Here is a 45,940-nt window from a genome sequence, read left to right on the forward strand (position 1 = left end):
CCGTCGTCGCCCTCGCCGCAACCGTCATCTTCTGGCTATGACACAAGAACGAGTCCTGACCCTTGCACGCGCAGGCCGCTCCTCGGGCAATGCCGCCTTTGACGCTTATAAGGCCGATACCCTGCGCCGCTTGGAAGAAGAGCAAGACGCGTTCGAAGCTTTCTTGCAGCGCCTGCGTGAAGCCAAAGACAAAACCGAATTCGACAGCTTCATGCAAGACCGCGCCCGCAAAGGCTCGCAGACCACCGAAAGCTCGGATGAGGCCGCGCGCAGCCTGGCACGCACTGCAACCGGCATCGCCGGCGGCGCTCCGGCCTCGGACCCAACCGCCCGCCGGGGCGAATACTAAGCCCAGCGCCCTTTGGGCATGAGCCATGACCAAGGACCAGAGGCGCGGCACTCCCGCGCCTCTTTTTCGTGCAACCACCCCTCTGGCCCCTAAGTGTCCACCATCCCGGCATAATCGCGGGAAGGCCCTTCCCAATTGGCGCCATCTTCGCGCAGAGTAAGACGGTCTTATGAAAGCCGCTTGGCGCGGCGGCTTTGCCTTGCTAGGCTGCGCGCCGAATGCTTTCCACCGCTTGCCTGAGCTGCCCTTACTTGCCTGCTCTCATCGCCGATCTGTGCCCCTTACCCCATTCAGTCAGTTGAGATGCGCCATACACTTCCCATCGCGCCACAGTTTTATGTGACGGCCCCACAACCCTGCCCCTATCTTGAGGGCCGGATGGAGCGAAAGCTGTTCACCGCTTTGCAGGGCGATCATGCGCAGCGGCTGAATGATACGCTCTCCAAGCAAGGCTTCCGGCGCAGCCAGAATGTGCTTTACCGCCCCTCTTGTGCGGAATGCTCGGCTTGTCTTTCTGCCCGCATTCGCGTGGCCGACTTCCAGCCCAGTCGCAGCCAAAAGCGCGTATTGAAACGCAATGCCGAACTGCAGCGCCATCCCACCAGCCCTTGGGCGACCGAAGATCAATTCGAGCTGTTCCGCCGCTATCTCGACAGCCGCCACGCCGATGGTGGCATGGCGGATATGGATATTTTCGAATTCGCCGCCATGATCGAAGAAACCCCGATCAAAAGCCGCGTGATCGAATACAGCCGTGCACCGCTGAAGGGCGAGCGTGGCCGCCCCTTGGCCGCGGTCTGTCTGACCGATGTCTTCGATGACGGCTTGTCGATGGTCTACAGCTTCTATGATCCTGACCTGCAGGCGCAATCTTTGGGCACCTATGTAATCTTGGACCATATCGCCATCACGCAAGAGGCAGGGCTGCCTTACGTCTATTTGGGCTACTGGGTGCCGGGCAGCCGCAAAATGGGCTATAAGGCGGGCTTTGATGCGCTTGAGATCTACAAGGGGGGGCATTGGCAACCCGTGGGCGATCCGGCCAATCACCGGGCCGAGCTGCACCCGCTTTCGGTGGACCCGATTGCCGAGCAAGTGGCGCGCATCTCCCTGCCGGATGCCCGCGTGACACGCGACTAACCGGCCAATTTATCCGGCAAGCAAGGCCCAGCGCCTTGAGGCTTTTTGCCCCCATTACGGAGGCACTTTGCAAGGCAGCCGAACCGCAACCGCGCCAATCCGACAATTCTCGCCCCTCGCCGCATCGCGCAATTGACGCGAATCCGTCTAGGCTTTTAGCTGACCCTCTTCGTCCGCCTTTTCAGGCCGAAGCGCATAGGCCTCGGCTCAGGAGGTCAAAGAGGGGTAAGCCGTATGTCAGTGCTTCTGACGTTGTCGCGCCTGATTGATCGCGTCAACGAACGAATTGGTAAAATTGCAGGCTATGCCATCTTGCTGGCCATCTTGGTCAGCGCGGGCAATGCGGTGATCCGCAAAGTTGCCCCGCGCCTTTCCTCAAACGCGTGGCTTGAGATGCAGTGGTATCTCTTTGGCGCGGCCTTTCTGCTCTGCGCCGGGTTGGTGCTGCGGCAGAACGAACATATCCGCATCGATATCCTATACGCCGCCCTCTCCAGACGGGCCCAGCATTGGATCGACCTTTTGGGCCACCTTTTGTTCCTCGCGCCCTTCTGCCTTTTGATGCTTTACCACCTCGGCCCCTATGCGCTGAAATCCTTCCGCTCGGGCGAGATGTCGACCAATGCGGGCGGGCTGATCATCTGGCCGGCCAAAAGCCTGCTCCTGATCGGCTTTACCCTCCTAACGCTGCAATGCCTGTCAGAGATCATCAAGAAGATCGCCGTGATGCGCGGGGTGATCGAGGATCCCACCCCCTTCGTCTCTTCCCATGACAGCGCCAAGGCCGAGGCTGAAGCGCTGATCGAGGAGATCAAGCAATGATGGAGCTTATCGCGCAGAACATGGCGCCGATCATGTTCATCTCGCTGATCTTCTTTCTGATCATGGGCTATCCGGTGGCCTTCTCGCTTGCCGCCCATGGCTTGGTCTTCTTCGTGATCGGGGTCGAGCTGGCACCGCTTTCCAACGGCACCATCACGCTGGACTGGCCACTCTTGCGCACCCTGCCCGATCGGTTTTGGGGCATCATGTCGAATGAGACCCTGCTCGCCATTCCCTTCTTCACCTTCATGGGGGTGATTTTGGAACGCTCGGGCATGGCCGAGGATCTTCTCGACACCATCGGCCAACTCTTTGGCCCGGTGCGCGGCGGCCTTGCCTATGCGGTGATCATCGTGGGGGCGCTGCTTGCGGCCACCACCGGAGTTGTCGCCGCTTCCGTCATCGCGATGGGGCTGATCTCTTTGCCGATTATGCTGCGCAATGGCTATGACCGCTCCACCGCTTCGGGGGTGATTGCCGCCTCGGGGACATTGGCACAGATCATCCCGCCAAGCCTTGTGTTGATCGTGCTCGCAGACCAATTGGGCCGCTCGGTGGGCGATATGTATGCGGGGGCTTTGATCCCCGGTCTGGTGCTAACCGGTCTTTACATGGCCTATGTCTTCGTCCTCACGATCTTCAAACCCAAGCTCCTGCCCGCTTTGCCGCCCGAGGCGCGGACTTTGGGTTATGGTGTCACCTCGCTGGCGGTGGCCTTGCTGGTTTGCGCGGGCATCACTTGGGCCGCACATCATTGGCTAGAGCCGACCTATGGCGCTGATGCCGATATGCTGGGCTTTGTGGTCGCGGTGCTGGTTGTCTATGCCTATGCGCTTATGGACCGTGCCACAGGGCTCAACAGCCTCAGCCGTCTGGCGCAGCAAGTGATCATCGTGCTGATCCCGCCTTTGGCTTTGGTCTTCCTTGTCCTCGGCACCATCTTCCTTGGCATTGCCACCCCGACCGAGGGCGGCGCGATGGGGGCCGTGGGCGCTTTGGTCTTGGCCCTGATGAAGCGGCGGCTAAACTGGGCAGTGATCAGCCATGCCGTGGCCTCGACCGCGCGGCTTTCGACCTTCGTGATGTTCATCTTGATCGGGGCGCGGGTCTTCTCGCTGACCTTCTACGGCGTCAACGGCCATATCTGGGTCGAGCATCTTTTGGTCTCGCTGCCCGGAGGCGAGTTGGGCTTCCTGATCTTCGTCTCAGTCCTCGTGTTCTTTCTGGCCTTCTTCCTCGACTACTTCGAGCTGGCCTTCATCATCGTGCCTTTGCTGGTGGCCCCGGCCTTGGCGCTGGAGATCGACCTGATCTGGTTTGGCGTGATCTTGGCGGTCAATATGCAGACCTCCTTCATGCACCCGCCCTTCGGCTTTGCTTTGCATTTCCTACGCTCGGTCGCCCCACGTCTGCCCTATCAGGATAAGGTGACAGGCCAGACGATGGCCCCGGTGAAAACCAGCCAGATCTATATGGGCGCGATCCCCTTCTTGGTGATCCAGCTTTTCATGATCGGGGTGGTGATCGCCTTCCCCGGCATGGTGATGCATTACAAAGACGCCCCAGTGGATCCTGCCAGCGTCACCATCACTTTGCCACAAGGTGCTGGGGTTGGTGGACTGGGCGAAGGATTGGGCGGTGGCATGGGGGGTGGGCTTGGCGGAAGCTTGGGCGCGCCCAATTTGGGGGCACCCGCCTTGGGATCTCCGGAACTCGGCGCCCCTGCCCTCGGATCCCCAGTCGTTGGAGCCCCTGCCGTCGGTTCCCCTGCCTTGGGCACTCCTGACCTAGGCGCGCCAGCTTTGGGCGCACCCGATCTGGGTGACGCCCCGGCTCCCGAGCAGCCCTCCACTTCTGAGGTTCCGGCCGAGACGACGCCCTAAACCCGCTTGCCGCATTGCCAACAAAAAGGCCCCGGCTAAACCGGGGCCTTTTCCTATTCTGTGCCGTGAAGCTTACAGCTTACCGGCGTTTTGTTGGATCATCATATAGGTGTCGTAGTTATACTCGGCCACCTGCGCCCAAGTGTAATGCTCGGTGCGGAAGGCCTTGATCGAATCCCAGATCTTCTTGAAGCCCGCATTGCTGGCCTCGATCTCGGCATAGGTGGCATTGGCTGCCTCAAAGCAGGCATCCAAGATCTCTTTCGAGAAGGGCTTCAACAGCGCGCCCTGTGCCACCAAGGATTTGATCGCGGGCGGGTTCTTAAAGTCATATTTCGCCAGCATATCAGCATCGACCGCCCGCGCGGCGGTGCGCAGCAAGGATTGATACGAGGCGGGCAGCCCCTCGTAAGCGGCTTTGTTGAAATAGAAATGCACCGTCGGGCCGCCTTCCCACCAACCGGGATAGTAGTAATGCGGCGCGACCTTCACGAAGCCGAGCTTTTCATCATCATAAGGCGTGGTCCATTCCGCCGCATCGATGGTGCCCTTCTCGAGCGCCGGATAGATATCCCCCCCCGCAAGCTGTTGCGGCACCACGCCCAGACGCTCCAGCACCTTGCCAGCAAAGCCACCGACGCGGAACTTCAGCCCCTGAAGATCGGCCACGGTGTTGATCTCTTTGCGGAACCAGCCGCCCATCTGCACGCCGGTATTGCCGCCCGGGAAGCCCACGATGTTATGCTGGGCCAAGAATTCGTTATAAAGCTCAATCCCGCCGCCGTGGTAATGCCACGCATTGATCCCGCGGGCCGAAAGCGAGAACGGCACCGCCGCCGCCAAGGCCCAAGTCGGATCCTTGCCGAAATAGTAATAGCCCACCGAATGGCAGGCCTCGACCGCGCCATCGGTCACCGCATCAGCGGCTTGCAGGCCGGGAACGATCTCACCGGCGGCAAAGGGCTGGATGGTGAAATTGCCATCCGTCGCCTCAGAGACAAATTTGGCCAGCGTATCGGCGCCGCCATAGATCGTGTCCAGCGATTTGGGGAAGGATGAGGTCAGCCGCCACGTCACTTTCGGCGTGCTTTGGGCAAGGGCCGGCGCGGCCAGCGCTGCGGCACCTGCTGCCGCAACACCTCCGACACTGGCTTTGGTCAAAAAGGAACGACGATCCATAGGGTCTCCTCCATATATGACGGGCAGACCCATTCAGCGCAGGTCGGCCAAAGTCTTAAGGAGCCTAACTGCCGCCTTTAACGTTGCAAGAATTTCTTACCAGATCGGCGGGGATTGCTGCCCTCCGATCCGGAGAGCAGCTTTCGGTTTAAAGCGCGGCGCTCAGATCAGGCCTTCAGCGCGCATCGCAGCCTGCACGGCGGGACGCTCGGCCACACGGGCGCGCAAGGCGTTGATGCGCGGGAAGGCGGCAAGATCATGGCCCAGCATCTTCGACCAGTTGGTCACGGTGAAGAAATAGGCGTCCGCAGGCGAATAATCCGCGCCGGTCAAGAAGGCGCGATCATCACCCAACTGCTCTTCGACCAAGGCCAGCCGCGCATCCAGCGTTGCGGTTTGCTTAGCCTTAGCCTCACCGTCCAAGCCATAGAAGAAGGGCGCGTAATTCTTATGGATCTCGGTCGAGACGAAATTCAGCGCTTCTTGCAGACGCGCGCGACCCAAAGTGCCCGCCGCCGGCAGGCTGCCAGGCTTGGCGCTGTCCATAACATATTGCATGATCGCCACGCCTTCGGTCAGGATCTCGCCATTGTCCAACTCAAGGGTCGGCACGGCGGCACGCGGGCTGATCTTACGGAAATCCTCGCCGGATTCGGTTTTCTTGGCGCGGATATCGACCTTCTCGACCGAATAAGTGGCCCCGACCTCTTCCAAAGCGATATGCGAGGCCAAAGAGCAAGCGCCCGGCGAATAATAGAGTTTCATCGTCAATCCTCCAGCTGCGCCCATCGCAGCTTTGACCTTTACCTATGGCAATGCGAAGCTAAGGCAAGACATGGCGCGGACTCACCAGCGCACAACCGCCACCGCATCTGTGCGCGATTGCGAAAATTGCGCCCCTCGCTGCGCACCAGCAATAAAAGTTCAATTTCACACCCTTCCCGGACATGAAACATGCGCTTTTGCGGTTGACGCCCCCTTTTGCCCACCATAGTGTCCCCAACGTAAGCCAAAGAGGCCGTGATGCTGCACATTCTAGTACTTGATGAGACGAGGCGCGTGGGTCGGTAACGGCAGCCATATCTGGCAACCATGCGCCCCCGGGAACCAACCCCGGGGGTTTTTCATTGGCGATAGACAGCAGACGATGGCGCACGGAACAGTAAGGATGACGGCGATGACAAGGTCGATGACCGGCGCGAGAATGGTGGTTCAGGCTCTGAAGGATCAGGGGGTCGAGGTCGTCTTCGGCTATCCCGGCGGTGCTGTCCTTCCGATCTATGACGAAATCTTCCAGCAAAACGACATCCGCCACATTCTTGTGCGTCACGAGCAAGGCGCTGTGCATATGGCCGAGGGCTATGCCCGCTCGACCGGCAAGCCGGGTGTGGCTTTGGTGACTTCGGGCCCCGGTGCCACCAATGCGGTCACCGGTCTGACCGATGCTTTGATGGATTCGATCCCGATCATCGTGCTGACCGGGCAAGTTCCGACCTTCATGATCGGCACCGATGGCTTCCAAGAGGCCGACACCGTTGGCATCACCCGCCCCTGCACCAAGATGAACTGGCTGGTGAAGGATACGGCAAAGCTGTCCGAGACCATCCACCAAGCCTTCCATGTTGCTACCCAAGGCCGCCCCGGCCCGGTGCTGATCGACATCCCAAAAGACGTGCAATTCGCCACTTCGGAATATGTGCCGCCCTCGAAGGCCCGCACCGATCACTACCAGCCCAAAGTCAAAGGCGATCTCGACGCCGTGACCCGCATGGTCGAGATGCTGGAGACCGCCGAGCGGCCCTTGTTCTACACCGGCGGCGGCGTGATCAACTCGGGCAAAGCCGCCAGCCAGCTTTTGGTGGAATTTGCCGATGCGACTGGCATTCCGGTCACCTCGACCCTGATGGGTCTCGGCGCCTACCCGGCCTCGGGCAAGGGTTGGATCGGCATGCTGGGCATGCATGGTCTTTATGAGGCCAACCTTGCGATGCATGGCTGCGATCTGATGATCAACGTCGGCGCGCGCTTTGACGACCGCATCACCGGGCGGATCTCGGATTTCTCACCGAAGTCGAAGAAGATCCATATCGACATCGACGCCTCCTCGATCAACAAGGTGATCCGCGTTGATCTGCCGATCGTCGGCGATGTCGGCCATGTGCTGGAAGATGCGCTGAAGATCTGGAAAGCCCGTGGCCGCAAGGTCAACAAAGAGGGCATCGCCAAATGGTGGGCGCAGATCGAAGAGTGGAAGAAGGTCAAATGCCTCAGCTATGAGCCCTCGACCACCACGATCAAACCGCAATACGCGCTGGAGCGGCTTGAGGCATTGACCAAGGGCTATGACCGGTACATCACCACCGAAGTGGGCCAGCACCAGATGTGGGCGGCGCAGTTCCTTGGGTTTGATGCGCCGAACCGCTGGATGACGAGCGGTGGCTTGGGGACCATGGGCTACGGCCTGCCCGCCTCGATCGGCGTGCAGATCGCGCATCCGGAAGCTTTGGTCATCAACGTCGCCGGTGAGGCGTCGTGGCTGATGAACATGCAAGAGATGGGCACCGCGATGCAATTCCGCGCCCCGGTGAAGCAGTTCATCTTGAACAATGAGCGTCTGGGCATGGTGCGGCAGTGGCAAGAGCTTCTGCACGGCGAGCGCTATTCCTCTAGCTGGTCGGAATCTCTGCCCGATTTCGTGAAACTGGCCGAGGCTTTCGGCTGCAAGGGCATTCAAGTCTCGGACCCCAAGGATCTGGATGATGCGATCCTTGAGATGCTGGCCTATGACGGCCCGGTGATCTTCGATTGCCGCGTTGAGAAGCATGAAAACTGCTTCCCGATGATCCCCTCGGGCAAGCCGCATAATGAGATGCTGCTCTCGGCCGATGCCAGCGCCTTCAAATCGGGCGCCGTGCTGGTGTGATCTTCGGGCTGGGGGCCTTGCCCCCAGACCCCCAGGATATTTTTAGACAGATGAAAGGGCAGCAAATGTCTGCGCTAAATATCAAGAAGGGCGCGACCAGCCATTCGGCCTATGACCTACGGGACAGCCATATGCAGGTCGAAGAAAGCCATACGCTTGCGGTCATCGTCGAGAATGAACCGGGTGTTTTGGCGCGGGTGATCGGGCTGTTCTCCGGTCGCGGCTATAACATCGACAGCCTGACCGTGGCGGAAGTGGATCACACCGGCCACCGCTCGCGCATCACCATCGTGACGCGCGGCACGCCTGCCGTGATCGACCAGATCGAAAAGCAGCTGAGCCGGATGGTGCCGGTGCATGCGGTGCATGACCTGACCGCCGAAGGGCCGTCGGTGCAGCGGGAACTGGCTTTGATCAAAGTCGTCGGCAAGGGCGACGCGCGGATCGAGGCTTTGCGTCTGTGCGAAATCTTCCGCGCCAAAGTGGTCGATTCCACGCTGGAAAGCTTCATCTTCGAGATGACCGGCACGCCCGAGAAGATCGACGCTTTCGCTGATCTTCTGCGCCCCTTGGGCCTTTCTGAGATCGCCCGTACCGGCGTTGCCGCCCTGTCGCGCGGTTTTTGATATCTGATCCCTGCCCCGGAGCTGATCCGGGGCAAGTCTCCCCAAGGCTTACGCGCCAGTGAACTTCGGGCTGCGCTTTTCCAAGAAAGCCGCAACGCCCTCGCGGAAGTCTGCGGTCGCGCCACAGCGCCCCTGCAGATCGGCTTCCAAGGCCAAAGCCTCTCCCAGATCCAGATCGAACGAGCCGCGCAAAGCCTTTTTCACCGCGGCATAGGCCGTGGTCGGCCCCTTTGCCAAATGCGCGGCGCGTGCTGCTACGACGGCAGCAAATTCCGCATCCGGCACCGCCTCCCAGATCATCCCCCAATCCGCCGCCTGCCGGGCCGAGATCTTATCGGCGAAAAGCGCTGCCCCCATCGCGCGGGCAAGGCCAATCTGGCGCGGCAACCAATGGGTGCCACCCGCGTCTGGCATCAGGCCAATGCGGGTGAAGGCTTGGATGAAGCTTGCCGATTCCGCCGCAATCACGACATCGCAAGCCAAAGCCAGATTGGCCCCCGCCCCCGCCGCCGCGCCATTGACCGCCGCAATCACCGGCACCGGGCTGTCGGTGATCAGCCGCAGGAGCGGGACATATTCCTCATTCAAGATGCGGGTGAAATCCACCGCCGCGATCGAGCCGGTGTCCTGCAAATCTTGGCCCGAGCAAAAGGCCCGTCCCGCCCCGGTGATCACAATCGCCCGCACGCTTTGGTGCAAGGCACGCAAGGCCTCGGCCATCTCCAGCCGCAAAGGGCGCGAGAGGGCGTTCATCACCTCGGGCCGGTTGAGCGTGATGGTGCCGACGCCCTCGGCCTCGGTCACAGTGATCGTCTGATAGGTCATTTCACGCCCCTCCGCTTTGGGCCAAGGATGGCGCGGAGGTCGCCGCAGGGAAAGAGGGACGCGGCGTCAAAAGCGCTGCGGATCAGCGCTTCAAGATCTCATCCAGCCGCGCTTGCTCGGCCGCTGTCAGTGGCTCTTCGCCCCGGGTCTTGCGACGCGTGGATAGCAAAACGCCGCCCGCCACCAACAAGGTGACCGGCCCAGCCAGCCATAGGATCAGGTTGGTCCCCGATTTCGGCGGGTCAAAAAGCACGAACTCACCGTAGCGCGCCACGAGGAAATCGAGGATCTCGCTATCACTGTCGCCCGCCAAGAGCCGCTCGCGGATGATCAGCCGCAGATCGCGGCTGATCCGGGCGTCACTATCGTCAATGCTTTCGCCCTGACACACCGGGCAGCGCACCGAGCGGCTGATCGCCCGCGCCCGCGTCTCCAGCACCGGATCATCCAGCACCTCATCGGGCTGCACGGCCCAAACCGGGATCAGGGCCTGCGGTGCCACGATCAGCGCCCCCGCCACCAGCAATGCTTTGCCAAAGCGCATCATTCTGCGGGCACTCCTGCTGGTTTGCGCGCCCCTGCGGCAACGCGGTAGCGCCTGTCGGTCAGGCTGAGCGCGCCGCCCAAGGCCATCAGGATCGACCCGGCCCAAATCCAATTGGCAAAGGGTTTGATATAGCCGCGCACCGCCCAGCCGCCGCCTTGCTGCGGATCGCCGATCACCAGATAGAGGTCGCGCAGGAAGCCGTAATCAATGGCCGCCTCGGTCGTGGGCATCGCTTGCACCGGATAAACCCGCTTTTCAGGGTAAAGCACGGCGACCGGCACACCCGCGCGGCTCACTTCCAGCTCGGCCATGGTCGAGAGGTAATTCGGCCCCTCCACTTCATTCACCGCCCGCAAAGTGACCTCATAGCTGCCCAAAGGATAGCTCTCCCCCAAGCGCGCCACGCGGATATCCTCAATCGCCCAAGCGTTCATCGCAGCGCAAGCAAAGATCGTGACGCCCAAGCCCGCATGCGCCACTGCCTTGCCCCAATCGGCGCGCGGCAGGCGGCGCAAGCGGCCAAAACGGTCGCCCGACCGCCCGGTCCGCTGCCACAAATCCCAAAGCGCCCCAAAGACCACCCAAGCCCCCAAAGCGGCGCCAATCGGCCCAAGACCCGAGCGCCCGGTTTGCATCGCAAAGGCCAAGCCGCCAATCGCCACCGCCAAAACCGCTACCGGGCCAAGGCTGCGCATCGCCCGGCCAATATCGCCGCGCTTCCAAGCCAGCATCGCCCCCGGCGGCAAGATCACCGCCAGCGCCACAAAGAACGGCGTGAAGGCCGCGTTGAAGAAGGGCTCGCCCACCGAAATCGTGCGCCCGCTGGTCATCTCGGCCACCAAGGGCCAGATTGTGCCGATAAAGACGACCAAGGCCGAGACCGCCAGCAGGATGTTATTGACCACCAAGGCGCTCTCGCGGCTGACCAGCCCGAAAAGCCCCTTGGCCTGCATCGCCGAGGCGCGGAAGGCAAAAAGCACCAAAGCGCCGCCGGTGAAGAATGCCAAAATCCCAAGGATAAAGAGACCACGTTGCGGGTCCGAGGCGAAGCTGTGCACCGAAGTGATCACGCCCGAGCGCACGATAAAGGTGCCGATTAGGCTGAACCCAAAGGCCATGATCGCGAGAAGGATCGTCCACGCCTTCAGGCTCTCGCGCTTTTCCACCACGATGGCACTGTGCAGCAAAGCCGCCGCCAAAAGCCAAGGCATGAAGCTGGCGTTCTCGACCGGATCCCAGAACCAAAAGCCGCCCCAGCCCAACTCATAATAGGCCCACCAAGAGCCCAGAGCGATACCGATGGTCAGGAAAACCCAAGCCGCCAAGGTCCAAGGCCGCACCCACCGCGCCCATGCCGCATCAACTTTGCCCTCGATCAAAGCCGCGACGGCAAAGGAAAACGCCATGCTGAGGCCAACATAGCCGAGATAAAGGAAGGGCGGGTGAAAGGCCAAACCGGGGTCTTGCAGCAAGGGGTTCAGATCCTCGCCGTCCAAAGGCGGCACGGCGAGGCGCAGAAATGGATTCGACGTGAAGATCGAGAAAGCCAAAAAGGCCACGCCAATCGCGCCTTGCACCGCAATCACCCGCGCTTTCAACGCCACCGGCAGGTTCTGACCAAACCACGCCGCCGAAGCGCCAAAAAGCGCCAAGATCAGCACCCAAAGCAGAAGTGACCCCTCGTGGTTGCCCCAAACGCCCGAGACTTTGTAAAGCATCGGCTTCAGCGTGTGCGAGTTGGCCGTCACCACCGCCAGCGAGAAATCCGAAGTGACAAAGGCCCGCGTCAGCACCGCAAAGGCAAAGGCGACCAGCAAAAACTGCGTCACCGCAGCTGGCCCGGCCATCGCCATCAATGCAGCATTGCGCCGATGCGCGCCCCATAGCGGCACCACGGCCTGCACCACTGCCACCATAAACGCCAGGATCAGCGCAAAATGCCCAAGTTCGACAATCATCCGGTTCTCCTGAGGACTTGGCGCTATTCTACCGAAGCCCCCGCCGGCTTCCAATGCCCCTCAGACGGCCTCGGGGCCATTCCGCACCACCTGTGCGCATGAGCCGCAGTCAAACCGCTAAACCACCCCGTTATCAGAATATCCCCGCCAAAGGCGCCTCCCCCAGCCACGCCCCGGCATCGGCCTGCCGCGCCCAGCCTGCCAAGGCCCCTCGATGGGGCCGAGGCAGGCCCACCCCCTCTGGCAAGGCGCCGCGCGCCGGTGTATCGCTGACACCCAACGGAGGACCTTCATGACCAGAACCATCCTGATCGGCGCCCCAATCGATTCCGGCCAAAAGCGCCCCGGCTGCCTGATGGGGCCAGCCGCTTACCGGGTCGCTGGCATTGCCAAGGAAATCGCATCCGAATTGCACAGCGTGGAAGATTGGGGCGATCTTGCTCTGCCCGCACTGCGCCCCGCCGTTTGCGACAACCCCGTGGTGCACCAGTTGGCTGAGACGATCGGCTGGTCCGAAGTGCTCTCGGCCCGCGTGGATGAAGCCCTGACCGCAGGTGGTTTTCCGATCATCATGGGTGGCGATCACTCGCTGGCCTTGGGCTCAGCCGCGGGCGCCGCGCGCTATGCGCAAAAGCAAAACCGCCCGCTTTACCTGTTGTGGCTCGACGCGCATTCCGATTTCCATACGCCGCTCACCACCACTTCGGGCAATCTGCACGGCACGCCCTTGGCCTATATCAACGGCCGCGACGGCTTTGACGCCTTCCCGCCCTTCCCCGCGCCGGTGCCCGCGCAGCGCATCTGCATGTTCGGCATCCGCTCGGTCGATCCGGCCGAACAGGCCGCCATGCAAGAACGTGACATCTTCATCAATGACATGCGCGTCATTGATGAACGCGGGATCGTCGCCCCTTTGCGTGAGTTCCTCACCCGCTGCCGTGACGAAGACGGCATGCTGCATGTCAGCCTTGATGTCGACTTCCTCGATCCCTCAATCGCGCCTGCGGTTGGCACCACAGTCCCCGGCGGCACCACCTTCCGCGAGGCGCATCTGGTGATGGAGCTTTTGCACGAATCCGGCCTTGTCACGAGTCTCGACCTCGTCGAGCTGAACCCCTTCCTTGACGACCGGGGCATGACGGCGCGGCTCATGGTTGACCTTGTGGGCAGCCTGATGGGCAAAAAGGTTTTCGACCGCCCGACCCGCTCGAAGTAACGTCCAAGCCAAAAGCAGCCGCGCCAAATTTCGCCCCCCTGCAGGCCTTGAGACAATGACACCCAAACCAGCGCCGCAAAGCGCTGGTTTTTTTGACTGTTTTTCCCAGTTTTCCCAAGGATTTATGAGACGGATCGTCACGCATCCCCTTGGAATGCCCCCCCACCATTGCACCCCACCTGCGGTATGGTGTAACTTGGCCCCAACAAAATCTTGGGCCCAAAGGGCCAGCAAGGGCAGACCGTGACCGATACACCCGAAGATACTGAAATCACTGGTGAAAACCCGGACGAACCCATCCGGCACGGACCTCAGGTCGATATCGTCCATGAGATGAAGACGGCCTATCTCGATTACGCGATGAGCGTGATCGTGAGCCGCGCGATCCCCGATCTGCGCGACGGTCTGAAGCCGGTGCACCGGCGCATCTTGTTCGCGATGAGCGAGACCAACAACGGTCACGACAAACCCTACCGCAAATCGGCCCGTCCGGTTGGCGACACGATGGGTAAGTATCACCCGCACGGCGACAGCGCGATCTATGACGCTTTGGTGCGGATGGCGCAGCCCTTCTCGATGAGCCTGAAACTGCTCGACGGTCAGGGCAACTTCGGCTCGATGGACGGCGATGGTGCGGCGGCGATGCGCTACACCGAGGTGCGGATGGACAAGCCCGCCGCCTTCTTGCTGGCCGATATCGACAAAGACACCGTTGATTTCCAAGACAACTACGACGGCAAAGACCGCGAGCCTACGGTTCTGCCGGCGCGCTATCCGAACATGCTGGTCAATGGTGCGGGCGGCATCGCGGTGGGTATGGCCACCAATATTCCGCCGCATAACTTGGGCGAAGTGATCGATGGCACGCTGGCCATGATCCAAAACCCCGACATCAGCATGGAAGCGCTGATGGACATTATCCCGGCGCCCGATTTCCCAACCGGCGGGCTGATCTTGGGCCGCTCGGGCGCGCGCAAAGCCTATCTTGAGGGGCGCGGCTCGGTCATCATCCGCGCCAAGACCCATATCGAAGAGATCCGTAAGGACCGCTGGGCCATCGTCATCGACGAAGTGCCCTATCAGGTCAACAAAGCGCGGATGATCGAGATCATCGCCGAGCTGGTGCGCGACAAGCGCATCGAAGGCATCTCGGGTGTGGCCGACGAATCCGACCGCGTCGGCATTCGTGTGGTGATCGAGCTGAAGCGCGACGCGACGCCGGATGTGGTCTTGAACCAACTCTTCCGCTTCACGCCAATGCAAACCAGCTTTGGCTGCAACATGCTGGCGCTGAACGGCGGCCGCCCGGAAACGCTCACCTTGCGCGATTTCCTTAGCTATTTCATCACCTTCCGCGAAGAAGTTGTTGCACGCCGCACCGCGTTTGAACTGCGCAAAGCACGCGAACGCAGCCATATCCTTTGCGGTCTGGCGGTCGCTGTCTCGAACGTCGATGAGATCGTGGCCACGATCCGCGCCTCGGCCGATCCGGCAGAAGCCCGCGACAAGCTGATGAGCCGCCGCTGGCCCGCGCATGACATCGCGCCCTATATTCGGCTGATCGACGACCCCAGCCATACGATCAATGAAGACGGCACCTATAACCTGTCGGAAATTCAAGCCCGCGCCATTTTGGAACTGCGTCTGCAGCGCCTGACCGCGATGGGCGTCAAGGAAGTCACCGACGAGCTGGAAGAACTGGCCGCTAAGATCAAGGATTACCTTGATATTCTCAGCTCGCGCGACCGGATCATGGGCATCATCTCGGATGAGCTGAATGAGGTGAAGCAACTCTTCGCCGTGCCGCGCCGCACCGAGATTGTCGACTGGGCCGGCGATATGGAGGATGAAGACCTCATCGAGCGCGAGGATATGGTCGTGACCATCACCTCGGGCGGCTATATCAAGCGCACCCCCCTCGCCGAGTTCCGCCAGCAAAATCGCGGCGGCAAGGGCCTCGCTTCGATGGCAACGAAAGAGGATGACGTTGTCACCTCGCTCTTCGTGGCGAACACCCACACTTGGCTCTTGTTCTTCACCACCGATGGCATGGTCTATAAGATGAAGACCTGGCGCCTGCCGCTGGGCAGCCGCACCGCCAAGGGCAAGGCTTTGGTCAATATCCTGCCGATCGAAATGGGCGTCAGCATCGCCTCGGTGATGCATGTCGATGCGCCCGAGGATGAATGGGACAATCTGCAAATCGTCTTCGCCACCTCGGATGGCGATGTGCGCCAGAACGATCTGTCGGACTTCACCAATGTGATGCGCAACGGCAAGATCGCGATGAAGCTGCCCGAGGGCGTAAGCTTGGTGAATGCTGCCATCGCCGATGAGAATGACGATGTGATGCTGGTCACCAATCTGGGCCGCGCCATCCGCTTCTCGACGCAAGAGATCCGCGTCTTCAAATCGCGCGGCTCGACCGGGGTGCGTGGTATTCGTCTGAGCGAAGGCGATAAAGTCGTCTCGATGTCGATCGTGCGCCACTTCGAAGCCGAGGCCGATGAGCGCGCCGCCTACCTCAAGCAGCGCCGCTTGATGGCCGGTGTGACCGAGGACGAATCGGATGACGAAGACGACGGTGTGGCGGCAGGTCAGCTGAGCCCAGAACGCTATGCCGAAATGTCGGCGGCCGAGGATCTGATCTTGACCGTCACTGCCGGCGGTTCGGGTAAGCTCTCGTCTTCGCACGATTATCCGGTGCGTGGCCGTGGTGGCATGGGCGTGAAAGCGATCTCACCCGGCCCGCGTGGCGGTAAGATCGTGGCCTCCTTCCCGGTGGAACTGGCCGACCAGATCATGCTCGCCACCTCGACCGGGCAATCAATCCGGGTGCCGGTGGAGCAGATCTCCTTCCGCTCCCGTTCGGCCGGTGGCGTGCGGGTGTTCAACACCGGCGCCGAGGAAGAGGTCGTCTCGGTGGCCCGCGTGGCCGAACAAGGCGAGGATGAGGCGGAGTGATCCGCCCCCTTCCCCGATGAGCAATCCTTCGGATGCTAGAACGACTGAAACAGCCGCGCTTGAAGCGCGGCTGTTTCAAATTGCGGCGGCGGGACAGACGATCCCCTATGGCGCATTGGCCCGCGATCTGGGCTGGCGCATGGCTACGCTCACCGCAGCGCTTGAGGCATTGATGGAGGCCGACAGCGCCGCGCAACGCCCCCTGCGTGCATCCCTTTGCGAGGGCAAGCTCTCGCGCGGCCAGCCGGCTCTTGGCTTTTTTGAAAAAGCCGCCGCTTTGGGCTATGACATCAGCGATCCGGAAGCTTTCGTGGCAGCCGAGCGCGCGGCGCTTTTTGGCGCGTGACCCAAGCGCCACGCTTGCCACCAGCTGGTGTATTTGTGATTCACTCGCCCCGCTAGAATTGGTATGAGCGCGCAGACAAAGAGTGAAAGGATTCACCGTGAAAAGAGCAGCTCTCCTCCCGCTTTTCCTGCTGGCCGCCGCCCCGGCACAGGCCTTTGAACTGACTGGCGGTTCGGTCGGTGTCGGCTATTCCGGCTACACCAGCAATCTGTTGAAAAATGTCGACAAGACCACGCTTGATGGCCAGCTTGAGCTGAGCTTCGGCGACCTGGTCTCCGTGCAAGCCGATCTGGGTTTCGCCAATTTCGGCTTTGATGACGGCGAAGGCCATAACATCGCGCTGCATGGCATCTATCATCTGGGTTTTGACACCTCGGCCGGCCTTTACCTGGGCCGCGACAAGGTTGGCGACGACAGCGCCACTTTGACCGGGCTTGAGATCGCCCATAAGATGGGCCCCGTCGGGCTTGAGGGCTATGTGACTTATGCCAATGATAGCAACTTCAATGGCTTGGTCGGCGGTGCCGAGGCCAGCTATGGCATCAGCGACAGCCTTGATTTGGGCGTCCGCTGGGACCGCGCCAATATCGATAACTTCGATCTGACCCGTCTTTCGCTGGTCGGCGAATATGATCTGCCCAGCGGACTTGCCCTGACCGGCGAGATCGGCTCGGCCAAATTCAACGGCGCTGGCTCGGAGCCGTTCTTTGGCATCGGTGCCAAGATGAACTTCGGCTCCAACGGCGGCACCACCTTCCGCGACCGCAGCCTCTTGGACCTCGTCCCCGGCCTTTGATTTTTTTTTTGCAGCGGTGGGGCGTCAAGCCCCACCAAGACCGCCAGGATTGAGTGAGGCCACTCATCTCTTTCCAGCGCCATTTAGGCATCTGGCTGAATTTGCGGGTGTCGATCCGCCACCGCCTAACGGCCAATGCCCCCCACGAAGCGCCGATACCGGCCCATGCGCTTTGCGCATCGCCTCAATTTCAACTGTGATGTCGCGTAGACACAGCTTGATCTTCTTCTGACACCGGCCGTAAAAATCAAGCCTTTTCAATGCTTTTGTCGCTTCCGCGGCATGGATAACAAGTTTAGGAATCTTCCCTATCTTTTGACTGCGGGATTGATTCCAAATGCGCGCTACCCTTCTTCCTCTCTTCCTTATGGCCGCGGCTCCGGCACAGGCATTCGAAGTCACCGGTGGGTCGATTGGCCTGAGCCATTCGACGCTGACCAGCGACGAGAGCAACAATACCAGCAAGAACAGCATCACGGGCCAGGTTGAACTTGGTTTCGGTGGCCCCGTCGGCGTTCAGATCGATGCTGCCAAGACCAACTACAACCACTATGACCAAGGCAGCAAACATTTGATGCTGCACGGGTTCTATCGTTTCGCCTCGGGCACCGCTGTCGGCGCTTTCATCGGCCGCGACGAAACCGACTATCAGAGCTTCGATGTGAAGGGCCTCGAATTTGACCACTCGTTCGGTCAGTGGAGCCTTGAGGCCTACATCAGCCAAGTTTCCGGCGACTGGATGGACGGCGATGTCTTGGGCCTGCGCGTCGATTACAGCCTGAACGAACTCGCTCAAATTGGCCTGCGCTACGATGACAGCTCGATGCACTGGAGCTATCTGGAGCGCATCGCCATCACTGCCTCCTATACCTTGCCGCATGGCATTGTTGTAAGTGGAGAGTTTGGCACGTCGGAATATGAGGGCCAGAAAGACCCCTTCGCCTCGCTGGGTGTCGCATACCACTTCGGCAAAAACGGCAAAACGACCTTCGGCAGCCGCAACTTGTCCGACATCTACCCGACCGTTTGGGGGGGCGGCCTGGGCTGATCTGCCGCTCATGCTTGGCACCATCAAGGAGGGGCGGAAACGCCCCTCCTTTTCTTTTGAGCCGGTCGCCTATGGCCCACGGCCTGCGCCGCTTCCTTGCGCCTTTGTCGCAGCGCTTGTAGAGAAGCGTCATGACAAAAGCTCTTCACATCGTCGGCGGCGGAATGGCCGGGTCTGAGGCCGCTTGGGCGGCCGCCAATATGGGCGTGCCCGTGGTGCTGCATGAGATGCGGCCCAAGGTCGCCACTTTCGCGCATCGCACCAGCGATTTCGCCGAGATGGTCTGCTCAAACTCCTTCCGCTCGGATGATGATGAGCGCAATGCCGTCGGCCTTCTGCATTGGGAAATGCGGACGGCGGGCGGTTTGGTGATGCGCACCGCACAAAAGCACCGTCTACCCGCAGGGGGTGCTTTGGCGGTCGACCGTGATCCTTTTGCGGCCGAAGTCACGGCCCACCTGAAGGCGCATCCGCTGATTTCCACGTCTTATGAAGAGGTTACAGAGCTTCCTTCAGACGGAAACTGGATCATCGCGACCGGGCCTTTGACCAGCTCGGCCTTGGCCGAAAGCATCCGCTCGGCCACCGGGGCCGAGGCTTTGGCCTTCTTTGATGCCATCGCCCCGATCGTCTATGCCGAAAGCATCGACATGAACGTGGTCTGGCGCCAATCGCGCTATGACAAGGGCGAGACCGAGGAAGAGCAAAAGGCTTACCTCAACTGCCCGATGACCAAAGAGCAGTATGAGGCCTTCATCGACGCCCTTCTGGCGGCGGAAAAGACCGAGTTTCATGAGGGCGAAACCGCAGGTTACTTCGACGGCTGCCTGCCGGTCGAAGTCATGGCCGAGCGCGGGCGGGAAACCTTGCGCTTTGGTCCGATGAAGCCGGTGGGCCTGACCAATGCGCATCAGCCGGACGTGAAACCCTATGCCGTGGTGCAGCTGCGCCGCGACAATGCTTTGGGGACGCTTTACAACATCGTGGGCTTCCAAACCAAGATGAAGTACGGCGCGCAAACCGCTGTTTTCAAAACGATTCCCGGCCTTGAAAACGCCTCTTTCGCCCGACTTGGCGGCATCCACCGCAACACGTTCATCAACTCGCCCACGCTTCTGGACAGCCAGATGCGGCTGAAATCGCGGCCCCATATCCGCTTTGCCGGTCAGATCACCGGGGTCGAGGGCTATGTGGAATCCGCCGCAATGGGGCTTCTGGCGGGTCGGATGGCGGCCTCGGAAATCCTTGGCCAGCCGATCGCACCACCGCCGCCCGAGACGGCCATGGGCGCATTGGTGACCCATATCACCGGCGGGGCCGAGGCGAAGACTTTCCAGCCGATGAACGTTAATTTCGGGCTCTTCCCGCCGATCGACGCCAAAGGCGGCCGGCGCGGCCGCAAGGACCGCTACAAGGCCTATACCGACCGCGCCAAAGAGGCTTTCACGGAATGGCTTTCGTAACGCGCTTCGCCCCCTCGCCAACCGGGCCGCTGCATCTCGGCCATGCCTATTCGGCCCTCCTTGGCCATGACATGGCGCGGGCGGCGGGCGGGTCTTTCCTTCTGCGGATGGAAGACACCGATCTGGAACGCTGCCGCCCGGAATATGAGGCGCAGATCCTAGATGATCTCAGTTGGCTGGGGCTCACTTGGGACGGCCCGGTCCACCGCCAATCCGAACATATCGCCTGCTACAACGCGCGACTTGAGCCGCTCATCGCCCGCAGTCTTCTCTACCCCTGCTCCTGCACACGCTCGGACATCCGCGCCGCACTTTCCGCCCCGCAAGAGGGTGTGCAGCATAATGTTTATCCGGGCATCTGCCGAGGTCGGTCAATGGCAAGCCGCCTGCCCGGTGATGCTTTGCGGCTGGATCTGGGGGCCGCTTTGGCGCAACTCTCGCCGGAGGCATTGGTCTTCCAAGAGACCGGGGCCGCGCATGAAGGCCGCCACCTTGTCGAGGCAGACACCGCGCTTAGCGACATTGGCGATGTCGTACTCAGCCGGAAAGGTGAGGATATCGTTGCCTATTTCCTCGCCTCGGCCTTTGATGATGCCGATCAAGGTATTACGGATGTGGTGCGCGGGGTGGATCTCTTCACCTTCACCCCAATCCAAGTGATCTTGCAGCATCTTCTGGCGCTGCCGGCGCCGCGCTACCACCATCATGGGCTGATCCGCGACGATCAGGGCAAGCGTCTGGCCAAGCGAGACGACGCCCGCGCCATCGCCAAATACCGCGCCGAGGGCGCAAGCCCCGCCGATATCCGCCGCATGGTCGGGCTTTAACGCCTCAGACCATCGGCTCTGAGATCACCACTTCTTCGCCGTCCCGCAAGGCGGTGTAGAAGCACGACCGGCGATTGGTGTGGCAGGCCGGCCCCTCTTGCGTGACCAAAGCCAAAAGGCAATCGCGGTCGCAATCCACCCGCAGCTCCACCAGCCGCTGATGGTGGCCCGAGCTTTCGCCTTTCACCCAAAACGCCGCCCGCGACCGGCTCCAATAGGTCACCTTGCCGCTGGCAAGCGTCTGCGCCACCGAGGCCGCATTCATCCAAGCCATCATCAGCACCTCGCCCGAAGCATGGTCCTGCGCGATGCAGGGGATCAGGCCGGCGGCGTCATATTTCAGCGTGGCGGGGTCAAAACCCATGGCTCTCTCCTTGGCGGCGGGGTGGCTTCGGGATTACATAAGGGGCGTCGGAGGGCAAGCGATGAGCGATACGGATCTGGTGAAGCTTTACTCGGGGCGCATTCTGGCGCTGGCGGCCGATATCCCGCATCTGGGCCGGCTGGAGGCGCCGCAAGGCAGCGCCAAGCGCCGCTCGCCCTTGTGCGGCTCAACGGTAACGGTGGATCTGCGGGTGCAAGACGGCCGCGTTACGGAATTTGCGCAGGATGTGAAGGCTTGCGCCTTGGGTCAGGCTTCGGCGTCAATCTTGGGTGCGGTTGTTCTTGGCCGGTCGCATGCGGAATTGCAGACGGCTTTGCAGTCGGTGCGCGCCATGCTGAAAGACGCAGGCCCCGTCCCCGCAGCACCTTTTGAGGGCTATGAAGTGCTTTTGCCGGCGCGGGATTACAAGAACCGCCACGCCTCGATCCTCTTGGCGCTTGAAGCTGCATCTGAGGCCTTTGCCGCCGCTGCCAGCGCTGCCAGCGCTGCCGAAGCTTAACGCCCCCAGCATCACCAAAAAAAAACCGCCGCACATCCAATGGGATGGCGGCGGCAGTCGCGTGTCTGAGGCGCGCGAGGGGGGATGCGTCGAATCTCGGGACAGAGGGACGCAAGGCGCGCTTTGGGAACAGACCGCAGGCAGAAATCGTCAGGCGGTGCGCGTTATGCCGCGCCGGGCAAAGCAAGCGCTGCAAAGAGCATGAAGAACAAAGCCGCAATCCCCATGATGTCGCCGGCCAAGGTGGGCTCTGCTTGGGTCAAAGATTTAAGACGGGCGATCATTGCGGCTCTCCTGCTGTAATGTTGCCCTATTGTTCTCATCTCATTAATCACCTGTAAAGAACTTTTTGAGAACATACGCGAACATCGCAGGAACTAATGTGGTAATTTCCCGATAAGGTGTTGAGATGAAAAGGAGGTTTGCACCAATGGCTTCCCCAGCGGGACCTGCCCGCTGGTACCGGAGTTGGGGACTTCTCGCGATCGAAGTGCCTAGCCGACGCTGATCAACCGAATCGCGCGGTCTTGGTCCAAGAGCCAGAGCAACAGCCGCGCCGCCCGGCCGCGCGGGCTTTCAAGCGTTGGGTCCGTGGTTAAAAGCATCCGCGCATCGGTCTGTGCGGTGGCCATCAGTGCCGATTGCATCTCAAGATTGGCAATACGGAAGCGCGGCAGTCCCGACTGCGCCGTTCCGATCAAATCGCCCGCCCCGCGCATGGCAAGGTCTTCCTCGGCAATGCGAAAGCCGTCCTCGGTGTCGCGCAGTGTTTTAAGCCGCCGCGATGCCGTCTCGCCCAAGGGCGGCTGATACATCAAAAGGCAGGTCGATTCCGCACTGCCGCGCCCGACCCGGCCACGCAATTGGTGCAGTTGCGCCAAACCAAAGGTCTCGGCCCGCTCAATCACCATGATCGTGGCATTGGGGACGTTCACGCCGACCTCGATCACCGTGGTCGCCACCAGCACCGAGGTCTCGCCCGCGACGAAGCGCGCCATCGCGGCGTCTTTCTCAGCGGCAGGCATCTGGCCATGCACCAGACCAACCTTGCCCTCTCCCAAAGCCGCGCGCAGGGTGTTGAACCGCTCCACCGCCGAGGTGAGGTCGATCACCTCAGATTCCTCGACCAAGGGGCAGACCCAATAAGCCTGCCGCCCTTCGGCCACAGCCCGGGCAAGATGGCCGACCACCTCTTCCATCCGTTGCGCCGGGATCAAGGCGGTGCGGATCGGTTTACGGCCCGCGGGTTTCTCATCCAAAACCGAGACATCCATATCGCCATAAGTCGCCAGCGCCAGCGAGCGCGGGATCGGAGTGGCGGTCATCACCAACACATCCACCGCCTGCCCCTTGGCCCCCAGCTCCATCCTTTGCGCCACGCCGAAGCGGTGCTGCTCATCGATGACGGCAAGACGAAGGTCTTGGAAATGCACGTCCTTTTGGAAGACCGCATGCGTGCCAACCAGAATGTGGATGCGGCCATCGGCCAGATCTTTTAGCTTTGCCGCACGATCCGCGCCCTTGTCGCGTCCGGTTAAAAGCTCAAGCCGCACGCCCGCCGCCGCCGCCAATGGTGCCAGCCCCTCGTAATGCTGCCGCGCAAGGATTTCGGTCGGGGCCATCATCACGCCCTGCCCGCCTGCCTCGACCACGGTCACCAGCGCCATCAGCGCCACCAAGGTTTTGCCGGCCCCCACATCACCTTGCAAAAGCCGGTTCATCCGCAAAGGCGCCGCCAGATCGCCGGCGATCTCGGCTATCGCCCGCGTCTGCGCCGATGTTGGGCGATACGGCAGGCTTTTCAACACGTTATTCTGCAACTGCCCCGTACCGCGGCTTTCAATGCCGCGGCTGCGCCGCATGGATTGCCGCGCCAGAGAGAGCGTGAGCTGATGGGCAAAGAACTCATCATAAGCCAGCCGCTGCCGCGCCAGATCGCTTGGCGCCAGCGCTGCCGCATCGTTCGGCGCATGCGCGCGCAGCACCGCGTCACGCCAATCCGGCCATCCCTCGCGCGCCTTCAGCCCCGGATCAATCCATTCCGGCAGTTCAGGCGCGCGCGTCAAAGCCGCCACCGCCGCCTTTTGCACCTGCTTTTGCGATATCCCCGCAGTCAGCGGATAAACCGGCTCATAGCTCGGCAATGTGCCCGCCTCTGAGGGCAATAGCACATGGTCAGGATGCACCATCTGTGCCACGCCATCGAAGCTTTCGACCTTGCCCGACAGCACACGGCGCTGGCCTGGCGGCAAAAGCCGCTCCAGATAATCCCCCTTGGCGTGGAAGTAGATCACCGACCAGTCGAGTTGGCTGTCCTGCACGGCGATACGGTAAGGTCCGCCTTTGCGGCGCGGCGGGCTATGGGCGCCAATGGTGACCTCGACTGTCACCGTGGTGGGCAGGGTCGCCCCTTGTACCGTGTCGCGACGGCGCCGGTCGATGCCCGCATAGGGCAGCAGGAAAAGCAAGTCCTTTGGACGGGTTACCGCCAGAGCTTCAAAGGCGCGGGCAGTCTTCGGCCCAACGCCCTCTAGCGTCTCAAGCCCGGCATAAAGCGGGTAAAGGAGTTCCGGCCGGCTCATCCGCCGATCAACGCCAGCCAAGCGTCTTCGTCGATGACGGTGACGCCAAGCGCTTCCGCCGCTTTGGCCTTTGACCCGGCGCCGGGACCGGCAATCAACAGATCGGTTTTGGCCGAGACCGAGCCCGCCACTTTGGCACCCAAGGCTTCGGCCCGGGCCTTGGCCTCGGCCCTTGTCATCCGTTCAAGCGTGCCGGTGAAGACGACGATTTTGCCAGCAACCGGACTGTCGGTCGCAGCCGCCGCCACGGGTTGAACCTCGAGATGGGACACCAAAGCATCGATGGCCTGGCGCTCGGCGGGGTTACGAAACGCCTCCGTTAGCGAGGTGGCGAGCGTCGCCCCCACCCCATCAATCGAGGTCAATTCCTCCCATTGCGGGTTGCCAGGTTCAGCTTGGGTGATCGCCGCCTCAAAGGCCTGCCATGTGCCGTAATGGCGGGCAAGAAGGCCTGCGGCGGCCTCACCAGCATGACGGATGCCCAGCGCGAAAAGCAACCGATCGAGCGGGATGGTCTTTTTCGCCGCAATCGCGGCAAAAAGTTTGCGAACCGAAGTTTCTCCGAAGCCGTCACGGTTCTTGAGCTTTTTCAAACCATTGGCGGCATCACGCTCGGCCAGAGTGAAGATATCGGCCGGCGTCTTCACGGGAAGATCGGCGTCATCGTAAAAATATTCCACCTGCTTTGCGCCCAGACCTTCGATGTCGAAAGCCCCGCGCGAGACGAAATGCTTCAGCCGCTCCATCCCTTGCGCCGGGCAGATCAGCCCCCCCGAACACCGGCGAACCGCGTCGCCCTCAGTCCGCAAGGCAGCACTGCCGCATTGCGGACAGCTTTGCGGGAAGACATAGGCCGGGGCTGCGATGTCACGACGCGCAAGATCGACATCGGCGATCTTCGGGATCACATCCCCGGCACGGTAGACCTGCACCCAATCGCCAACGCGGATATCCTTGCCCTCACGGATCGGCTGACCCTTGGCATCGCGCCCGGCGATGTAATCTTCGTTGTGCAGCGTCGCGTTCGAGACCACCACACCGCCCACGGTCACCGGGGCAAGCCGCGCCACGGGAGAGAGCGCGCCAGTGCGGCCCACCTGAATATCAATTGCCTCAAGCCGGGTCCAAGCCAGTTGCGCGGGAAATTTATGTGCAATCGCCCAGCGCGGGGTTGAGGAGCGGAAGCCCAGCCGCGCCTGTAAGGCTAGATCATTGACCTTATAGACAACGCCGTCGATGTCGTAGCCAAGCGCCGCGCGCTGCAGCTCGATCTGGCGATACTGCGCGATCATCTCCTTTGGACCGGCGCAAAGCTTGGTCAGCGGATTGGTTTGAAAGCCAAATGCTGCAAGCCGCGCAATGGCCTCGGCCTGAGTGGCGGCCAAAGGATCGGAAAGCTGGCCCCAGCTATAGGCGTAAAAACGCAAGGGCCGGGCGGCGGTGATTTTACTGTCAAGCTGGCGTAAGGAACCTGCTGCGGCATTGCGCGGATTGGCAAAAACCTTATCGCCGCGCGCCGTTTGTCGTTCATTCAAGGCGGTGAAATCGGCGTGGCTCATATAAACTTCGCCGCGGATTTCCATCACCTCCGGCGCGCCCGAGACCTGCTGTGGAATATCCGAGATGGTGCGGGCATTCGCCGTCACATCTTCGCCCACCTCGCCGTCACCACGGGTCGCGGCCTGCACCAGCCGCCCATTCTCATAGCGCAACGAGAGCGATAGACCGTCGATCTTCGGCTCGGCGGTGAAGAACAAATCGCCGCTAAAGTTTAAATATTTCCGAACCCGATCGGCGAACTCTTCAACATCGCTGTCCTCGAAGGCATTCTCAAGGCTGAGCATCTTCTGCGCATGGCGAATTTTGTTAAAGCCATCTGCGACCGGTGCTCCAATTGCAGAAAGCATCGTGGCAGCTTTCTCAAAGCGAGGAAAAGCTTCAACCAGTTCGATGAACTGACGCTTCAGTTCATCGTAGTCAGCGTCACTAATCGATGGAGCGTCGGAAGTGTGGTATTCTCTATTTGATGCCCAGAGCAGCGCTTGAAGTTCGAAGAACTCCTCACGCGCTTCGTCTTCCGACATTTCTTTAAACCGACCAACGCGACTGGACACCACCATCACCTCACTGATGTGCATATCAGCCGGTGATAGGCGTTGCGAACTTTAAGGTCCAGAAAATGTCTACTCTGTCTGCCTCAGGCAGTGGCGACCAAACGATGTGTCGGTACAACTGCAGGGTCCCGCAGCACATAGCCACGGCCCCAAACCGTCTCGATGTAAGTCTCGCCGCCCGTCGCCTCGGCCAGCTTCTTGCGCAACTTACAGATGAAGACGTCAATGATCTTCAACTCAGGTTCATCCATGCCACCATAAAGGTGGTTTAGGAACATCTCCTTGGTCAGCGTCGTCCCCTTGCGCAAGGAGAGCAACTCCAGCATTTGATACTCTTTCCCCGTCAGATGAACCGACTTACCCTGAGCCTCGACGGTTTTCGCATCAAGGTTCACATTCACCTTGCCCGTGCGGATCATCGACTGGCTATGCCCCTTTGAGCGGCGGATGATCGCATGGATCCGCGCCACAAGCTCTTCGCGGTGGAAAGGTTTGGTTAAGTAGTCATCCGCGCCAAAGCCAAAGCCCCTCAGCTTCGATTCCGTATCATCCGATCCTGATAGGATCAGGATTGGCGTTTCAATCCGCGCGAGGCGAATTTGGCGCAACACCTCATGCCCCGGAATGTCGGGCAGGTTCAGATCCAGCAAGATCAGGTCGTAGTCGTAAAGCTTGGCCAGATCGATGCCGTCTTCCCCCATATCGGTGCAATAGACGTTCAGATTGGCATGAGTCAGCATCAGTTCGATGCTGCGCGACGTGGTCGGATCGTCTTCCACAAGGAGTATGCGCATTAGGTACAATCTCCGCTCAACCGCCGGGAGTGGCGTCACCTTCGTTAAGGAGACTGACAACCATTGGTTAATACCTCGTTAACATGGAACGCCGGCAACAGAAAACAACCTAAAGTTGTCTATATTTTTGAATAGCAGTCACCTTCAGGGCCTTCACCCCGTGCCGCTGCACCGCGCGGCACCAAAGATCAAACTCTTCTTCGGACAAGCCATACCGCTCCAATGCCTCAGACCGCGAGATCAACCCATAGGCCACAGCATTGACAACAATGGCCTTTCGGCTGGCCACCCAACGGCTGGTCGAGGCCGGCGGCAGATCGGCCCGGGACAGGATTTGCCCCCCGGGCAGGTTCACCTGGCGGGGGCCGTCAACACGTTTCAGATACATCGGCTGTGCCCTGTGCTTGGCAAGAGATGACAGCAGTCTGACGCAACGGGCTTAAGCAAACCTAAACTCATCCCCGTTGCAGGGGTTGAGAGTGGTCGGCATTTTCCTATATTGCAGCGCGAAAGCCCTACCATCCCTGCCCCAATGTTCTGGATCCGCCCTCATGCCGCGCGACCTGCCCCTCAATTCGCTTGGCTTGCCCAAAGCGCCCGCCGACACCCGTGTTGTGGTGGCGATGTCGGGTGGCGTTGATTCCTCGGTGGTGGCGGCGGTCTTGAAGGATGAGGGCTATGACGTGGTCGGCGTCACCTTGCAGCTATATGACCACGGCGCTGCCTTGGCCAAAAAGGGGGCGTGTTGCGCGGGGCGTGACATCCATGACGCCCGCCGCGTCGCCGAGGCGATGGGCTTTCCGCACTATGTCCTTGATTATGAAAACACCTTCCGCGAGGCGGTGATCGAGGAATTTGCCGATGCCTATCTGGCGGGTGCCACCCCGGTGCCCTGCATCCGCTGCAATGAACGGGTGAAGTTCAAGGATCTTCTGGCCACCGCCAAGGATTTGGACGCCGATTGCATGGCCACGGGCCATTATATCCAGCGCAAGATGGGGGCCAAAGGGGCAGAGCTGCACCGCGCCGTCGATGCCGCGCGCGACCAGTCCTATTTCCTCTTCTCGACCACGCAAGAGCAGCTGGACTACCTGCGCTTTCCGCTTGGCCATTTGGCGTCGAAGGCCGACACTCGGGCTTTGGCGGCGAAATACGGTCTCTCGGTGGCGGATAAACCCGACAGCCAAGACATCTGCTTCGTGCCCAATGGCAATTACGCCAGCGTGATCGAAAAGCTGCGCCCCGGTGCGGCCGATCCGGGCGATATCGTGGACCTTGAAGGCCGGATCTTGGGTCAGCATCGCGGCGTTATCCACTACACCATCGGCCAACGCAAAGGCCTTGGCATCGGCGGCTTGGGCGATCCGCTCTATGTCGTCCGCCTCGATCCCGAGACCCGTCGCGTTATCGTTGGCCCGAAAGAGGCGCTCTCGACCCGCGTTGTGCCGGTGCGTGAGATCAATTGGCTTGGCGATGAGCCCTTCGACAGCCGCCCCGAATGGGAACTTGAGGTCCGCGTCCGCTCGACCCGGCAGCCGCGTCCAGCCCTCGTGCGCCCGCTTTCGGCCACCACGGCCGAGGTGACGCTGTTTGAGCCCGAGGATGGCATCAGCCCCGGCCAAGCCTGCGTCTTCCACGCGCCCGAGGGCGGCCCGCGCGTCTTCGGCGGCGGTTGGATCTGGCGCGGTTACTAAGGTCTAAAGCCTCAGCGCTGCCTCTCTTTCAGAGCAAAAGTATCCCCGCCGGAGGCAACGGCCCTTAAGGGCCGTTCTTCATTTAGAGATGCGCAAGCACCGAGGCTGCAGCCCGTAGACCCGGCGGCTCGGCTCCGCGGCCCAAACGCTCCATCGTCACAGCCATCGCCTCGGCCTGCGGGCCAGCCCCACCGCGCAGAAGTGCCAATAGCGCAGGGGCGATTTTGTGGGCTCGGCAGTCAGGGCCGATGAATTCCGGCACCACACGGCTCTCTGAAACCAAATTGACCAACGTCACCGTGTCGATCCGCGCCATGCGCCGCATCAGCCACAAGGTCAGCGGTGCCATGTCATAGGCGATCACCATTGGGCAGCCTTGCGCGGCCAACTCCAAACTGACCGTGCCCGAAGCCGCAAGCGCTGCATCCGCTGCTGAGAAACAGGCCGTCCGCGTTGCAAGATCGGGTGCTGGCAAGATCACTGGAGGCACTGGCCAGGCCTTGGTGCTTTGCTCAACCGTCTCAACCAAATGCCGAGGCGTCGGCAGCACCACGCGCAGCTTGGGCAGGTCCTTGGCCAATAGCGCGAGCGTGTCACCAAAGGCCGGAATCAGCCGTGCGATCTCACCACGGCGCGAGCCGGGCAAGGCAACGACCAAAGGTGCCTCAGGGGCAATCCCTTGCGCCGCGCGGAATGCTTGCGCTTGGTCCGCGCTTGCCACCGGCTCCGAGACAACCGGATGGCCAACGAAATCGCAGCTCATCCCAGCGGCGGTCATATAGGGCGGCTCAAAGGGCAAAAGCGCCAGCACATGGTCGATAACCCGCGCCATCTTTGCCGCCCGCCCCGGCCGCCATGCCCAGACCGAGGGCGCCACATAATGCATCGTGCGCATCGCCGGGCGGCGCGCCTTCACCAAAGCTGCAACCCGCAGGCAGAAATCGGGGCTGTCGATGGTGATGAGCGCATTGGCTCCGCTGGCCAAAGCGGCCTCGGCCGCCTCGGCGATCCGGCGCTTGAGGGCGCGATATTTCGGCAAGATCTCGACAAGGCCCATGACGGAAAGCTCTTCCATCGGGAAGAGGCTTTGCAACCCCTCGGCCTCCATCGCAGGGCCACCGACGCCGAGGAATTCGACATCGGGCCGCAGCGCCTTTAGCCCAGCCATTAAAGCCGCACCCAGACGGTCACCAGAAGGTTCACCCGCGATCAGGAAGAAGCGCAAAGGAGCGGCGGGGACATGAGCCATGCGGCTTAGCCTCGGCTCGAGCGGCGCGCCCAGAGAAAGAGCCCATGCTCTGCCGCCAGCGCCTGCATCTGCGGCAGGTCCAGCGTTAAGACGCCGCCGGCCTCCCAAGCGATACCGCCCAAGCCTGCCTTGGCCGCCGCACGCACCGCATCCGGCCCAAGCGCCGGCAAATCTATGCGGCGATCCTGCAAAGGCTTTGGCGCTTTATAAAGCAAGCCCCGGCCTGCCGCTGCGGCTGGACGCAAGGCCCCCGGCAAAGCTTCGACCTGCGCCAGCATCGCATCTGTGCCAGCAAGGCTTTCCGCGCCAAGGCACAAGCCTTGCGCCACAACACAGCCTTGCCCCACATCGACGCGGCCCAAAGCTTCGGTGATCGCGGCGGCGCGAGTGGCATCCGCCTCATCGCGTGGCGTCAAGGCGCCAGCATAAAGCCCCTCGCCCGGCACCAAATCCGGCGCCACGTCCGAGACGCCAAGGATCGCGAAGCCCTCTTCTTCAAACAGAGCAATGACTTCGCGCAAGGTTGCATCATCGCCTTGCGCCAAAGACTGCATCAAGCGCGGCACGATCTGTGCGGTTTGCACATCGAAAAGCGAAGGATCCAGCCGCGGCCGCTGCACTGCGCCCGCAAAGGTGACTTGCGTCACCCCAGCCTCATGCAAAGCCGCAAAGAAGGGATATAGCCGCTCAATCCGAAAGCTCAGATCCGGTGTCACGCCGACCGGCGTATAGCCATCAAGCGCCGCCACGAAAGGCCGCTGCGGCAGGGCCGCAACCAAGGCCGCCGGCAAAGCCCCGGCGCCAGCAATGATCGCCAGGGTCATTTTTGCCCCTTGGGCGTCAGGAAAGAACGGTCCGACTTTGCCAAAATGAAATCGGTGATCTCACGCACAAGCGCACTTTCAGTGGTTTCGGCCAGATGCAGCACGCGGTCATGGAACGAGCCTTCATCCTCGGCCAAGGCGGCATAGGCGGCGCGCAGGGCTGAAATCTCGGCCCGCTCGGTGCCGCGACGCTTCAGCCCGACAAGGTTCAGCCCGTCCAACTCACCACGAGGAGCCTGCACAAGGCCGTAAGGGATCACATCATTGGTGACCATCGTGACCGCGCCAATGATCGCGCCTTTGCCAATGCGGACCCATTGATGAACGCCCGAAAGCCCGCCCAAGATGACATCATCGCCGATGTGGCAATGGCCAGCGATGGCGACATTATTGGCCATCACGACGCGGTTGCCCACGATGGCATCATGGCCAATATGGACGCCGGTCATCAAAAGGCAGTCGTCGCCGACTTCTGTCAGACCACCGCCACCTTCCGTGCCGGTGTTGAGCGTAGCGCCTTCACGGATGCGGCAGCGCTTGCCAACGACCAGCCGCGTCCGCTCGCCTTTGAACTTCAGATCCTGAGGTTCGCCCCCGACGCTGGCAAATTGCCAGATCTCGGTCTCATCGCCGATCTCGGTCCAACCGGTGACGACGACATGCGATTTCAGCACCACGCCGCGGCCCAAAGTGACCTCATTGCCGATGACGCAATAGGGGCCGATGCGGCAATCTGCGCCGATCGTGGCCCCGTCGTCGATCACGGCGGTCGGGTGGACAGTGGCTGAGCCGTGGATTGCCATGCGTTAGCCCTTCGGAACGTCGAACATGGCCATAAAGCTCGCTTCGCAGGCCAGTTCGCCCTCGACCATCGCCTTACCTTCGAATTTCCAGACCTTGCCACCGCCGCGCACAGCGCGAACATGCAGCTCAAGCACGTCACCGGGCACAACCTTACGGCGGAATTTCACGCCATCGACGCCCATGAAGAACACCTTGGCGTTCTTGTCGACCAACTCCATCGACAGGCCCACGAGCACGCCCGACGTCTGCGCCATCGCTTCGATAATCATCACACCGGGGAAAATCGGCATGCCGGGGAAATGGCCGGTGAACTGCGGCTCATTATAGGTGATGCATTTGATGCCCACGCAGGACTCGTGCAGCACGATGTCCTTGACCTTGTCGATCAAGAGGAACGGATAGCGATGCGGGATGATCCGCTGGATCAGCTCTAGATCGGCAGTCGTTGCGACGGATGCGGTTTGGGCAGGTGCATTCACGGGTTTGCTCTCCTGTGCCACCCCTTTGTGGGTCGGCGAATATGTGACGCCAACCTCAGCCGGCTTTCCCACCTGCTAACAACTCGTCGCGAAAGTGACAAGTTCCAAGGCAGCGCTCAGGCGTCAGGGCGCGGGATCGGGTTGAACCTCAGGCGCAGGGCTCGCAGGAGGCTGCGGTGCGGGAACAGGCTCTGGCGTCGGTACGGGCAAGGGTTTGGGATGGGTCGCATCCATGCGCTCGATCGCGGCGGCGGTGATATCAGCCTCGGTCACGGCCATCAGCACCGCCCCCGAAGCCAAAATCGCCGAGGCGCCACTTTCCATCATCACTTGGCGCAAAACCGGGCCAGCGGCCGCGAAAAACGCCCTTTGTTCGGCATCGCGCGTGGCGATCAAAGCTTGGCTCTTGGTGTCTTGGGCGCGACGGATCCCCTCAACCCGCATGTCGAAATCGCGCGCAATCCGGCTGAAATCAGCCGCAGGCACCGCCGAGCGGCGTTCGGTCAAGGCTTGCTCTTCCTTTTGCAAAGCCTCTTCGATGCGCCGGTTCTCAGCCGCGAGATTGTCGCGCTCCACCTCAAGTGCTGCGATCACCGCCCTGCCCCAAGCGCTTTCGCGAAAGAAGCGGTCGGCGTCGAGCGTGACCACTGCCGGAGCGGTTTGTGTCAGAGGCGTCAATTGCCCGATCACGCCTTGAAACTGTGTCCGATCCTCAGCGACGGCCTGGCGCGGCGAAGCAACCAGCACGGCCGCTGCCGCAAGGGCCAACCCGCACAGGCCTGGCATCAAAGGCACAAGATCAGGCGCCGCGGATGAACCGCGGCGCGCGAGGCGAAACCTGTGCTTAGAACTTGGTAGAGACCGTGACATCGAAGGATTGTTCCTTGTCGAAGTCTTCTTTGACCAGCGCTCTGGAGAAGTTAAAGCGCAACGGGCCCATCGGCGTGTTCCACATCAGCGACAGGCCAACCGAGACGCGCGGCTTGAAGCTGTCGTCGACCGAGCCTGCACCCAGCACACCATCGGTATTCGAAAGGCTCCAGACCGAGCCGACATCCAAGAACGCACCGCCCGTCATGCCGTATTCTTCCGGCAGACCAATCGGGAAATCAGCTTCGAAGCGCGCGACGGCAAAGGCGTTACCGCCAAGCGCGTCGCGATCCCCTGTCGGTCCGCCATCGCGCGGACCAATGCCATTCGGCTCAAAGCCGCGGATCTTACCATTGCCAAAGTAGCGTTCGGTCACACGGGTTGTGCTGCCCGAGAAGCCATGCACATAGCCGCCCTCGAAGATCGCGCGCACCGTGACTTCTTCGTTCCAAACCCGCTTCTCAGCCATCGCCATTGCGGTGGTGCTCAGGAACTTCGTATCGCCGCCAAGCCCACTAATTTCTTGACCAAAGCGGAGGACGTAGCTCGTGTTTGGGTTCAGGCCGGTGATCCGGTTGTCGAAGTTATAGCGGTAGCCAAGCGCACTGGTGATCAGCGCCCCATTGTCGCCCTGCGCCAACTCTGCCCGCAAGATGGGCGAGCTATCGGCGTTGGGGAGGCCAGTGGTATCATTCATATCGTAGTCAAAGATCCTATCTTTCGACAGACGATAGGTCAGATCCAGCCGCGACTGTTCACCCACGGGGAAGCCCAAGCCAAAGCCAAAGCCCACATTGCGCGTGTTATAAAGCGCATTGTCATTGTCCGACGTACGATAGTAGCCGTTGATGTTGAACGACAAATCGCGCCCCAGCACCGAAGGCTCGGTGAAGGAGAAAGACGAGTTCTGCGTGTCCGAGGTGTTGGCAAGGCTCAAAGCAATCGCCTGCCCGCGGCCCAAGAAATTCCGCTCGGAGAAGTTGACGTTAAAGCCGGTGCCGCTGGCGACCGAGTAGCTCAGACCGAAGCCCAGCGAGCCGGTCGGCTGTTCTTGCACATCGACGTTGACCACCACCTGATCAGGGCTGGACCCCTGCTCGGCATTGACCTTGGCATCGCCAAAGAAGCCAAGCGCGCGGATACGCTCAGCCGACTGACGGATTTCGCGCGCATTGAAGGGGTCGCCTTCAACCGTGCGGAACTGACGCCGCACCACCTGATCCAAAGTCGTCGCATTGCCTTCAATATCAATGCGTTCGACAAAGATCCGCTCGCCCCGAACCAAGGCGAATTCCACGTTCACCGCTTGACCACGATCATTGCGGGTGATGCGCGGATCGATGCGAACGAAGTTCAGGCCCTTTTTCAGCGCCAGATTTTCCATCCGGGCGATGATGTTCTCAATCGCAGCCGGGTTGAAGGTCTGACCGGCGCGGATCTTTTGCAGCGCCGCAAATTCGGCCACATCCACGCCTTCGATCTCAGAGACCGTGGTGATCTGACCAAATGTATAGGGCAGGCCTTCGCTGATGGTGAAGGTCACGAAGCTCGCGTCGCGCTCGCGCGAGGTCTCGGCGGTGGCATCGGTGACTTGGAAGTCGATATAGCCCCGCGAGCGGTAGAAATCGGTCAGCATCTGCTTGTCGACTTCCAGACGCTCGGCAACGAAGCTGTCGCGCTGGATCAGCGCACGCAAGAAGCCTGCCTGTTTGGTCTCAAGCACTTGGCGCAAGCGACGGTCTGAGAAGGCACGGTTGCCGACGAACGACAGCCGCTCAATCTCAACGACCTTGCCTTCGGCAATCTCAAAGACCAGATCGACCCGATTGCCATCACGGCGGATCACCTTGGGGGTGACGCTAGCGGCCAAACGGCCCCGAATCCGGTAGATCTCGGCAATCGCAGCGGCGTCCGATTCGGCGGTTGCGGGCGAGAACGGCTTGCGCGATTGCGATTGGATCGCCGCGGCCAGCTCTTCATCTTTAAGGACCTTATTGCCCTCAAAGTTGATGATATTGACGAACGGATATTCGGTCACTTTGATCAGAAGCGTATTGCCCTGCGGCACCAGCTCGACCGTCTCAAAAAGGCCGGTTCGTGCCAGACGCTGGTAGGCATCGTTCAAATCCGACGCCGAAACCGCGCCGCCGCGGCCGATTCCAGCATAAGACAGGATCGTCGTGGTATCGACGCGATTGTTGCCCTCAACCGTAACGCCCGAAAAAGCAAAGCTTTGCGCCACGGCCGGAGCGAGAGGCGCGAGGCTAAACCCAGCCGCGCCAAGGAAAACCGCTGTGGCAAGCAGCCGGGCCCGAGAAGAGGGACGCAGGGTCCTGCCGCAAGTGTCTGCCATAACCAAGCCCCTCGAGTTTCGAATGTCCCTGCTTGGGGATAGCGGGAAAGCTGCATCTTGTCAAAAGGCTGCGGGGGGTACGGCCAACTTTGCCACATGTGGTATCTGCGGGCGCGCGCCAAAGGGCACCGAACTCCCGCTCTGATTGCAACGCTTAACCCGATGAGCAGCCTGCCCCGCCCTAGGCGGACAGAAAGAGCTGCGCATAGGTGCCGCCCCAATCACGCCCCATGTGGCAGAAAATACACGCAGAGAGCAATTACGGGCCGACAATGGCCGTGCCAAGGAAGGCACCGGCCAAAAGGCCAAGCACAATGGTGCCTGCGGTAAAAAGCCGGTCAAGGTTCAGACGCACCAACAGGCTGATACCGGGAAAGGTTTGCCGAACAAACTGCATGACAGCTCCCCATCTCATGGCGGACACAAACACTCGGATGCGTCTCTATACCCCCGGAATAGGGCATGACTGTGGCGCCGTGCTGCCTTGGGATAGCCCCGAGGCGGCGACGGCCCGTGATCTGCCCCGGCTTAGACGCAGATCAGATCTTGCAGCAAGGCAAAGGCCATCAAGGACAACAGCAGCGTCAGACCAATTGACATCAGCACTTGCAACGCCCGGTCCGAGGGCGGGCGGCGCGCCACCGCTTCATAGGCGTGGAACACCAGATGCCCACCGTCGAGCACCGGAATCGGAAAGAGGTTCAAAAGCCCGATGCCGAAAGAGATGATGGCAAAGAGGCTAAAGAACGCCTCGGGGCCAACTTTGGCCGCATCGCCCAAAGCATCGGCCATGCCGATCACGCCCGACATATTGCAGGTCGAAAGCCGACCCGCCACCATATGGTAAAGCCCCGAGAAGGTTCCGGTGGTGATGCCCCACATCTGATTGAAGGCACCGGTGACCGACTCGCCCAAGCCGCCCCGACGGGTGCCTGGCTCGAAGATCAGACCTTGCGAGATCCCCATCAGCCATTCGGTCTTAAAGCTGCCATCGGGTTGCGGGATGTCGCGCTGGCGTGGCGTCAGCACCATCTCGGTCGCGGTGCCATCGCGCCAAACCGTCAGCGGCACAGGTTTGCCGCCCGAGCCGGTGACGATCTCGCGCAACTGCATGAAGGTGGTGATCGGATTGCCATCGGCCTCGATGATCACATCGCCGCTGCGCACCCCGGCATCCACCGCCGCCGATTTCACCTGCACAGAATTTACCATTGCGGGCGCCGGATGAGGGCCGGGGAAGGTGATGACCTGCCCTGCCCGCTCGACGGTCCAGTCAACGGTTGGCGTCTCGGGCAGAACCGCGTCGCGGGCATCGCCATTGCCATTGGCCAGCTGCGACAAGGCGCGCAGGCTGTCGATCTCAAGACCATTCACAGCCAAGATGACGTCGCCGTCCTGCAGCATCTGTCCCTCATAGGGCAGCGGCAAAGCGCGCTCTACCCGAGGCTGACCATCTGGAATGCCGATCACCAGCCCCATGATCACCAAAACCACAAACGTCAGGATAAAATTGGCCAAAGGCCCTGCGGCCACGGTTGCAGCCCGGGCCCAAAGCGGCGCGCCAGCCATTGTGTGGCGGCGCTCGTCGGCAGACAGCCCTGCCGTCTCGGCACTGCGCACCGAGGAAGCATCGGCGTCGCCCAAGAATTTAACATAGCCACCGAAAGGAATGGCGGCGATCTGCCATTTGGTGCCGCGCTTATCGGTGCGGCTGAGCAAGACCTTGCCAAAGCCCACCGAGAAAACCTCGGCATGGATGCCGGTCCAACGCCCCACGATGTAATGGCCGTATTCATGCACCGCGACGATGATCGACAGCGCGATGATGAAGAAGAACCCCGCCCAGATCACGGCCCAAGCCGATCCGCCAAGGGCCGCAATAACATCGCTCATGCGCTTATTCCTGTGCTGTTTTCTGTGCTGCTGATCGCCTCGGCGGCCCTGATCCTTGCCAGATGGTCCATCTCCAGAACATCCTCAAGGGTCATCACGTCATTTCCAAGGCCAGATCCCCGCAGATCCCCGGCCGCAGTCAACCGCTCCAGCGTGGTTTCAACCACATCGGCCATTTGCATAAAGCCCAGACGCCCCGCCAAGAAACCATCAAGGGCAATCTCTTTGGCCGCGTTGAAGGCGGCCCCCGCAAGGCCGCGCTGGGCCATCACCTCACGGCAAAGCCGCAAGGCCGGGTAGCGCGCCATCTCGGGCGCGCGGAAGGTCAGGGTCGAAAGCTGCGCAAAGTCCAGCTTGGCCACTGGGAGTGCAGCCCGTTCCGGCCAGTTCAGCGCATAGCCGATTGGGTGGCGCATGTCGGGGCTGCCAAGATGCGCCATGATCGCCCCATCGTGAAAGCCAACCATCGAGTGGATGATGGATTCGGGGTGAATGATCACTTCGATCTGCTCCGGCGCGACCCCAAAATACTCACGCGTTTCAATAACTTCCAAGGCTTTGTTAAACATAGAGGCCGAGTCGATTGTGATCCGTTGCCCCATCGCCCAATTGGGATGCGCCAAGGCGTCTTGCACCCGCGCCGCCGCCAATGCCTCAATCGGCCAATCGCGCAAAGCCCCGCCCGAGGCGGTAAGGATGATCCGCTCAACCGCCGAGAGATCCTCGCCCACCAAGGCCTGATAGATCGCTGAATGCTCTGAATCGACCGGCAGGATGCGCGCTTTGTGCCGCGCGGCGGTTTGCATGAGCAAAGGCCCCGCGGTGACCAAGGATTCCTTATTGGCCAAAGCCAAAGTGGCACCTTGCGCCAGCGCGCGCAGGCCGGGCACCAGACCGGCGGCACCGATGATCGCACTCATCACCCAATCCACGGGACACTCGGCGGCCTCGGCAATGGCTTCTGGTCCGGCCGCACTGATCGTGGATGTGCCCGCTAAAGCCGCGCGCAACGCGGGCAAATCGGCCGGATCGGCGCAGACCGCCAGCTCGGCCCGCAAAATACGGGCTTGCTCGGCCAGCCGCGTGACATTGCGGCCCGCGGTCAGCGCCACGACCTGATAGGCCTCGGCCCCGCCGGCGCGCTGGATGAGGTCAATGGTCTGTTCTCCGACCGAACCGGTCGCACCAAAAATCGAAATACGACGCATCGGCATTAGGGCCTTGCGAAAAGTTGCAGAGCAGGCAGCAGCAGAGCGGCCAAGACGGCGGCAAAGGCCAAGGCGTCAAAGCGGTCCAGAAGACCACCATGCCCCGGGATCAGCCCCGAGGAATCCTTCACACCCGCCCGCCGCTTGATCGCCGATTCCGCGATATCGCCCAGCTGGCCCGCGAAAGCCACGAGCGGTGAGACCCAGAGGAGCGCCGCCGCGCCGTATCCTGCCTGCCAAAAGCCAAGCCCCACCAAAGCAGCGCAGATCCAACCCGCCACTGTGCCCGACCAGGTCTTCTTCGGGCTGACCTTGGGCCAAAACTTCGGACCGCCCAGCAACCGCCCAGCGAAATATCCCGCCACATCCGACAAAATCACCACGGCCAAAAGCCAAAGCACCGGCACAAGACCCGCCGATTGGCGCAAAGCCACCAAGGCCCAGCCGGTGGCCAGAATGATCAGCGCATAGACGAAGAAAACCGCAGCGTCGCGGCGCGGTGCCACCAGCCCAATCAGCGGCGGCAAAAGCAACAGCGGCACGACATAGAAATGAGGAACAAACAGGTTCAGCGCCAAGACCGTCGCCGCCAAAAGCCCCAGAAGCAGCGAGGCATCATAGCCCTCGCCCTTGGTCATCCGCGCCAATTCCCACGTCATCAGGCCTGAGCAGATGATCGCGAACAGCGCAAACGGCAGGCCCCCGACCCAGATCGCACTGCCACCCACGGCCAAAAGCACCGCAGCGGAAAGAATGCGCGGCGCCAGATCGCCCCATTTCGAGGCCACAGCCGTCATGTTTTTACGCCTCCAAAGCGCCGCTCGCGATTGCCATAACGGCCAAGGATCGCTGCCAGTTCTTCCGGCGAGAAATCGGGCCAAAGCGTCTCGGTGAATTCATATTCGGCATAAGCCGCCTGCCAAGGCAGGAAGTTCGAGGTCCGCGTCTCGCCCGAGGTGCGGATCACCAGATCCGGGTCTGGGAAGCCGCCGGTATCTAGGCGCGCGGCAAAAGCGGCTTCGGTCAAAGCGGAAGGATCAAAGCGCCCCTCGGCCACCTCTTGCGCCAAGCTACGGCTGGCACGGATGATTTCATCACGGCCACCGTAGTTGATCGCGACCGTTAAGTTCAGCCGGGTCAGATGGGCCGTGCGCGCCTCGATCCCCGACATCAACCGCTGCAGCTTTGGCGCCAGCCGCGTGCGGTCACCGATGAAACGCATCCGCACCCCTTCGGCCGCCATTGCTGCAGCCTCACGCTGGATGTAGCGCGCGAAGATCGCCATCAAGCCCAGCACCTCTTCGGTGCTGCGCTTCCAGTTTTCGGTCGAAAACGCATAAAGCGTCAGCCAAGAGATGCCGATATCGGGGGCCGCGCGGACGATTTCTTTCACCCGCTCGGCGCCCTTGCGATGCCCCACCAACCGCGGCCAGCCCTTTTGCGTCGCCCAACGGCCATTGCCATCCATAATGATCGCAACATGGCTGATGGCGCGGCCAGCGCTGTCTGCGGAGGTTTGCGGCATCGCTCTTCGTCCTAGACCTGCATGATCTCTTGTTGCTTGGCCTCAAGCACTTGGTCCACCAATTTGATGAATTTATCGGTGGTTTCCTGCACTTCTTCTTCCCAGAACTTGGCATCATCCTCGGAAAGCGACTTGGCCTTGGCCTTTTTGATCTGGTCCATACCGTCGCGGCGCAGGTTGCGGATCGCGACCTTGGCCTGTTCAGAATATTGCGCGGCGACCTTGGTCAGCTCTTTGCGGCGCTGTTCGTTCAGCTCGGGGATCGGCAACATGATGATGGTGCCGTTGAGCTGCGGGTTGATGCCAAGGCCGGATTCGCGGATCGCCTTTTCCACCTTCCCCACCATGCCCTTGTCCCAGACGTTGATGGTGACCATCCGCGGCTCGGGCACGTTGACGGTGCCAAGCTGGTTGATCGGGGTCATCTGGCCATAGGCTTCCACTTGGATCGGCTCGAGCATGGTGCCCGAGGCGCGGCCGGTGCGCAGCGAGCCAAATTCGACGCGCAGGGCAGCGATCGCCCCTTCCATGCGCCGGGTGAGGTCAGCGGTGTCGATTTCAAATTCATCGGACATTGGGGTCTTCCCTTCGTGCTTTTTGCCCCTTCTATCGGGGACGCGCCGAAAATCAAAGCGGCTTGGCCCGCAGGCCGGGTTTGGAGACGATTTCTTTCAAAAAATCGTCACGGAGCCCGTGAGAGGCCCCGTTTCAAAGTTTTCAGGAGATCCGGCGCTCAGCTTTGAACGCGCGTATAGGTGCCTTGGCCAGCCAAAATGCCACGGAAACCGCCCGGCTCGTCCAGCGAGAAGACGATGATCGGCAGATGGTTGTCGCGGGCCAAAGCAATCGCGGTCGCATCCATCACGCCGAGATGCTTCTCCAGCGTCTCGTCATAGCTGACCACATCATAGCGCTTGGCATCGGCGTGTTTCTTGGGGTCTTTGTCATAGACGCCGTCCACCTTGGTGCCTTTGAACACCGCCTCGCAGCCCATTTCGGAGGCGCGCAAAGTTGCTGCGGTATCGGTGGTGAAATAGGGGTTACCGGTGCCGGCGGCGAAGATGCAGACGCGCTTTTTCTCCAAATGGCGCACGGCGCGGCGGCGAATATAGGGCTCGCAGACCTGATCCATCGGGATGGCGCTGATCACGCGAGTGAAGACGCCGATCTCTTCCAAGGCCGATTGCATCGCCAGCGCGTTCATCACCGTGGCGAGCATCCCCATGTAATCGGCCGTGGTGCGCTCCATCCCTTGGGCAGAGCCGGCGAGGCCGCGGAAGATATTGCCGCCGCCGATCACCATGCAGATCTCGACGCCAAGATCGCGGACCGATTTCACCTCTTGCGCGATGCGGGCGACGGTCGGCGGATGCAGCCCGTAACCTTGATCGCCCATCAGCGCCTCGCCCGAGATTTTCAGCATGACGCGGCTGTATTTCACGGGCTCGGCGGTGCCTGTGGTGGCGGCTGTCGACATGGTGGTTTCTCCCGGGGTCTGCGGTCTGTTTCGGTGGTCGCTTGGATTGCGCCGCAAAATGGGCGAAAAGCCCGGCAGGTTCAACTGGTGAACCGTCGGTCGGCGGGGGTTTCCCACCCCCGCACCCCCGTGGGATATTTGAAGACAGATGAAAGCCGCAGCTTTGCAGGGGATTTCGCGAGAGCGCCCGGTGCTGATCGCCGGGCCCACGGCCAGTGGCAAATCGGCCTTGGCGCTGGAACTGGCGGCGCGGGACGGTCGGACCGTGGTCAATGCCGATGCTTTGCAAGTCTATGATAACTGGCGAATTTTAACCGCACGACCTTCAGTTGCGGATGAGGCCTCCGCCCTGCATGCGCTTTATGGCCATATCGCGCGCGACGCTGAATGGTCGGTCGGCCATTGGCTGCGCGCGGTTTTACCGCTCCTGTCGCGCCCGGTGGTGATCGTCGGCGGCACCGGGCTTTACTTCACGGCATTGACCGAAGGGCTCGCCGATATTCCCGCCGTGCCCGCAGAGATCCGCAGCAAGGGCGATGCTTTGCGGCAGGCGGACTTTCCCGCGATGGTCGCCGCTTTGGATGCGCCGACCGCGGCCCGCACCGATCTGGCCAACCCGGCCCGCGTGCAGCGCGCTTGGGAGGTGCTGCAAGCCACTGGGCGCGGCTTGGCCGCTTGGCAGGCAGATACCCCCGCCCCGGCGCTTGCCCTGCCCAAAGCCGAGGCTTTGGTGTTGCGCCCAGAGGTCGATTGGCTCAACCGTCGCATCGACCAGCGCTTTGATGCGATGATCGCAGGTGGCGCGCTGGACGAAGTGCGGGCAGAGCTGCCTTATTGGGCGCCTGAGCGACCCTCGTCTCGCGCCATTGGCGCGCCGGAGCTGGTGGCGCATCTGCGCGGCGAGAGCGATCTTGATGAGGCGATCCGGGCTGGCAAATTGGCCTCGCGGCAATATGCCAAACGGCAAAGGACTTGGTTTCGCAGCCGCATGGAGGATTGGCAGGATATCGCCTTGGGCTAAGGCGCGGTCGCCTTGCCCGCAGGTCCTTCGGCTCATGCACAGGTTTATGCACAGCTTTCCGCCGCACCTGTGGATAACTTCCACATCAGCGCAAATTTTTGCTTTGGCCGCCCTGCCCGGCTTGGCTAACCTTCCCTGAAAGAACGGGGGCGACTTATCCCCTAAAGATCGATGCGGCCATGCAAGGTCGCCGTTGCAATGGGACAGGCGCGCAAGATGCAAGACAGCTCCTCAAGCTCGGGCCTTAGACTGGTCGCCATCCCCCGGCTCGTCGCCGCCGGTCGCTGGCGGGTCGAGGCGATGCGATCGCTTTCGGAACCTTGTCTGCTGTGGTTCACCAAGGGCCAAGGTCGCATCACTATCGCCGGTCTGACCCGCGGCTATACCGCGCATAATGCCGTCTTTATCCCTGCAGGTGTTATGCATGGGTTTGAGGCCAGCGCCTCGGTCTTTGGCACCGCCGTCTTCTTTGGTCGCGATTGTGCGGTGACGCTGCCAAAGCAGCCTGTGCATCTGCGTATCCGCGAGACCCAAGCTCAGCAAGAAATGAACCTTCTTCTCGACAACGTTCAGCGTGAGATGGAGGCCGACACCCCCGCCCATGACCGTGCCACCCAGCATTATCTGGGATTGATCGGCGTCTGGCTGGAACGGCAGAGCAAAAAAGCTGAAGCCGAGACACCGAAGCCCGATGCCACCCGCCGGTTGGTGGCGCGTTACACCGCTCTTTTGGAGCGCGACTTCCGCTCGGGCATGGGGGTTGCCGATTTCGCCGCCGCTTTGGGCGTGACGCCCACGCATCTCACGCGCTGCTGCAATGCGGCTTGCGGAAGGCCCGCTTCGGCGCTCTTGCAAGACCGACGGATCTTTGAGGCCCGCCGGATGCTCTCCGAGACCCGCACCCCGGTGGGCCGCATCGCCACCGACCTTGGGTTCAACTCGGCCGCTTATTTCACAAGAGCGTTCCAGCATCTCACGGGACGCTCGCCAAGCGCCTTCCGCCGCGCACCTTAGCGGCGCTTTAACGCCTTAATTCTTATCACATTCACCAGCGTACCCCTGCTGTATCTGCTCCCAGCGGAAGCGGCCTTGGCGCCCTGCAACAAGACCTCTTGGCTTGGCAGCGCCATAGGTCCGTCTCTGCGCCAGCCCAGATGGAGATTCGCGCCGGATACGCGATTTTACGCGTCTCAGTCATTGACGTACTGCCCGAAACCATGTGCAACTGTGGCTATCAGAGACGGCAAGTCGGCGTAAGACCGACGGCACGGGCGGCATTCGCCCCAGACCTCACCGCCCCTCTGCGACCGGTCGGCCATATTGGTCGAAATCGGATGACCTGACAGGGAGACTGATGATGAAAGACATGACGAACGCACTGCACCCCGCAGCGCAGATGTATGCCGAGGAAGTCAAAGCCGGCACTTTGTCGCGCCGCGAGTTCCTGACGCGCAGCACCGCTTTGGGTCTGACGGCGACGGCGGCTTACGGCCTGATTGGCCTTGTGGCCCCTGCCCCGGCAATGGCGGAAGCCCAAGCGGGCGGCACGCTGCGCATGAACCTTGAGATGCGCGGCCTAAAAGATCCCCGCACCGCCGACTGGAGCCAGATCGCCAACTTCACCCGCGGCTGGCTGGAATATCTGGTTGAGTATAACGCCGACGGCACCTTCCGCGGCATGCTGCTCGAAAGCTGGGACACCAACGAAGACGCCACCGAATACACACTGAAAGTGCGTCCGGGCATCAAATGGTCGAATGGCGATGATTTCACCGCCGAAGACGTGGTGCATAACTTCACCCGTTGGGCCGATGGCAATGTCGAAGGCAACTCGATGGCCGCGCTGATGGGGGGCATCCAAGACCCGGCCAGCAAAACCGCCCGCGCTGACGCCTTTGAGATCGTCGACCCGCTGACGCTGAAGGTGAAACTCTCGCACCCCGACATCGCGTTGATGGCCTCCGCCGCCGATTATCCGGCCGCCGTGGTTCACAAAAGCTATGACAACTCGGACCCTTCGGTGAACCCGATCGGCACCGGCCCCTTCATGCCGGAAAGCTTTGAGGTTGGCGTCAAAGGTGTGCTCGTCAAACGCGATGCGCCTTGGTGGGGCACGGATGTCTATGGCGGCCCCTATCTCGACCGGATCGAATATTTCGACCTCGGCTCGGACCCTTCGGCTTGGGTCGCAGCGGCGGGCTCGAGCGAGCTGGATGCCACCTACCAGACCCAAGGCGATTTCATCGAAATCTTCGACGGTCTGGGCTGGACCAAATCCGAGGCGATGACCTCGGCCACGCTCTCGATCCGCTTCAACCAGCTGGCCGACGAATACAAAGACGTCAACGTCCGCCGCGCCTTGCAATCGGCCGTCGACAATAACATCGTGCTGGAGCTGGGTTATTCGGGTCTGGGCCGCGTGGCCGAGAACCACTGCGTCTGCCCGATCCACCCCGAATATGCCGAACTGCCGCCGCTGGTCGTGGACCCGGCTGCCGCCAAGGCGGCGATCGATGCCGCAGGTATGGCCGACCATGAGTTCGAGCTGATCTCGCTCGACGATGACTGGCAGGCCGCAACCTGCGACGCCATCGCCGCGCAGATTCGCGATGCGGGCATCAAGATCAAACGCACCGTGATGCCGGGCTCGACCTTCTGGAACGACTGGACCAAGTTCCCGTTCTCGTCCACCGAATGGAACATGCGTCCGCTTGGCGTCCAGGTTCTCTCCACCGCCTTCCGCACCGGGGAAGCTTGGAACGAAAGCGCCTTCTCGAATGCCGAATTCGATGAGACGCTGAACAAGGCCCTTGCCATCGCCGACGCAGACAAGCGCCGCGAAGTGATGAAGCGTCTGGAAGAGATCTTGCAAGAACAAGGCGTGACCATCCAGCCTTACTGGCGCTCGCTCTTCCGCCACTATGATCCCAAGCTCGGCGGCATCGAGATGCATCCGACCTTCGAGCATCACCACTATAAGTGGCACTGGACGGCCTAATCACCCGTCGCTCCGCCCGCGCACCTTGCGGGCGGAGCAGCCCTAAGCCTTGCCTTTTTACGAGGGGCGCCTTGCGCCCTGCCTGTCCCGCGAGTGGGAAGGATGAAACATGCTTAGCTTTGTGATGCGCCGTATTGGCGTGATGATCTTGACAGCTCTGGCGCTGACCTTTGTAGTTTTTTACCTTACGAACCTGCCGCCGAACCTTGAAAAGCTTGCCAAATCAGAAGCTTCCGCGCGGATGACGGATGAGCAGGTG

The 45,940-nt window shown here is 61.3% G+C and carries 41 protein-coding genes and 1 pseudogene; 19 read left to right on the forward strand and 23 right to left on the reverse strand.

The genetic code is table 11. The features are described 5' to 3' along the window. The 4 genes from Q9295_RS16530 to Q9295_RS16545 all read left to right on the forward strand — a co-directional run. Window positions 1-349, forward strand: a 349-nt coding sequence (locus Q9295_RS16530; protein ID WP_306681697.1) for a DUF2852 domain-containing protein, incomplete at its 5' end; no start/stop codon positions are given. Between the two features lie 303 nt (window positions 350-652). Then, entirely contained in the window at window positions 653-1,489 is an 837-nt protein-coding gene (locus Q9295_RS16535; RefSeq protein ID WP_306681698.1) for an arginyltransferase, read from the forward strand. 234 nt (window positions 1,490-1,723) lie between these two features. Then, complete coding sequence (locus Q9295_RS16540; RefSeq protein ID WP_306681699.1) at window positions 1,724-2,311, forward strand: TRAP transporter small permease subunit; 588 nt, start codon at window positions 1,724-1,726, stop codon at window positions 2,309-2,311. Then, window positions 2,308-4,194, forward strand: coding sequence for a TRAP transporter large permease (locus tag Q9295_RS16545; RefSeq protein ID WP_306681700.1), 1,887 nt, complete (start codon window positions 2,308-2,310; stop codon window positions 4,192-4,194). The genes Q9295_RS16540 and Q9295_RS16545 overlap by 4 nt, the downstream gene beginning before the upstream one ends. Before the next feature lie 72 nt (window positions 4,195-4,266). Here the strand turns inward: Q9295_RS16545 and Q9295_RS16550 are convergent, their stop codons facing one another. Together Q9295_RS16550 and gstA are read right to left on the reverse strand one after the other, a co-directional pair. Continuing rightward, on the reverse strand, window positions 4,267-5,373 hold the full coding sequence (locus Q9295_RS16550) for a TRAP transporter substrate-binding protein (RefSeq protein WP_306681701.1): 1,107 nt from the start codon (window positions 5,371-5,373) through the stop codon (window positions 4,267-4,269). A 162-nt stretch (window positions 5,374-5,535) separates the two neighbouring features. Then, entirely contained in the window at window positions 5,536-6,138 is a 603-nt protein-coding gene (gstA, locus tag Q9295_RS16555; RefSeq protein ID WP_306681702.1) for a glutathione transferase GstA, read from the reverse strand. 412 nt (window positions 6,139-6,550) lie between these two features. Here gstA and Q9295_RS16560 point away from each other — a divergent pair, with 412 nt between their 5' ends. Together Q9295_RS16560 and ilvN are read left to right on the forward strand one after the other, a co-directional pair. Next, entirely contained in the window at window positions 6,551-8,296 is a 1,746-nt protein-coding gene (locus tag Q9295_RS16560; protein WP_306681703.1) for an acetolactate synthase 3 large subunit, read from the forward strand. A gap of 65 nt (window positions 8,297-8,361) precedes the next feature. Continuing rightward, entirely contained in the window at window positions 8,362-8,922 is a 561-nt protein-coding gene (gene ilvN, locus Q9295_RS16565; protein WP_306681704.1) for an acetolactate synthase small subunit, read from the forward strand. Window positions 8,923-8,970: 48 nt separating this feature from the next. Here the strand turns inward: ilvN and Q9295_RS16570 are convergent, their stop codons facing one another. The 3 genes from Q9295_RS16570 to Q9295_RS16580 form a co-directional block, all read right to left on the reverse strand. Next, the gene (locus Q9295_RS16570; protein WP_306681705.1) at window positions 8,971-9,747 is read right to left on the reverse strand and encodes an enoyl-CoA hydratase-related protein; all 777 of its coding nucleotides are present in this window, start codon (window positions 9,745-9,747) and stop codon (window positions 8,971-8,973) included. Window positions 9,748-9,829: 82 nt separating this feature from the next. Next, entirely contained in the window at window positions 9,830-10,294 is a 465-nt protein-coding gene (locus Q9295_RS16575) for a cytochrome c-type biogenesis protein (RefSeq protein WP_306681706.1), read from the reverse strand. Continuing rightward, on the reverse strand, window positions 10,291-12,252 hold the full coding sequence (locus Q9295_RS16580) for a heme lyase CcmF/NrfE family subunit (protein ID WP_306681707.1): 1,962 nt from the start codon (window positions 12,250-12,252) through the stop codon (window positions 10,291-10,293). The genes Q9295_RS16575 and Q9295_RS16580 overlap by 4 nt, the downstream gene beginning before the upstream one ends. 292 nt (window positions 12,253-12,544) lie before the next feature. Between Q9295_RS16580 and rocF the strand changes: the two genes are divergently transcribed. The 7 genes from rocF to gluQRS all read left to right on the forward strand — a co-directional run bounded on the left by rocF (window position 12,545) and on the right by gluQRS (window position 20,912). Beyond that, window positions 12,545-13,468, forward strand: coding sequence for an arginase (gene rocF, locus Q9295_RS16585; protein ID WP_306681708.1), 924 nt, complete (start codon window positions 12,545-12,547; stop codon window positions 13,466-13,468). A gap of 243 nt (window positions 13,469-13,711) precedes the next feature. Next, a complete protein-coding gene (gene gyrA, locus Q9295_RS16590) occupies window positions 13,712-16,432 on the forward strand; it encodes a DNA gyrase subunit A (RefSeq protein WP_373457477.1) in 2,721 nt (906 codons plus the stop codon). 16 nt (window positions 16,433-16,448) lie between these two features. Beyond that, window positions 16,449-16,778, forward strand: a complete 330-nt coding sequence (locus tag Q9295_RS16595) for a hypothetical protein (protein WP_306681709.1) — start codon at window positions 16,449-16,451, stop codon at window positions 16,776-16,778. Between the two features lie 97 nt (window positions 16,779-16,875). Continuing rightward, complete coding sequence (locus tag Q9295_RS16600) at window positions 16,876-17,574, forward strand: hypothetical protein (protein ID WP_306681710.1); 699 nt, start codon at window positions 16,876-16,878, stop codon at window positions 17,572-17,574. Between the two features lie 337 nt (window positions 17,575-17,911). Continuing rightward, on the forward strand, window positions 17,912-18,622 hold the full coding sequence (locus Q9295_RS16605; RefSeq protein ID WP_306681712.1) for a hypothetical protein: 711 nt from the start codon (window positions 17,912-17,914) through the stop codon (window positions 18,620-18,622). Window positions 18,623-18,753: 131 nt separating this feature from the next. Further along, complete coding sequence (trmFO, locus tag Q9295_RS16610; protein WP_306681713.1) at window positions 18,754-20,085, forward strand: methylenetetrahydrofolate--tRNA-(uracil(54)-C(5))-methyltransferase (FADH(2)-oxidizing) TrmFO; 1,332 nt, start codon at window positions 18,754-18,756, stop codon at window positions 20,083-20,085. Beyond that, complete coding sequence (gene gluQRS, locus Q9295_RS16615; protein WP_306681714.1) at window positions 20,073-20,912, forward strand: tRNA glutamyl-Q(34) synthetase GluQRS; 840 nt, start codon at window positions 20,073-20,075, stop codon at window positions 20,910-20,912. The genes trmFO and gluQRS overlap by 13 nt, the downstream gene beginning before the upstream one ends. 4 nt (window positions 20,913-20,916) lie before the next feature. On the opposite strand, the gene hisI is transcribed toward gluQRS, so the two are convergent. Beyond that, window positions 20,917-21,276 carry a phosphoribosyl-AMP cyclohydrolase gene (gene hisI, locus Q9295_RS16620; protein ID WP_306681715.1) on the reverse strand — a complete coding sequence of 120 codons (360 nt, stop codon included), beginning with the start codon at window positions 21,274-21,276 and terminating at the stop codon, window positions 20,917-20,919. 61 nt (window positions 21,277-21,337) lie between these two features. Here hisI and Q9295_RS16625 point away from each other — a divergent pair, with 61 nt between their 5' ends. After that, the gene (locus Q9295_RS16625; RefSeq protein ID WP_306681716.1) at window positions 21,338-21,796 is read left to right on the forward strand and encodes an iron-sulfur cluster assembly scaffold protein; all 459 of its coding nucleotides are present in this window, start codon (window positions 21,338-21,340) and stop codon (window positions 21,794-21,796) included. Between the two features lie 494 nt (window positions 21,797-22,290). Here Q9295_RS16625 and recG read toward each other — a convergent pair whose 3' ends face one another. The 4 genes from recG to sciP all read right to left on the reverse strand — a co-directional run bounded on the left by recG (window position 22,291) and on the right by sciP (window position 27,674). Then, window positions 22,291-24,378, reverse strand: coding sequence for an ATP-dependent DNA helicase RecG (gene recG / locus Q9295_RS16630; RefSeq protein ID WP_306681717.1), 2,088 nt, complete (start codon window positions 24,376-24,378; stop codon window positions 22,291-22,293). Further along, window positions 24,375-26,498, reverse strand: coding sequence for an NAD-dependent DNA ligase LigA (ligA, locus tag Q9295_RS16635; protein ID WP_373457478.1), 2,124 nt, complete (start codon window positions 26,496-26,498; stop codon window positions 24,375-24,377). The genes recG and ligA overlap by 4 nt, the downstream gene beginning before the upstream one ends. Before the next feature lie 77 nt (window positions 26,499-26,575). Next, entirely contained in the window at window positions 26,576-27,286 is a 711-nt protein-coding gene (ctrA, locus tag Q9295_RS16640; RefSeq protein WP_306681719.1) for a response regulator transcription factor CtrA, read from the reverse strand. A 109-nt stretch (window positions 27,287-27,395) separates the two neighbouring features. Continuing rightward, window positions 27,396-27,674 (reverse strand): CtrA inhibitor SciP, encoded by a 279-nt coding sequence (gene sciP / locus Q9295_RS16645; RefSeq protein WP_306681720.1) that lies wholly within the window; start codon window positions 27,672-27,674, stop codon window positions 27,396-27,398. Between the two features lie 163 nt (window positions 27,675-27,837). Between sciP and mnmA the strand changes: the two genes are divergently transcribed. Continuing rightward, window positions 27,838-28,980 (forward strand): tRNA 2-thiouridine(34) synthase MnmA, encoded by a 1,143-nt coding sequence (gene mnmA / locus Q9295_RS16650; protein WP_306681721.1) that lies wholly within the window; start codon window positions 27,838-27,840, stop codon window positions 28,978-28,980. Between the two features lie 82 nt (window positions 28,981-29,062). On the opposite strand, the gene lpxB is transcribed toward mnmA, so the two are convergent. The 13 genes from lpxB to pyrH form a co-directional block, all read right to left on the reverse strand. Further along, window positions 29,063-30,205: a lipid-A-disaccharide synthase gene (gene lpxB, locus Q9295_RS16655; RefSeq protein ID WP_306681739.1), complete on the reverse strand. Its 1,143-nt coding sequence runs from the start codon at window positions 30,203-30,205 to the stop codon at window positions 29,063-29,065. A 29-nt stretch (window positions 30,206-30,234) separates the two neighbouring features. Further along, complete coding sequence (locus tag Q9295_RS16660) at window positions 30,235-31,053, reverse strand: LpxI family protein (protein WP_306681722.1); 819 nt, start codon at window positions 31,051-31,053, stop codon at window positions 30,235-30,237. Next, on the reverse strand, window positions 31,050-31,856 hold the full coding sequence (gene lpxA, locus Q9295_RS16665) for an acyl-ACP--UDP-N-acetylglucosamine O-acyltransferase (RefSeq protein ID WP_306681723.1): 807 nt from the start codon (window positions 31,854-31,856) through the stop codon (window positions 31,050-31,052). The genes Q9295_RS16660 and lpxA overlap by 4 nt, the downstream gene beginning before the upstream one ends. Before the next feature lie 3 nt (window positions 31,857-31,859). Then, window positions 31,860-32,336 (reverse strand): 3-hydroxyacyl-ACP dehydratase FabZ, encoded by a 477-nt coding sequence (gene fabZ / locus Q9295_RS16670; RefSeq protein ID WP_306681724.1) that lies wholly within the window; start codon window positions 32,334-32,336, stop codon window positions 31,860-31,862. A 123-nt stretch (window positions 32,337-32,459) separates the two neighbouring features. Beyond that, window positions 32,460-33,083 (reverse strand): OmpH/Skp family outer membrane protein, encoded by a 624-nt coding sequence (locus tag Q9295_RS16675; protein ID WP_306681725.1) that lies wholly within the window; start codon window positions 33,081-33,083, stop codon window positions 32,460-32,462. A gap of 97 nt (window positions 33,084-33,180) precedes the next feature. Next, a complete protein-coding gene (gene bamA, locus Q9295_RS16680; RefSeq protein WP_306681726.1) occupies window positions 33,181-35,559 on the reverse strand; it encodes an outer membrane protein assembly factor BamA in 2,379 nt (792 codons plus the stop codon). Between the two features lie 259 nt (window positions 35,560-35,818). After that, the gene (locus Q9295_RS16685) at window positions 35,819-35,956 is read right to left on the reverse strand and encodes a hypothetical protein (protein WP_306681727.1); all 138 of its coding nucleotides are present in this window, start codon (window positions 35,954-35,956) and stop codon (window positions 35,819-35,821) included. A gap of 131 nt (window positions 35,957-36,087) precedes the next feature. Next, on the reverse strand, window positions 36,088-37,452 hold the full coding sequence (gene rseP / locus Q9295_RS16690) for an RIP metalloprotease RseP (protein WP_306681729.1): 1,365 nt from the start codon (window positions 37,450-37,452) through the stop codon (window positions 36,088-36,090). Continuing rightward, window positions 37,449-38,660, reverse strand: coding sequence for a 1-deoxy-D-xylulose-5-phosphate reductoisomerase (gene dxr, locus Q9295_RS16695; RefSeq protein ID WP_306681730.1), 1,212 nt, complete (start codon window positions 38,658-38,660; stop codon window positions 37,449-37,451). The genes rseP and dxr overlap by 4 nt, the downstream gene beginning before the upstream one ends. A 5-nt stretch (window positions 38,661-38,665) precedes the next feature. Continuing rightward, on the reverse strand, window positions 38,666-39,457 hold the full coding sequence (locus tag Q9295_RS16700) for a phosphatidate cytidylyltransferase (protein ID WP_306681731.1): 792 nt from the start codon (window positions 39,455-39,457) through the stop codon (window positions 38,666-38,668). Continuing rightward, window positions 39,454-40,185, reverse strand: coding sequence for a polyprenyl diphosphate synthase (uppS, locus tag Q9295_RS16705; protein ID WP_306681732.1), 732 nt, complete (start codon window positions 40,183-40,185; stop codon window positions 39,454-39,456). Before uppS ends, Q9295_RS16700 begins: the two co-directional genes overlap by 4 nt. Window positions 40,186-40,196: 11 nt before the next feature. Beyond that, window positions 40,197-40,760: a ribosome recycling factor gene (gene frr, locus Q9295_RS16710; RefSeq protein ID WP_306681733.1), complete on the reverse strand. Its 564-nt coding sequence runs from the start codon at window positions 40,758-40,760 to the stop codon at window positions 40,197-40,199. A 158-nt stretch (window positions 40,761-40,918) separates the two neighbouring features. Further along, the gene (gene pyrH, locus Q9295_RS16715) at window positions 40,919-41,662 is read right to left on the reverse strand and encodes a UMP kinase (protein WP_306681734.1); all 744 of its coding nucleotides are present in this window, start codon (window positions 41,660-41,662) and stop codon (window positions 40,919-40,921) included. Window positions 41,663-41,810: 148 nt separating this feature from the next. Here pyrH and miaA point away from each other — a divergent pair, with 148 nt between their 5' ends. The 4 genes and pseudogenes from miaA to Q9295_RS16735 form a co-directional block, all read left to right on the forward strand. Further along, entirely contained in the window at window positions 41,811-42,683 is an 873-nt protein-coding gene (gene miaA / locus Q9295_RS16720) for a tRNA (adenosine(37)-N6)-dimethylallyltransferase MiaA (protein ID WP_306681735.1), read from the forward strand. A gap of 216 nt (window positions 42,684-42,899) precedes the next feature. Beyond that, window positions 42,900-43,697 carry a helix-turn-helix domain-containing protein gene (locus tag Q9295_RS16725; RefSeq protein WP_306681736.1) on the forward strand — a complete coding sequence of 266 codons (798 nt, stop codon included), beginning with the start codon at window positions 42,900-42,902 and terminating at the stop codon, window positions 43,695-43,697. Window positions 43,698-44,037: 340 nt separating this feature from the next. Then, on the forward strand, window positions 44,038-45,681 hold the full coding sequence (locus tag Q9295_RS16730) for an ABC transporter substrate-binding protein (RefSeq protein WP_306681737.1): 1,644 nt from the start codon (window positions 44,038-44,040) through the stop codon (window positions 45,679-45,681). Window positions 45,682-45,790: 109 nt separating this feature from the next. Continuing rightward, window positions 45,791-45,940: pseudogene (locus Q9295_RS16735) on the forward strand (ABC transporter permease); the annotation flags it as partial.

This window comes from Pseudogemmobacter lacusdianii, assembly GCF_030848395.1.
GTDB lineage: Bacteria > Pseudomonadota > Alphaproteobacteria > Rhodobacterales > Rhodobacteraceae > Pseudogemmobacter > Pseudogemmobacter lacusdianii.

Excerpts from the sequence above, each read along its gene's own strand:
- Q9295_RS16535 (WP_306681698.1), top strand. The coding sequence starts at position 653 with ATGCGCCATACACTTCCCATCGCGCCACAGTTTTATGTGACGGCCCCA.
- Q9295_RS16540 (WP_306681699.1), top strand. The coding sequence starts at position 1,724 with ATGTCAGTGCTTCTGACGTTGTCGCGCCTGATTGATCGCGTCAACGAA.
- Q9295_RS16545 (WP_306681700.1), top strand. The coding sequence starts at position 2,308 with ATGATGGAGCTTATCGCGCAGAACATGGCGCCGATCATGTTCATCTCG.
- Q9295_RS16550 (WP_306681701.1), bottom strand. The coding sequence starts at position 5,373 with ATGGATCGTCGTTCCTTTTTGACCAAAGCCAGTGTCGGAGGTGTTGCG.
- gstA (WP_306681702.1), bottom strand. The coding sequence starts at position 6,138 with ATGAAACTCTATTATTCGCCGGGCGCTTGCTCTTTGGCCTCGCATATC.
- Q9295_RS16560 (WP_306681703.1), top strand. The coding sequence starts at position 6,551 with ATGACAAGGTCGATGACCGGCGCGAGAATGGTGGTTCAGGCTCTGAAG.
- ilvN (WP_306681704.1), top strand. The coding sequence starts at position 8,362 with ATGTCTGCGCTAAATATCAAGAAGGGCGCGACCAGCCATTCGGCCTAT.
- Q9295_RS16570 (WP_306681705.1), bottom strand. The coding sequence starts at position 9,747 with ATGACCTATCAGACGATCACTGTGACCGAGGCCGAGGGCGTCGGCACC.
- Q9295_RS16575 (WP_306681706.1), bottom strand. The coding sequence starts at position 10,294 with ATGATGCGCTTTGGCAAAGCATTGCTGGTGGCGGGGGCGCTGATCGTG.
- Q9295_RS16580 (WP_306681707.1), bottom strand. The coding sequence starts at position 12,252 with ATGATTGTCGAACTTGGGCATTTTGCGCTGATCCTGGCGTTTATGGTG.
- rocF (WP_306681708.1), top strand. The coding sequence starts at position 12,545 with ATGACCAGAACCATCCTGATCGGCGCCCCAATCGATTCCGGCCAAAAG.
- Q9295_RS16595 (WP_306681709.1), top strand. The coding sequence starts at position 16,449 with ATGAGCAATCCTTCGGATGCTAGAACGACTGAAACAGCCGCGCTTGAA.
- Q9295_RS16605 (WP_306681712.1), top strand. The coding sequence starts at position 17,912 with ATGCGCGCTACCCTTCTTCCTCTCTTCCTTATGGCCGCGGCTCCGGCA.
- trmFO (WP_306681713.1), top strand. The coding sequence starts at position 18,754 with ATGACAAAAGCTCTTCACATCGTCGGCGGCGGAATGGCCGGGTCTGAG.
- gluQRS (WP_306681714.1), top strand. The coding sequence starts at position 20,073 with ATGGCTTTCGTAACGCGCTTCGCCCCCTCGCCAACCGGGCCGCTGCAT.
- hisI (WP_306681715.1), bottom strand. The coding sequence starts at position 21,276 with ATGGGTTTTGACCCCGCCACGCTGAAATATGACGCCGCCGGCCTGATC.
- Q9295_RS16625 (WP_306681716.1), top strand. The coding sequence starts at position 21,338 with ATGAGCGATACGGATCTGGTGAAGCTTTACTCGGGGCGCATTCTGGCG.
- recG (WP_306681717.1), bottom strand. The coding sequence starts at position 24,378 with ATGAGCCGGCCGGAACTCCTTTACCCGCTTTATGCCGGGCTTGAGACG.
- ligA (WP_373457478.1), bottom strand. The coding sequence starts at position 26,498 with ATGGTGGTGTCCAGTCGCGTTGGTCGGTTTAAAGAAATGTCGGAAGAC.
- ctrA (WP_306681719.1), bottom strand. The coding sequence starts at position 27,286 with ATGCGCATACTCCTTGTGGAAGACGATCCGACCACGTCGCGCAGCATC.
- sciP (WP_306681720.1), bottom strand. The coding sequence starts at position 27,674 with ATGTATCTGAAACGTGTTGACGGCCCCCGCCAGGTGAACCTGCCCGGG.
- mnmA (WP_306681721.1), top strand. The coding sequence starts at position 27,838 with ATGCCGCGCGACCTGCCCCTCAATTCGCTTGGCTTGCCCAAAGCGCCC.
- Q9295_RS16660 (WP_306681722.1), bottom strand. The coding sequence starts at position 31,053 with ATGACCCTGGCGATCATTGCTGGCGCCGGGGCTTTGCCGGCGGCCTTG.
- lpxA (WP_306681723.1), bottom strand. The coding sequence starts at position 31,856 with ATGGCAATCCACGGCTCAGCCACTGTCCACCCGACCGCCGTGATCGAC.
- bamA (WP_306681726.1), bottom strand. The coding sequence starts at position 35,559 with ATGGCAGACACTTGCGGCAGGACCCTGCGTCCCTCTTCTCGGGCCCGG.
- Q9295_RS16685 (WP_306681727.1), bottom strand. The coding sequence starts at position 35,956 with ATGCAGTTTGTTCGGCAAACCTTTCCCGGTATCAGCCTGTTGGTGCGT.
- rseP (WP_306681729.1), bottom strand. The coding sequence starts at position 37,452 with ATGAGCGATGTTATTGCGGCCCTTGGCGGATCGGCTTGGGCCGTGATC.
- dxr (WP_306681730.1), bottom strand. The coding sequence starts at position 38,660 with ATGCGTCGTATTTCGATTTTTGGTGCGACCGGTTCGGTCGGAGAACAG.
- Q9295_RS16700 (WP_306681731.1), bottom strand. The coding sequence starts at position 39,457 with ATGACGGCTGTGGCCTCGAAATGGGGCGATCTGGCGCCGCGCATTCTT.
- uppS (WP_306681732.1), bottom strand. The coding sequence starts at position 40,185 with ATGCCGCAAACCTCCGCAGACAGCGCTGGCCGCGCCATCAGCCATGTT.
- frr (WP_306681733.1), bottom strand. The coding sequence starts at position 40,760 with ATGTCCGATGAATTTGAAATCGACACCGCTGACCTCACCCGGCGCATG.
- pyrH (WP_306681734.1), bottom strand. The coding sequence starts at position 41,662 with ATGTCGACAGCCGCCACCACAGGCACCGCCGAGCCCGTGAAATACAGC.
- miaA (WP_306681735.1), top strand. The coding sequence starts at position 41,811 with ATGAAAGCCGCAGCTTTGCAGGGGATTTCGCGAGAGCGCCCGGTGCTG.
- Q9295_RS16725 (WP_306681736.1), top strand. The coding sequence starts at position 42,900 with ATGCAAGACAGCTCCTCAAGCTCGGGCCTTAGACTGGTCGCCATCCCC.
- Q9295_RS16730 (WP_306681737.1), top strand. The coding sequence starts at position 44,038 with ATGATGAAAGACATGACGAACGCACTGCACCCCGCAGCGCAGATGTAT.